The 41,196-nt window shown below is 72.7% G+C and carries 45 protein-coding genes and 1 pseudogene; 24 read left to right on the top strand and 22 right to left on the bottom strand.

Annotation, left to right across the window (positions count from 1 at the left end; genetic code table 11):
- Positions 1 to 279: 279 nt before the first annotated feature.
- The gene (gene wrbA, locus AC069T_RS03085; RefSeq protein ID WP_478781040.1) at positions 280 to 888 is read right to left on the bottom strand and encodes an NAD(P)H:quinone oxidoreductase; all 609 of its coding nucleotides are present in this window, start codon (positions 886 to 888) and stop codon (positions 280 to 282) included.
- Between the two features lie 279 nt (positions 889 to 1,167).
- Between wrbA and AC069T_RS03080 the strand changes: the two genes are divergently transcribed.
- Positions 1,168 to 2,193 carry an alcohol dehydrogenase gene (locus AC069T_RS03080; RefSeq protein WP_478781039.1) on the top strand — a complete coding sequence of 342 codons (1,026 nt, stop codon included), beginning with the start codon at positions 1,168 to 1,170 and terminating at the stop codon, positions 2,191 to 2,193.
- Positions 2,194 to 2,335: 142 nt separating this feature from the next.
- On the opposite strand, the gene AC069T_RS03075 is transcribed toward AC069T_RS03080, so the two are convergent.
- On the bottom strand, positions 2,336 to 2,797 hold the full coding sequence (locus tag AC069T_RS03075) for a hypothetical protein (protein ID WP_478781038.1): 462 nt from the start codon (positions 2,795 to 2,797) through the stop codon (positions 2,336 to 2,338).
- A gap of 144 nt (positions 2,798 to 2,941) precedes the next feature.
- On the opposite strand from AC069T_RS03075, the gene AC069T_RS03070 reads away from it, so the two are divergent.
- Positions 2,942 to 3,094 carry a hypothetical protein gene (locus AC069T_RS03070; protein ID WP_478781037.1) on the top strand — a complete coding sequence of 51 codons (153 nt, stop codon included), beginning with the start codon at positions 2,942 to 2,944 and terminating at the stop codon, positions 3,092 to 3,094.
- A gap of 163 nt (positions 3,095 to 3,257) precedes the next feature.
- Here the strand turns inward: AC069T_RS03070 and AC069T_RS03065 are convergent, their stop codons facing one another.
- Complete coding sequence (locus tag AC069T_RS03065) at positions 3,258 to 3,662, bottom strand: DUF5997 family protein (RefSeq protein ID WP_478781036.1); 405 nt, start codon at positions 3,660 to 3,662, stop codon at positions 3,258 to 3,260.
- Between the two features lie 58 nt (positions 3,663 to 3,720).
- Here AC069T_RS03065 and AC069T_RS03060 point away from each other — a divergent pair, with 58 nt between their 5' ends.
- Positions 3,721 to 4,500 carry a LysR substrate-binding domain-containing protein gene (locus AC069T_RS03060; protein WP_478781035.1) on the top strand — a complete coding sequence of 260 codons (780 nt, stop codon included), beginning with the start codon at positions 3,721 to 3,723 and terminating at the stop codon, positions 4,498 to 4,500.
- 405 nt (positions 4,501 to 4,905) lie between these two features.
- Here the strand turns inward: AC069T_RS03060 and AC069T_RS03055 are convergent, their stop codons facing one another.
- Positions 4,906 to 5,622 (bottom strand): biotin carboxylase N-terminal domain-containing protein, encoded by a 717-nt coding sequence (locus AC069T_RS03055; protein WP_478781034.1) that lies wholly within the window; start codon positions 5,620 to 5,622, stop codon positions 4,906 to 4,908.
- Between the two features lie 32 nt (positions 5,623 to 5,654).
- Here AC069T_RS03055 and AC069T_RS03050 point away from each other — a divergent pair, with 32 nt between their 5' ends.
- Together AC069T_RS03050 and AC069T_RS03045 are read left to right on the top strand one after the other, a co-directional pair.
- Entirely contained in the window at positions 5,655 to 6,245 is a 591-nt protein-coding gene (locus AC069T_RS03050) for a TetR/AcrR family transcriptional regulator (RefSeq protein ID WP_478781033.1), read from the top strand.
- Between the two features lie 56 nt (positions 6,246 to 6,301).
- Positions 6,302 to 6,934, top strand: a complete 633-nt coding sequence (locus AC069T_RS03045; RefSeq protein WP_478781032.1) for a GNAT family N-acetyltransferase — start codon at positions 6,302 to 6,304, stop codon at positions 6,932 to 6,934.
- 32 nt (positions 6,935 to 6,966) lie between these two features.
- Here AC069T_RS03045 and AC069T_RS03040 read toward each other — a convergent pair whose 3' ends face one another.
- Together AC069T_RS03040 and AC069T_RS03035 are read right to left on the bottom strand one after the other, a co-directional pair.
- Positions 6,967 to 7,449, bottom strand: coding sequence for an STAS domain-containing protein (locus AC069T_RS03040; protein WP_478781031.1), 483 nt, complete (start codon positions 7,447 to 7,449; stop codon positions 6,967 to 6,969).
- Positions 7,450 to 7,719: 270 nt separating this feature from the next.
- Entirely contained in the window at positions 7,720 to 8,196 is a 477-nt protein-coding gene (locus AC069T_RS03035; protein WP_478781030.1) for an Lrp/AsnC family transcriptional regulator, read from the bottom strand.
- Positions 8,197 to 8,439: 243 nt separating this feature from the next.
- Between AC069T_RS03035 and AC069T_RS03030 the strand changes: the two genes are divergently transcribed.
- Positions 8,440 to 9,927 carry an FUSC family protein gene (locus tag AC069T_RS03030; RefSeq protein WP_478781029.1) on the top strand — a complete coding sequence of 496 codons (1,488 nt, stop codon included), beginning with the start codon at positions 8,440 to 8,442 and terminating at the stop codon, positions 9,925 to 9,927.
- A gap of 130 nt (positions 9,928 to 10,057) precedes the next feature.
- Complete coding sequence (locus AC069T_RS03025; RefSeq protein ID WP_478781028.1) at positions 10,058 to 11,098, top strand: lactonase family protein; 1,041 nt, start codon at positions 10,058 to 10,060, stop codon at positions 11,096 to 11,098.
- Between the two features lie 319 nt (positions 11,099 to 11,417).
- On the opposite strand, the gene AC069T_RS03020 is transcribed toward AC069T_RS03025, so the two are convergent.
- The 4 genes from AC069T_RS03020 to AC069T_RS03005 form a co-directional block, all read right to left on the bottom strand.
- A complete protein-coding gene (locus AC069T_RS03020) occupies positions 11,418 to 12,341 on the bottom strand; it encodes a sirohydrochlorin chelatase (protein WP_358851238.1) in 924 nt (307 codons plus the stop codon).
- Between the two features lie 188 nt (positions 12,342 to 12,529).
- A complete protein-coding gene (locus AC069T_RS03015; RefSeq protein WP_478781027.1) occupies positions 12,530 to 13,525 on the bottom strand; it encodes an N-acetylglucosamine kinase in 996 nt (331 codons plus the stop codon).
- Positions 13,522 to 14,199: a uracil-DNA glycosylase gene (locus tag AC069T_RS03010; protein WP_478781026.1), complete on the bottom strand. Its 678-nt coding sequence runs from the start codon at positions 14,197 to 14,199 to the stop codon at positions 13,522 to 13,524. Before AC069T_RS03010 ends, AC069T_RS03015 begins: the two co-directional genes overlap by 4 nt.
- Before the next feature lie 276 nt (positions 14,200 to 14,475).
- Entirely contained in the window at positions 14,476 to 15,561 is a 1,086-nt protein-coding gene (locus AC069T_RS03005; RefSeq protein ID WP_478781126.1) for a WD40/YVTN/BNR-like repeat-containing protein, read from the bottom strand.
- A 285-nt stretch (positions 15,562 to 15,846) separates the two neighbouring features.
- Between AC069T_RS03005 and AC069T_RS03000 the strand changes: the two genes are divergently transcribed.
- Positions 15,847 to 16,431, top strand: coding sequence for an Rv1733c family protein (locus AC069T_RS03000; RefSeq protein WP_478781025.1), 585 nt, complete (start codon positions 15,847 to 15,849; stop codon positions 16,429 to 16,431).
- A 208-nt stretch (positions 16,432 to 16,639) separates the two neighbouring features.
- On the opposite strand, the gene AC069T_RS02995 is transcribed toward AC069T_RS03000, so the two are convergent.
- Complete coding sequence (locus tag AC069T_RS02995; protein WP_478781024.1) at positions 16,640 to 17,719, bottom strand: NADH:flavin oxidoreductase/NADH oxidase; 1,080 nt, start codon at positions 17,717 to 17,719, stop codon at positions 16,640 to 16,642.
- 159 nt (positions 17,720 to 17,878) lie between these two features.
- On the opposite strand from AC069T_RS02995, the gene AC069T_RS02990 reads away from it, so the two are divergent.
- Entirely contained in the window at positions 17,879 to 18,238 is a 360-nt protein-coding gene (locus AC069T_RS02990; protein WP_478781023.1) for an ArsR/SmtB family transcription factor, read from the top strand.
- Between the two features lie 58 nt (positions 18,239 to 18,296).
- On the opposite strand, the gene AC069T_RS02985 is transcribed toward AC069T_RS02990, so the two are convergent.
- Positions 18,297 to 19,646 carry an FAD-dependent oxidoreductase gene (locus AC069T_RS02985; protein ID WP_478781022.1) on the bottom strand — a complete coding sequence of 450 codons (1,350 nt, stop codon included), beginning with the start codon at positions 19,644 to 19,646 and terminating at the stop codon, positions 18,297 to 18,299.
- Between the two features lie 239 nt (positions 19,647 to 19,885).
- Between AC069T_RS02985 and AC069T_RS02980 the strand changes: the two genes are divergently transcribed.
- Positions 19,886 to 20,341, top strand: coding sequence for a DUF6214 family protein (locus AC069T_RS02980; RefSeq protein WP_478781021.1), 456 nt, complete (start codon positions 19,886 to 19,888; stop codon positions 20,339 to 20,341).
- A gap of 56 nt (positions 20,342 to 20,397) precedes the next feature.
- Here AC069T_RS02980 and AC069T_RS02975 read toward each other — a convergent pair whose 3' ends face one another.
- Positions 20,398 to 21,054: a DUF305 domain-containing protein gene (locus AC069T_RS02975; protein WP_478781020.1), complete on the bottom strand. Its 657-nt coding sequence runs from the start codon at positions 21,052 to 21,054 to the stop codon at positions 20,398 to 20,400.
- Between the two features lie 191 nt (positions 21,055 to 21,245).
- Here AC069T_RS02975 and AC069T_RS02970 point away from each other — a divergent pair, with 191 nt between their 5' ends.
- A complete protein-coding gene (locus tag AC069T_RS02970) occupies positions 21,246 to 22,748 on the top strand; it encodes an LVIVD repeat-containing protein (protein ID WP_388785984.1) in 1,503 nt (500 codons plus the stop codon).
- On the opposite strand, the gene AC069T_RS02965 is transcribed toward AC069T_RS02970, so the two are convergent.
- Entirely contained in the window at positions 22,736 to 23,422 is a 687-nt protein-coding gene (locus tag AC069T_RS02965; RefSeq protein WP_478781019.1) for a TetR/AcrR family transcriptional regulator, read from the bottom strand. The genes AC069T_RS02970 and AC069T_RS02965 overlap by 13 nt on opposite strands.
- Positions 23,423 to 23,622: 200 nt before the next feature.
- On the opposite strand from AC069T_RS02965, the gene AC069T_RS02960 reads away from it, so the two are divergent.
- Positions 23,623 to 23,868: a DUF2630 family protein gene (locus AC069T_RS02960; protein ID WP_478781018.1), complete on the top strand. Its 246-nt coding sequence runs from the start codon at positions 23,623 to 23,625 to the stop codon at positions 23,866 to 23,868.
- A 213-nt stretch (positions 23,869 to 24,081) separates the two neighbouring features.
- Here the strand turns inward: AC069T_RS02960 and AC069T_RS02955 are convergent.
- The 4 genes and pseudogenes from AC069T_RS02955 to AC069T_RS02940 all read right to left on the bottom strand — a co-directional run.
- Positions 24,082 to 24,344: pseudogene (locus AC069T_RS02955) on the bottom strand (hydrolase); the annotation flags it as partial.
- Positions 24,331 to 25,056, bottom strand: coding sequence for a phosphatase PAP2 family protein (locus tag AC069T_RS02950; RefSeq protein WP_478781017.1), 726 nt, complete (start codon positions 25,054 to 25,056; stop codon positions 24,331 to 24,333). The gene AC069T_RS02950 and the pseudogene AC069T_RS02955, both read right to left, overlap by 14 nt.
- A gap of 213 nt (positions 25,057 to 25,269) precedes the next feature.
- Positions 25,270 to 26,205, bottom strand: coding sequence for a M56 family metallopeptidase (locus tag AC069T_RS02945; protein WP_478781016.1), 936 nt, complete (start codon positions 26,203 to 26,205; stop codon positions 25,270 to 25,272).
- Positions 26,206 to 26,367: 162 nt separating this feature from the next.
- Complete coding sequence (locus AC069T_RS02940) at positions 26,368 to 26,955, bottom strand: DUF5134 domain-containing protein (RefSeq protein ID WP_478781015.1); 588 nt, start codon at positions 26,953 to 26,955, stop codon at positions 26,368 to 26,370.
- Between the two features lie 245 nt (positions 26,956 to 27,200).
- Here AC069T_RS02940 and AC069T_RS02935 point away from each other — a divergent pair, with 245 nt between their 5' ends.
- Entirely contained in the window at positions 27,201 to 28,853 is a 1,653-nt protein-coding gene (locus tag AC069T_RS02935) for an FUSC family protein (RefSeq protein ID WP_478781014.1), read from the top strand.
- Complete coding sequence (locus tag AC069T_RS02930; protein ID WP_478781013.1) at positions 28,850 to 29,497, top strand: MarR family winged helix-turn-helix transcriptional regulator; 648 nt, start codon at positions 28,850 to 28,852, stop codon at positions 29,495 to 29,497. The genes AC069T_RS02935 and AC069T_RS02930 overlap by 4 nt, the downstream gene beginning before the upstream one ends.
- Before the next feature lie 8 nt (positions 29,498 to 29,505).
- Here the strand turns inward: AC069T_RS02930 and AC069T_RS02925 are convergent, their stop codons facing one another.
- Positions 29,506 to 29,898, bottom strand: coding sequence for a VOC family protein (locus AC069T_RS02925; protein ID WP_478781012.1), 393 nt, complete (start codon positions 29,896 to 29,898; stop codon positions 29,506 to 29,508).
- A gap of 70 nt (positions 29,899 to 29,968) precedes the next feature.
- Between AC069T_RS02925 and AC069T_RS02920 the strand changes: the two genes are divergently transcribed.
- Positions 29,969 to 30,508 carry a GNAT family N-acetyltransferase gene (locus AC069T_RS02920; protein ID WP_478781011.1) on the top strand — a complete coding sequence of 180 codons (540 nt, stop codon included), beginning with the start codon at positions 29,969 to 29,971 and terminating at the stop codon, positions 30,506 to 30,508.
- Between the two features lie 3 nt (positions 30,509 to 30,511).
- Here the strand turns inward: AC069T_RS02920 and AC069T_RS02915 are convergent, their stop codons facing one another.
- Positions 30,512 to 31,195 (bottom strand): glycerophosphodiester phosphodiesterase, encoded by a 684-nt coding sequence (locus tag AC069T_RS02915; RefSeq protein ID WP_478781010.1) that lies wholly within the window; start codon positions 31,193 to 31,195, stop codon positions 30,512 to 30,514.
- 393 nt (positions 31,196 to 31,588) lie between these two features.
- On the opposite strand from AC069T_RS02915, the gene AC069T_RS02910 reads away from it, so the two are divergent.
- From AC069T_RS02910 to AC069T_RS02890, 5 genes are all read left to right on the top strand, one after another.
- The gene (locus AC069T_RS02910) at positions 31,589 to 32,986 is read left to right on the top strand and encodes a DUF6421 family protein (RefSeq protein ID WP_478781009.1); all 1,398 of its coding nucleotides are present in this window, start codon (positions 31,589 to 31,591) and stop codon (positions 32,984 to 32,986) included.
- 35 nt (positions 32,987 to 33,021) lie between these two features.
- Entirely contained in the window at positions 33,022 to 33,780 is a 759-nt protein-coding gene (locus AC069T_RS02905; RefSeq protein WP_478781125.1) for an SDR family NAD(P)-dependent oxidoreductase, read from the top strand.
- Positions 33,777 to 34,847, top strand: coding sequence for a threonine aldolase family protein (locus AC069T_RS02900; protein WP_478781008.1), 1,071 nt, complete (start codon positions 33,777 to 33,779; stop codon positions 34,845 to 34,847). Before AC069T_RS02905 ends, AC069T_RS02900 begins: the two co-directional genes overlap by 4 nt.
- A gap of 287 nt (positions 34,848 to 35,134) precedes the next feature.
- Positions 35,135 to 35,728, top strand: a complete 594-nt coding sequence (locus tag AC069T_RS02895; protein ID WP_478781007.1) for a transglutaminase domain-containing protein — start codon at positions 35,135 to 35,137, stop codon at positions 35,726 to 35,728.
- 13 nt (positions 35,729 to 35,741) lie between these two features.
- Positions 35,742 to 36,434 carry a B3/B4 domain-containing protein gene (locus AC069T_RS02890; RefSeq protein WP_478781006.1) on the top strand — a complete coding sequence of 231 codons (693 nt, stop codon included), beginning with the start codon at positions 35,742 to 35,744 and terminating at the stop codon, positions 36,432 to 36,434.
- Positions 36,435 to 36,441: 7 nt separating this feature from the next.
- Here AC069T_RS02890 and AC069T_RS02885 read toward each other — a convergent pair whose 3' ends face one another.
- Both AC069T_RS02885 and AC069T_RS02880 read right to left on the bottom strand, forming a co-directional pair.
- Positions 36,442 to 37,170, bottom strand: a complete 729-nt coding sequence (locus AC069T_RS02885; RefSeq protein WP_478781005.1) for a lysophospholipid acyltransferase family protein — start codon at positions 37,168 to 37,170, stop codon at positions 36,442 to 36,444.
- 184 nt (positions 37,171 to 37,354) lie between these two features.
- Positions 37,355 to 37,771, bottom strand: coding sequence for a DUF4395 domain-containing protein (locus AC069T_RS02880; RefSeq protein WP_478781004.1), 417 nt, complete (start codon positions 37,769 to 37,771; stop codon positions 37,355 to 37,357).
- Positions 37,772 to 37,845: 74 nt separating this feature from the next.
- Here AC069T_RS02880 and AC069T_RS02875 point away from each other — a divergent pair, with 74 nt between their 5' ends.
- The 4 genes from AC069T_RS02875 to AC069T_RS02860 all read left to right on the top strand — a co-directional run bounded on the left by AC069T_RS02875 (position 37,846) and on the right by AC069T_RS02860 (position 41,072).
- Complete coding sequence (locus AC069T_RS02875; RefSeq protein ID WP_478781003.1) at positions 37,846 to 38,259, top strand: TlpA family protein disulfide reductase; 414 nt, start codon at positions 37,846 to 37,848, stop codon at positions 38,257 to 38,259.
- Positions 38,260 to 38,501: 242 nt separating this feature from the next.
- Positions 38,502 to 39,020, top strand: a complete 519-nt coding sequence (locus tag AC069T_RS02870) for a flavin reductase family protein (RefSeq protein ID WP_478781002.1) — start codon at positions 38,502 to 38,504, stop codon at positions 39,018 to 39,020.
- 223 nt (positions 39,021 to 39,243) lie between these two features.
- Positions 39,244 to 40,029 (top strand): electron transfer flavoprotein subunit beta/FixA family protein, encoded by a 786-nt coding sequence (locus AC069T_RS02865; protein ID WP_358851269.1) that lies wholly within the window; start codon positions 39,244 to 39,246, stop codon positions 40,027 to 40,029.
- An 80-nt stretch (positions 40,030 to 40,109) separates the two neighbouring features.
- The gene (locus tag AC069T_RS02860) at positions 40,110 to 41,072 is read left to right on the top strand and encodes an electron transfer flavoprotein subunit alpha/FixB family protein (RefSeq protein ID WP_478781001.1); all 963 of its coding nucleotides are present in this window, start codon (positions 40,110 to 40,112) and stop codon (positions 41,070 to 41,072) included.
- The last annotated feature ends 124 nt before the right edge of the window (positions 41,073 to 41,196 follow it).

Below are 41,196 nucleotides of genomic sequence, written 5' to 3'. Positions count from 1 at the left end.
CGGCCGTCACCGAACAGGTGACGGCCGCTTCCGTAGGGAAGGGAAGGGAAGGGAGGTACGGGGCGGAGTCCCGCCGTACCGACGCCGCCCCGTACCGACGCCGCCCCGTACCGACGCCGCCCCGTACCGACGCCGCCCCGTACCGACGCCGCCCCGTGCCGGCTGCCGGCCCGGCAGCCGCGTCGTGACCTCCCGGAGGATCCGGCCGTTGCCGTCCGGGTCGCTGGGCCGGGCTTTGCAGCGGGCCCGTGCCCGGTGGCGCCGCTGTGTGCGGGAGGGTCAGGCCGCCTTGAGCCGCGAGGCGATCTTCACCACGCGCTCGGCCTGGTGCCGGGCCGCGGCACGCGTGGTGTCGTCCACCGGGTTGCTGCCCTGGCCGTCGACGTGCGAGGTGCCGTAGGGGTTGCCGTCCGCGAACTTGACCGGGTCGGTGAAGCCGGGGGCGACCACGATGCCGCCGAAGTGGTGGACGGAGGTGTAGAGCGCCTGCAGCGTGGTCTCCTGACCGGCGTGCGCGGTGGCCGACGACGTGAAACCGCTGTAGACCTTGTCGGCCAGCTTGCCCTGCGCCCAGAGGCCGCCGAGCGTGTCGATGAACTGCTTGAGCTGGGCCGAGAGGTTGCCGAAGCGGGTCGCGGAGCCGAACAGCACCGCGTCGGCCCACTCGATGTCCTCGGGGGTCGCCTCGGGGATGTCGGCGGTGGCGGCGTGGTTGGCGGCCCACGCGGGGTTGGATTCGATCGCCTCCGCCGGGGCCAGCTCGGCGGCCTTCACCAGGCGGACCTCGGCGCCGGCCTTGACGCCGGCGTCGCGCAGTTCCCTGGCGATCTCGGTGATGGTGCCGGTGGAGGAGTAGTAGACGATGGCGAGATTGACGGGAGCGGCCATGGCGGCGGTCTCCAATTCCGTGTCGGGGTGCGGTGAGTGCGGGACCGGAGTAACTAGGTGACCGGTCGACTATTGGAAGGTAGGTAACCGGTCGCCTCAAGTCAAAGGAGTCCGGTGTGACGTCCGGAACAGCGGTCGACGGCCTCGGGCGCGAAAGGGTCTGCCTCGGGTCGCGAAGGGGTCTGCTTCGGGAGCCCGGCTCCGCGTCGGCGCGCGCGGCGGGCGGGGAGCTGGTCTGCTGGGTGGTGGGGGTCGTCGTACCTGTTCCGGAGAGACACCATGAGCACCTACCGAGTAGCGCAAGTGGCTGCCGCAAACGGCCCGTTCGAGATCGTCGAGCGCGATCTTCCGCGACCGGGCCCCGGCCATGTGCGGGTCGCCGTGGAGGCCTGCGGGATCTGCCACAGTGACGCCTTCTTCGTGTCGGCCGGTATGCCCGGCGTCCGCTTTCCGCTGGTTCCCGGGCACGAGATCGCCGGGCGCGTCGACGAGTTAGGCGAGGGCGCGGGGGACAGCGGCTGGCAGGTCGGCGACCGGGTCACCGTCGGCTGGTTCGGCGGCAGTTGCGGCCACTGCGAGCCCTGCCGGCAGGGCGACTTCGTCGTGTGCGAGAACCTCAAGGTCCCCGGGTGGGCGTACGACGGCGGCTTCGCGGAGGCGATGGTCGCGCCGGTCGACGCCCTGGCCCGTATCCCCGACGCGCTGACGGCGAGCGACGCGGGACCCATGGCCTGCGCCGGTGTCACCACGTACAACGGGCTGCGGCGCAGCCCGGCGCGGCCGGGTGACCTGGTCGCCGTGCTCGGCATCGGGGGTCTTGGGCACCTCGGGGTGCAGTACGCGGTCGCCATGGGCTTCGAGACCGTGGCCATCGCCAGGGGGCCCGACAAGGCGGACTTCGCCCTGCGGCTCGGCGCCCACCACTACATCGACAGCACGGGCGGGACCCCCGTCGCGGACGCCCTGCGGTCACTCGGCGGCGCCAAGGTCGTCCTCGCCACCGCCGGCAGTTCCGACGCCATCACGGCGACCGTGGACGGGCTGTCGCACCGCGGCGAGCTGGTGGCCATCGGGGCCAGCCCCGAGCCGCTGGGGATCAGCCCGATGCAGCTGCTCATGAGCGGCCGTGTCGTCCGCGGCCACCCGTCCGGCACCGCGCAGGACGTGCAGGACACCATGGAGTTCAGCGCGCTGCACGGAATCCGCCCGACCATCGAGTCCGTGCCCCTGGACCGCGCCGACGAGGCGTATCGCAAGATGCTGGCGGGCGCGGCCCGCTACCGGATGGTGCTCACGCCCGGCTGACGGACGGGCAGGCAGACGCCCGGCTGACGGACGCGGAGGCAGACAGGGCCCGGGCCCACGTCACCGTTCGGAGAGGTGGCGTGGGCTCCCTGCGTGGGCTCCCCTTCGGATGATTCGGATGATTCGGATGACGGGACAGCGCTCAGTTCCACAAGGGCTGGATCACCGTTCGCCCGAAGCCGTCCGGCCTGCTGCCGGTGTAGACCAGGCTCATCCGCGTGTAGTGGGACAGCTGGGGTTGCTTCTTCCACGTCTGGGCGCGGTCCAGGCGCACGGTGACGGGGTACGCGTGGAACTTCCCCGCGGCGCAGTACGGCTTGCAGTCGTTCACCACGTTGAAGCCCGTGGCCACCGCGCGGTTGCCGTCCCACCGCGACCAGTGCAGCGAGGAGAGGCGGCTGTTGCCGTCCCCGCAGGCCAGGATGAAGCGGGCGGGACGCACCTGTGCGTGCGAGAAGCAGTCGACGATCACCGGCGTGCGCACCTGCCGGTCGACGGTTTGCGTGGACGTGGGCGACGCCGCGGGGGAGGCGGCGGCCGTGGCGGTCGCCAGCGACGCGGCGGCGCAGAACACGATGGCCGCCCTGACTGTTCCTGTGGGCATGTCCGCTCCCGGCCTGCTCTGCGGGACCTCCGGCCCCGCGCCTGTCCACCCGGCCGGGCAGGCCGGGAGTGACGGGCGGCCGTCGACCGCGTGACTCGTCGCCGGCCGTCGTCCTTGGTCCCGACGCTACGGCTCCGCCGGGGGATGCACCACTCGCACGGAGCAACCCGTTCCGCCGCCCGGCGGCGGCCCCGCCACCCGGGACTGGCCGACGAACTGCGCCTGGCCGTAGTCCCGCTCCTCGTCGGCCGGGGCGAGCGCCTGCTCGACAGCCTGGGGGACGGGATCGACGGCTAGGGACGGGAATCGACGGCTAGGGACGGGATCGACGGCTAGGGACGGGATCTACGGCTACCAGGTGGCCCAGATGGCCGGGTCACCGGCCGTCACGCACGCCCTCCCGGTCAGGCGCCGACCGACCGGGGCGACGAGGGCCGCCCCGCCGGCCGGGGGAGAGGGATCAGGAGCGGGAGTCGCCGGACTCGTCCGCACGCTCCGCCTTCTTCTCCTTCAGGCGCACGGACTCCTTGCGGACCTCGGCCTGGGTGGCGCGCTCCCGCCGCAGCCAGGCGGGGCTCTCCTTCTTCAGCGTCTCGATCTGCTCCGTGGTGAGCGCCTCGGTGACTCCGCCGCGGGCGAGTCCCGCGATCGAGACGCCGAGCTTCGCCGCGACCACCGGCCGGGGATGCGGGCCGTTGCGCCGCAGCTCCACCAGCCACTCCGGCGGATCGGTCTGCAGCGCGCTCAGCTCGGTGCGTGAGACGACACCCTCCTGGAACTCGGCGGGCGTGGCCTGGAGGTACACACCCAGCTTCTTCGCCGCGGTGGCGGGCTTCATGGTCTGGGTGGTCTGCTGCGACGTCATGGTGTCAAGGGTATCGAGCATGTGCGCCCCCTCTGACCACGCCCGGTAGCCTGGCCAGGTGACAGGCTCGGAAGCATCCCCCTCGTTCCGGCTCGCGTATGTCCCGGGAGTGACACCCACCAAGTGGGTGCGGATCTGGAACGAGCGCCTGCCCGACGTCCCGCTCACCCTCGTCGCCGTGCCCGCCGCCGAGGCGAGTGCCCTGTTGCGCGGAGGCGGCGCGGACGCCGGTTTCGTCCGGCTCCCGGTCGGCGGCACGGACCTCAGCGCGATCCCCCTCTACGCGGAGACGCCGGTCGTCGTGGTCCCCAAGGACCACATCGTGGCGGCGGTCGACGAGGTGTCCGCCGAGGATCTGGCCGACGAGATCGTGCTGCATCCCCTCGACGACGTCCTCGACTGGGAGCGTCTGCCCGGGCGGCCCGCGATCGAGCGGCCCGCCACGACCGAGGACGCCGTGGAGCTGGTGGCGGCGGGCGTGGGAGTCCTCGTCGTCCCGCAGTCGCTCGCCCGGCTTCACCACCGCAAGGACCTCACGTACCGCCCGGTCTCGGACGCCCCCGAGTCGCGGGTCGCGCTGTCGTGGCCGGAGGAGAAGACCACCGACCTGGTCGAGGACTTCATCGGGATCGTCCGCGGGCGCACCGTCAACAGCTCACGCGGCCGGACCGCGTCGGCCCCGGCGGCCACGCCGGCACAGCCGAAGCGGAAGCAGCCGCAGAAGGGCGACGCCCGGCAGAAGCCCGCGGGCGGCAAGCAGCCCGGCAAGGGTCCGCGGGGCGGTGCCGGCGGCGCGTCCAAGGGCGCCAAGCGCGGCAAGCCACGCCGCGGCTCGTAACCCCGGCGGGTCCTCGCCGGCCACACCGGACGCCGACCGCGTCCGGCCGCTCCCCGCGTGGACCCGCGGGCCGCACGCGGCGCGCCTCGGCGCAGTCGATGGACCGCCCGTGGTCCCCGGGCGGTGTCCGTCTGCGGTTGGTCCGGCGCCCCGTGCATGCGGTCGGCAGCCAGGCACCTCGACGACCGGTGACGGGGCACCGGCACGCTCGATGCCACCAGCCCACCAGCCCACCAGCCCACCAGCCCACCAGCCCACCGGCGTTCCGGGCGACCGCCCGGGGCGAGCCTCGCCCGCCGCCCCGGACTCGCCGCCGCACCCCGACGGTCCGGCCCCCGCATCCCCGCACCCGCCCCCAGCGCTGACCCGGCGTCGGCCCGCCCCCGCCGCCCCCGCCCGCCCCGCTCACCACGTGTCGACGAACCCCCGGCCCTCCCGTGGGCCGGTGTCCTCGTGGGCGTCGAGTGCCGCCAGGATCCACTCCCGCGACTCGGCGGGGTCGAACACCGCGTCGATCTCCAGCGCGGCGGCCGCGTTGACCGCCTTGCCCCGTTCGTAGAGTTCGGCGACGCGGGCCTCGAAGGCACGGGTGCGTTCCCCGGGGTCCGGGATCGCCTCCAGTTCCCTACGGAAGCCGAGGCGGACCGCGCCCTCCAGTCCCATGCCGCCGAACTCCCCGCTCGGCCAGGCGGCGGTGGCCAGCGGAGCGCGCGTGGAGCCGCCCATCATGGCCATCGCCCCGAGCCCGTACGCCTTCCGGAGGACGAGGCAGACGAGAGGCACCCGCAGGTTGGCGCCCGTTACGAAGAGGCGGGCGAAGTGCCGTACCGTCGCGGTCCGTTCGGATCCCTGATCCAGGCAACGCCCGGCGAACCGCGCGTCCTCACTGAGGAATCCGTATCCGGGGTGCAGGAAGTCGCAGCCCCGCGCCGCCGCCAGCACGGCGTCCGCGTCGAGATAGCCGTCCCCGCCCAGCGGCACCGCCTCGTCGGCGTACCGGACGTGCAGGTCGTCGTCCGGCGCGTACACCGCGACGGTGCGCAGCCCGGCCTCGGCGGCGGCGCGCAGGACACGTACGGCGACCTCCCCGCGATTGGCGACGAGTACGGCGGCAGAACCCATGAGCCCCTCCGGAAACCGTGGTCGGCGCCGCCATGCTCATTGACATCGACATCGACATCGACGTCAACGTCAGCCGGCCGCCCGGCGGCACCGCCGACATCGCCGCCGAGGCCGAGCTCTCGCGGGCCGGCTTCCATGTGTACTTCGCGTCCAGGGAGGAGATCTTGCGGGTCCTCGCCGCGAGGGTCCGGGACGCGTTGCTCGCCGCGGAGGACGTGCCCGGCGTCGACACCGACGACGTGCAGGCCGTCGCCGAGGTCTCCGTCGGCGCCTTCATCGCCGCCTACGCCCGGCACCTGCCGCTGCTTGGTCTGCTGGAGCAGCAGGGGCGCAGCGCGCACGTGCGTGAGCTGTGGAAGGAGACCCGGGAGCGGCCCGTGCACCGCCGAGCGCGCTACATCCGCCGGCTGGCCGCCGAGGCCGGGCGGCACCGGTCGCGGAGCCGCCCGCCGTCGCCCGCGCGGTGGGCGGCGTGTGCGTCGAGTTCGCCCGGACCGCCGTGGCCCCCCGGACGTCCGAGGGCGCCGTGCGCGACGTCACAGCGATGTACCTGCACCTGCTCAGGGCCGGCTCCCGGCCTCCGCGGGAGCCCCGCTCCTGACGCTTGGAGGACGGGAGATTGATTTCCCGCTCGGAAAGGGGAGTTGTGGGAGCGCTCCCCGTTGTGCAGGATGCTGCGGTGACTTCGTCTCCCGCCGTACGCCCGTACCGCAGCGAGGACCGAGCGGCCCTCGAGGACATCTGCGTCCGCACCGCCCACAACGGCGGTGACAGCAGGCCTCATTACGAGGATCCCGGGATCTTTCCCACGACCTTCGCCGCACCGTACGTGGAGCTGGAACCGGAGCTGGCTTTCGTGCTGGACGACGGGCGGGGCGAGGCGGTCGGCTACATCCTCGGCACCGCGGACACCGTCCGCTTCGCCGGGGCCTTCCGCGACCGGTGGCTGCCCCTGGTCGCGGAACGCTATCCGCAGCCGCCCGAACCGGCGGCCACGCCCGACGAGGAGATGATCCTGCTGCTGCACCGTCCCGAGCGCATGGTCGTCCCGGAAGTCGCCGCGTATCCGGCCCACCTGCACATCGACCTGCTCCCCGAGTGGCAGGGGCGCGGCCACGGCCGTGCGCTGATGGGGACCCTGCTGCTCGCCCTGCGGGACAAGGGCGTGCCGGCCGTCCACCTGGCGATGGTGACGTCCAACCGCCCGGCCAGGGCGTTCTACGACCGTCTGGGCTTCCACGAGATCGACGTGCCCGACCCCGGCCCGGTCACCTACCTCGGGCGCGCGACAGGCCGGCTCGACGGGCTGTGAGCCCCGCCCGGGGCGGGCGTGACGTCCGCCGGTCACTCGCCCCCGCCGCCCCGCGGGTGCTGTTGCGGTGACGGACGGTGCGGCGGCTGCGGGGACCCGCGGCCCGCGCGGTCCTCCGGGCGGGACGCCACCGGGGGCCACACCGGACGGTGCTCCGCGGGCAGGTCCAGCAGGGCCTGTCCGACCGTGAGCCGGGTGGGCAGCAGCTCCGAACTCCCCGTCTGCGCCAGCAGTTCCGTGAGGCGGCGGCCCGCTCCGGCCAGCATGAGCTTTCCCTGGCGGCGTTGCAGCAGCCACCGGACGGCCAGCAGGCTGTTCAGTCCCCGTGAGTCGCAGAAGACGAGAGCCGTGACATCCAGCACCAGGTGCCGGTGACCGGCGTCCACGCTGGCGCCGAGCGTGCCGAGGAAGAGCCCCTCGCAGCTGTGGTCGAGTTCGCCGCTGACCCGCAGGACCGCGCACTCGTCGCAACTGGTGATCTCGGTGATGGTCAGACGGTGGGTCTGTGTGGACATCGCACCTCCATCCGGCCTGGTGCGGCGAGCCACGACTACCGGCGCTCTCCTGCACGTCCGTGCTCGTCCGGGCCGGGCGAACCGCCCGGACGATTCCCCTCAGGCCTCCCGTACCGGGCTGCCGTGCGGTCCAGGTGCCCTTCGATCGCCACCCGTACGGGTGCGTGTGCCCCGCATTCCCGGCGGTAGCACACGGGCGGGGCGGTGAAGGGGTCCGGTCCGGGATCGCCGGCGCCGGTACCGGCGCAAGGGCTCCGGAAGGCCGCCCGGTCAGCTTTCGGCCGCTCGGCCCATCGACTCGACCAGCGGCAGCAGCCGGTACGGAACGCGCTCGCGCAGCACCACCTCGGTGCGGGTCCTGACGACGCCCGGCAGGCTGATCAGGGACTGGATGACGTCCTCCAGATGCGCGTTGTCGCGCGCCACCACCCGGGTCAGCAGATCGCCGCCGCCCGTGATCGAGAAGGCCTCGACGATCTCCGGCACGGCGGCGAGCGCGTCCCCCACGTCGTCGAGATTGCCCTGGGTGACCTCGACGTGCACGAAGGCGAGGACGGGGTGGCCGAGTGCGGCGGGGGACAGGGCGGGCGCCGTGCCGGTGATCACGCCGTCGCGCTCCAGCCGGTCCAGGCGGGCCTGCAGCGTGCCGCGGGCGACGCCGAGGATCCGCGCGTACTCCCGCACGCTGGTGCGCGGCTGCTCCAGGAGGAGCCGCAGGATGCGGGTGTCGAGTTCGTCCACGGCCATGGTCCGTTGGCCTCCCTGCCGTCATGAGCGATCAGACGTGACTGTACCAATGGCCCAGTGAAATGTGAGCCGGTTGAGCCATCGCCGAGCTGATGCTTACCTTGTGCCCATTGATGGCGCCGCGCAGCGCAGGACAGGCAACGAAGCCGGATCCGTGCCCGCGGCGCCATTCCCATGTCCTGAGGGTGTCCTCGAAAGGCTGTGTCGACGCGAGATGGGGGCGGGCTGCCGGCGGTGAAGAAGATGTTCAAGGCTCCGGATCCGGGACTGTTCCGGCTGCGGGTCTCGGCGCGGGCGGTGCTCGGCATCGGCCTCGCCGTGACCCTGTCGGAACTGGCCGGACTGTCGTTGCCCGCCTCGATCACGGGCGGGCTCGCGGCGCTCCTCGCGCTGTTCACCGTGGGCGACCCGACGGTGCGCGGCCAGGCGGTCACCACCGCGCTGCTGCCCGTCGTCGGTTTCCCCGTCCTCGCGGTCGCCACCGCGCTGCACGGGGTGCCGGCCCTGCGGGACGCGACCTGGCTCGCGGTGATCTTCTGCGGGGTGTACGCCCGCCGCTGGGGACCGCGCGGCCACGCCCTCGGGATCTTCGCGTTCATGATGTTCTTCACCACCCAGTTCCTGCACGCCGAGACCGGTCAGCTGCCGGAGCTGTACACGGCCGTCGCGCTGTCCCTGGCCGCCACCTCCGCGGTCCGCTTCGGCGCGTGGTGCATCGAGCGGCGCACTCCGCTGCCCGCCGCGCCCGCCCCGCTGGACGGACGCGGGCTCGACCGCCCGGCCACCCGCCAGGCGTTCCAGGCGACCGCCGCCTGCGCCTTCGCCGTCGCGGCGGGCCCCGTTCTCTCGCACGAGCGCTGGTACTGGGCCGTCGGCACCGCGTGGTGGATCTTCGTGAACACCGCGTCGCGCGGCGAGACCCTGGTCCGCGGCTTCCGGCGCGTCGTCGGTACGGTCACCGGCATCGGTGCCGGGCTGCTCGTCGCCGTCCCCCTGCACGGTGCCCCGGCGCCCACCGCCGCGCTCGTCGCCGTGTGCGTCTTCGGCATCTTCTACACGGCGGCGCCCTCGTACAGCTGGATGATGTTCTTCGTCACCGTCATGGCGGGTCTGCTGTACGGGCTCCTCGGCGTGCTGCATCCGGGGCTGCTGGCGCTGCGGTTCGCCGAGACCGGGGTCGGCGCCCTCGGTGCCGCGCTCGCCGTCACGCTGATCCTGCCGATCACCACGCACGCGGTGACCGACCGCTGGGTCGAGCGGGCGCTGCACGCGGTCCACGGCTGCACCGCCGCCGCGGCCCGACGGCTGGCCGGTGACGCCTTCGCGGATCCCGCGCCCCGCGTGGCGGAACTCGAAGCACTCCTCGGGCGGGTCCGCCTGGCCCTCGCGCCCCTGGTCCATCCGCTCAACCCGCTGCGGACCCGCAAGGCACGGGCCCGTCAGGTCCTCGCGCTGCTCGACGAGTGCGCCCGCGAGGCCCGTGGACTCGCCGCCGTGGCCGCCGACCCGGACGCCTCGCACGACGCGCGTCTGACCGCCGCCTGCGGACGCGTCGAGGCGGCGATGGAGACGCTCGTCGGCGCCGTACCGGAACGTGCCCTGCCGGCGCACGCGGCCGAGCCCGGCCACCACCCCGGCGCCGAGCAGGCCCTCGCCCACCTCCACGGCCTGGAGCGGGCGCTCGCCGCCCTCGCCGCACCACTGGGAGGCTCGCGGCTGCTGGGGGCGTGAGGCCGCGGGGTTCGGCGGTGCGGCTCCGCGCAGGCCCGAACGTGCCGTGCGTCGCGGCGACTTGGTCCAGACCGATGAACCCCGGCTGCTACCGTCGCCCCGGACAGCGCAGGAGCGAGAGGGGACGGCAGTGACAGACGGCGTCATGCGGCAACCACGGGCGTTCATCGGCTCGTTCACGGCGGCGGGAGGCCTCGGCGTCCTCACCGCGGACGTGGACGCGGAGAGCGGCACCCTGACGGTGCTGAGCGCCGCGGACGGCGTACCCGACCCTTCGTACCTCGCGCTGTCGCCCGACGGCGGCACCCTCTACACGGTCAGCGAGACGGCCGAGGGGGCGGTGGCCGCCTACCGCGTGTCCGGCGACAAGCTGGTCGAGGCCGGGCCGCCCGTGCCGGTCGGCGGCAGCGGACCCACCCACCTCAGCCTCTTCGCCGGCCACGTCCTGACCGCCAACTACGGCTCCGGCAGTGTCACCGCCGTGCCCGTCCGCGCCGACGGGAGGCTCGCCGACGCGCCCTCCCACGTGTTCACGCACACCGGCTCGGGCCCGCACGCCCCCCGCCAGCAGGGCCCGCACGCCCACCAGGTCCAGCCCGACCCGAGCGGCCGCTGGGCCGTGAGCGTGGACCTCGGCACGGACTCGGTGCGGGTGTGCGCGCTGGACGGCGGAACGCTCGCGCTGCACCGCGAGACGGCGCTGCGGCCCGGCTGCGGCCCCCGCCACCTGGCGTTCCATCCGCGCGGCGAGCACGCGTACCTCGCGAACGAACTCGCGCCCACCGTGACCGTCTGCCGCTGGGACGCCGCCGAGGGGGCGCTGCGGCCCCTCGGCGAGACCTCCGTGCTGCCGGGTTCCCCGGACGGCGACGCCTTCCCGTCGGGCATCGTCGTCTCGCCCGACGGCCGGTTCGTGTGGACCGCCGTCCGCGGCGAGGACGTGATCTCGGTGCTCGCGCTCGACGGAGAGGAGCTGCGACTCGTCGCGACGGTCCCGTGCGGCGGCACCTGGCCGCGCGCCCTCGCCCTCCACCCCTCGGGGCGCTTCCTCCACGTCGCCAACGAACGCTCCGGGGACGTGACCTGGTTCGCTGTGGACCCCGTCACGGGGATGCTGCGCAAGGGCGGCTCGATCCAGGCGCCCGCGGCGTCCTGCGTGGTGTTCGGCTGAACCGCGGAACCGCTCTCCGGCGTCACCTCCCGCACGGCGAAGGGCCCGTTTCCGTGGAAACGGGCCCTTTCGGCGTCCGAAGTGCGGTGTGCGCCCTGCCAACGGCTTCCGCGAGCGCGCCGGCCGGACAGGTCTAGGGCCTGTCGTTTGGATCAGGCTGGCTGTGACCGACGGTTCGTCCTGACCGGCCCGAGCGGGGTCTGGCGCGTGCAGCTGCAAGGCGGAGGAGGGAGTCGACGCGGAGCGTCGGCGACCGACGACAACGCCGCAGATGTGCGTGCCAGACCCCGCGACGCCGGCATGATCCAAACGACAGGCCCTAGCGGACCGGCGCGCCCTGCGGCTGCTGCGGGGCGATGCCCAGCGCCGTCGTGTACTTGGCGAGCGCGAGCTTGCCGATCGCCGGGTACGGGCCGAGCGCCTCGGCGGCGGAGCAGCCCGCCTCCTTGGCGGCCTCCTCGAGCAGCCCCGGGTCCAGCTCGGGACCGATCAGGTACGGGGCGAGCGCCAGCTGCTGGGAACCGGAGGAACGCAGCTGCTCGGCGATGGCCGCGATCGAGCCCTCCTCGTCGAGCGCGGCGGCCATCACCGGCACCGCGAGCCGCGCGGCCAGCAGCATGCCGGTGATCCCGGCCGCCTGCACGGCCTCCTCGCCGCCCACCGACGCGAGGATGATGCCGTCCGCGGCGGTCGCCACCGTGAACAGCCGGGCCCGGTCGGCGCGCGCCAGACCCGCCTCGGACAGCCGCACGTGCAGCGCCTCGGCGAGCAGCGGGTGCGGCCCGAGCACGTCCGTCAGATCGGCCGCGACCCGGCTCTCCATGACGGCCTGGCGGATCCGGCGCAGCAGGGCGTTGTCCGGACCGGCGAGCAGCGGCACCACGACGGCCACGGGGCCGTCGGGCTCGGCCACGTCCGCCCCGGCGGCGCGCGCCTGCTCGAAGCGGGCGGTGCGCTCACCGGCGGCACGGCCGAGCACGGACTGCAGGGTGGGGAACTCGGCGTCGTCGCCGTCCAGGTACCCGATGCGGGCGTCGAGGCCGGGGAGCTCGGAGCGGGCGATGCTCACGACCTCCTCGGCAAGGCTGCGCGTGGCGGCACTGGGAGTGCCCGGCAGCGCGAGGACGAGCGCGGGCGCGCCCTCGGGAGCCGCCAGGGGTTCCGGGCGGCGGTGCCGCCCTGGCTGGCGGGGTCGCGGCATTCGTACGGGCAGGCCGGACGCGGGCCCAGTGGGGGAGCTCATGGCGCCGCATGTTACTGGTTTCCTGGGCTCCCCTGTTCGGGGAGGGTGCAGGTGAGCGGTATCCGTCCGCTTTTGTCGCATGAGTTGCGTACGGATGAGAAATGATCACCGGTGTGCGACTTGACGCGCCTGCCGCGACTGTCCGGTTTCGTCCGGCGGATTGTCCTCGCACACCCGGGTGAAGCCGGTCAACCGGTCTTCTCGGTCACGACGTGCAGCATGCGTTCGTCGCGCGCGAGCGCGAGTTCGCCGTGGGCCAGGTCGACGGCGATGAGCATGGCGCCGTGCAGGGGGTCGCCGGCGGCCGGCACCGCGCGGGCGTGCGGCAGTTGCTCCGCCAACTCCGCGCGCAGCGGTACGAGGAGCGGTTCGCCCATCTTGAACAGGCCTCCGGTGAGGGCGACCGGCGCCTCGCGGCCGTCCGGACAGACGGCGGCAGCGGACTCCGCCATGTACCGGGCCGCCGCCCGCAGGATCCCCGCCGCCACCGGGTCGGCGCCCGCGCAGGCGGCGACCTCGGGAGCGAACGAGGCCAGCACCGCGGCCCGGTCGGCCCGCGCGTACAGCCGGCCCGGCAGCTCCGGCACCGGCCCGAGCATCTCCTCCGCGCGGGCCAGCAGGGGCGCCGAACCCCCGCGCCGCCCGTCGAAGGCCCGGACGGCCGCCTCCAGGCCGGCGCGCCCGATCCAGGCCCCGCCGCCGCAGTCGCCGAGCAGATGACCCCAGCCGTCGGCCCTGCGCCAGCTCGTCAGGTCCGTACCGATGGCGATCATGCCCGTGCCCGCGGCGATCACCGCGCCCGGCTGCCGGCCGAGAGCGCCCGTGTACGCGGTGACGGCGTCGGCGGCCAACACCACGCGTCGTACGCCCAGTTCACGGTGCAGGGCGGACGGCAGCACGGCGCGCAGATCGGCACCGAGGGTGGCGAAACCGGCGGCGCCGAGAGCGACGGCCCCGAGTTCACCGACACCGGCGTCGGCCATCAGCCGCCGTGCCATCGGCAGCAGTTGCTCCAGCAGATGTCCCGCGTCGATGCCACGGGGACCCGTGCGTACCGGCTCCTCGGACGTCAGCGGCGCGGGGCGGGCGGTGCCGCGGCCGGCGGGGACACCGAGCGCGGCCCGCACCCCGGAGCCCCCCGAGTCCACGGCGAGGACGCCGGACAGCGGGCCGGGCGGTGTCACGGCAGTCGCCAGTCCACCGGCTGGGCGCCCTGCTTGGTCAACAGGTCGTTCGCGCGGCTGAAGGGGCGGGAGCCGAAGAAACCCCGGTCGGCCGACATCGGGGAGGGGTGCGCGGACTCGATCGACGGGAGGTCCCCGAGGAGCGGACGCAGATTGCGGGCGTCGCGGCCCCAGAGGATCGACACCAGCGGCCGTCCGCGGGCCGCCAGCGCCCGTATCGCCTGTTCGGTGACCTCTTCCCAGCCCTTGCCGCGGTGGGCCGCGGGGCTGCGCGGAGCCGTGGTGAGCGCCCTGTTGAGCAGCAGGACCCCCTGCTGTGTCCAGGGCGTGAGGTCACCGTTGGAAGGCTGCGGAAGCCCCAGGTCGGTGGTGAGTTCGCGGAAGATGTTGATCAGGCTGCCGGGCAGCGGCCGCACCTCGGGCGCGACCGAGAACGACAGCCCCACCGCGTGCCCCGGGGTGGGATAGGGATCCTGCCCGACGATGAGGACGCGGACCTCGTCGAAGGGCTGCTGGAAGGCGCGCAGGACGTTCGGTCCGGCCGGGAGGTAGGTGCGTCCCGAGGCGATCTCCGCGCGCAGGAAGTCACCCATCTCGGCGATCCGCCCGGCGACGGGTTCCAGGGCTTTCGCCCAGCCCGCTTCGACAATTTCGTGCAACGGTCGTGGTGCCACGGGCGTCACCCTACTGCCGTACGGGCAGCGGCGATCAACCGGTGGCCGAAGGGTGACCGGAGACGACCGGCGAGGGCTCCGGGGGCGACGAGACCGGCGGGGACGGGCCGCGGCGGCCGGCATGCGGCACGGGACCGCCTGCTCGGCCCGCCCCGCCTCCGCGTGCCGGCCCCACACCCCGCTGACATGACGGCCCCTCACTTGGGTGCGGTGGCCGCCCCTGCCACGTCGCCGCCCCTGCCACGTCGCCGCCCGTGACTCGCGGACCGCGGCCGGTCAGTCCACCACCGCCGCCCGTACGCACAGCACGTCCGGCAGATGCGAGGCCAACTGCCGCCAGCTGTCGCCGTCGTCGGAGGAGGCGAACACTTCGCCGTTGCGATTGCCGAAGTACACTCCGGCCGGGTCCGCGTCGTCGGTGCACAGGGCGTCGCGCAGCACAGTGCCGTAGTGGTCGCCGTCCGGGAGGCCGGCCGTGAGGGGCTCCCAGTTCGTGCCCGCGTCCGCGGTCCGGAAGACCCGGCACCGCCGGTCGGCCGGGACCCGGTCCGCGTCGGCGTTGATCGGGAAGACGTACGCCGTGTCCCCGCGATGCGGATGAGCGGCCACCGCGAACCCGAACGTGGACGGCAGCCCCGCGCCGATATCCGTCCAGTGCGCCCCCGAGTCGTCGCTTCTGTAAACACCCCAGTGGTTCTGCAGGTACAGCCGGTCCGGGTCCACCGCGTCCCGCGCGACCTTGTGCACGCACTGGCCGAACTCCGGGTCGGGATCCGGCAGGAACACCGCGGAGACCCCGGAGTTGGACGGCGTCCAGCTCGCGCCGCCGTCGGCGGTGCGGAACACACCGGCGGTGGACACGGCCACCGTCACGGCCTGCGGGTCGCGCCCGTCGGTGAGGATGGTGTGCAGTCCTTCGCCGCCGCCGCCCGGCACCCACTTCGAGCGGGTGGGGTGCTCCCACAACGGACGTACGAGCTCGAAGGTCTCGCCCCGGTCCTCGGAGCGGTACAGCGCGGCCGGTTCCGTGCCCGCGTACACCACGTCCGGCTCGGCGGCCGCCGGGTGCAGCTGCCAGACCCGCTCCAGCGAAGCCCCGGTGTCCTTGGGGAACTTGACGGCCGGCTGGGTTGGTTCGGTCCAGGTGCGGCCGAGGTCGTCCGAGTGGAACACGGACGGGCCCCAGTGCGCGCTGTCCCCTCCGGCGAGCAGCCTGGGTGTCTCGCCGCGGGTGTCGATGGCGACCGAGTAGACGGCCTGCGCGTTGAAGTACGGACTCTCGTCGAACTCCCAGGTGCCGCCCCGGCGGCGGCCTACGAAGAGTCCCTTGCGTGTACCTACGGTGAGCAGTACGTCGGCCATGCCGACCACCTCCGCGACGTCGTTGTCCCAGCACCGGTCAGTCTGCACCCCGGCACTGACAGTCACCCCCGGACCAGTGTTCCCGCAGGTCAGAGCGTGGTGTCGGGGTCCTCGCCGGCTGCCCGGGCGCACAGCGGCCCCTTCCGGGCCTCCGCCGTCCCGAGGAGGGGGGCGCGGACAGGCATGAGGGGGCCGACTCGGAGCATCCGTATGAGCATCGACGAGTCGGCTCCCGTACGGGTGGGCGGTCCGGCATGTCCCGAAGCCCATGAGGAGGATGCCCCGGTGACGGCATTCCGTGGTTCGAAGGTGTGGTTGTGGCGCTGGCGACGCAACTCGTTGCGACGTCCCGGCGACGTCCTGGAGGCATGGCTTCTGCTCGTCGCCTGGACCCTCACCGTGCTGTGCGGGGTGTTCACGGGTCTGGCGATGGCGCGGTCCGTCGAGAGCGGTCTGGCCCGGGAACGCGTCGAGTGGCGTCCGGTCACGGCGACGGTCACGGAGGACGCGCCACGTCTGAGGTCCGCCGCCACCTCCTACGGTGCCGACCGGGTGTGGGGGAAGGTGCGCTGGACGGCGCCCGACGGCGCCGCGCACACCGGACAGGCGCGGGTCGAGTCCGGCAGCGCGGCCGGCACCGCGGTCACCGTGTGGACGGACCGCGCCGGCCGGCTGGTCGCCCAGCCCGTCTCCGCGTCCCAGGCACGGCTGCGGGCCTCGCTGGTCGGCTTCCTCGTCGGGGCGGGGGCGGCGAGCGTGCCCTTCGCGGCCGGCCGCCTGGTCCGCGGGCGGCTGGAGCGGCGGCGCATGGAGCAGTGGGACGTGGAGTGGCAGCGGTTCGGCCCCCTGTGGGGCCGCAAGACGAGCTGAGCCCGCGCCCCCGCCCGCAGCCCCCTCACCCCCGGGCCCGCACCCCGCAACGCCCGCCACCGCCTCGCCGCAAACCCGCCCCCCAACCGCCCGCCACCGCCTCGCCGCAAACCCGCCCCCGCAGAGACCGCACGTCCGCGAGGACGTCGTGGCAACCGAGGCAACCGAGGCCACCGGTGCGTGCCGTGGCCGCCCGCCGGGGCGGTGTCTAGACGGAACGGTGGTACTGGTCGGGTACGTGCACCTCGGCGCCGAGTTCGCGGGCCGCGAGGCGGGCGAAGGACGGATTGCGCAGCAGCTCACGGCCCAGCAGCACCGCGTCGGCCTCGCCGTTGGCGACGATCTTCTCGGCCTGCTCGGTGCCGGTGATGAGACCGACGGCGGCGACCGGCATCGGCGTCTCCGCCCTCACCCGCGCGGCGAAGGGCACCTGGTAGCCCGGGCCGACCGGAATACGCACGCCGGAGGCGTTGCCGCCGGTCGACACGTCGAGGAGGTCCACGCCGTGCTCGTGCAACTGCGTGGCGAAGCGCACGGTGTCGTCCGCGGTCCAGCCGCCGTCCTCGAGCCAGTCCGTCGCGGAGACGCGGAAGAACAGCGGCTTGTCGTCCGGCCACACCTCGCGCACGGCGTCCACGACCTCCAGCGCGAACCGTGTGCGGTTCTCGTACGAGCCGCCGTAGGCGTCGGTGCGGTGGTTGGAGTGCGGGGAGAGGAACTCGTTGATCAGATAGCCGTGGGCGCCGTGGATCTCGGCGATCTCGAAGCCCGCGGCGAGGGCGCGCCGGGCCGCGTCGGCGAACTGCCCGGTGATCTCGTGGATCCGGGGGACGGTCAGCTCGGTGGGAACGGGGTGCTTCTCGTCGAAGGCGAGCGCGCTCGGCGCGAGAGGCTGCCAGCCGTGGGCGTCGGCGCCGACCGGCGCGCCGCCCTTCCAGGGGCGGTCGGTGGACGCCTTGCGGCCGCTGTGCGCGAGCTGGATCCCGGGTACGGTGCCCTGCGCGGTGAGGAACCGCGTGATCCGGCGGAAGGCCTCGGCCTGCGTGTCGTTCCAGATGCCGAGGTCGTACGGGCTGATCCGGCCCTCGGGGGAGACGGCCGTCGCCTCGACGACGATCAGGCCCGTGCCGCCGGCCGCGCGAGCGGCGTAGTGGGAGAAGTGCCAGTCGTTCGGGGCGCCCGCGTCGGGACCGTCTGGCGCGGCCGAGTACTGGCACATCGGGGGCATCCACACCCGGTTCGGGATGGTCAGATCGCGCAGGGTGAAGGGCTCGAAGAGCGCGCTCACGGCGGACTCCATTCGTCGCGGAGGCAGATACAGCTCGTACGATAAGCATCGTAGTACGGGAGATGTCAAACTACGAGAGTCCTCGTACTATGGGGCCGGTGGGTCCCACTCCGCGGACGTCGCCGGACGTGCGTCCCGCCCCGACGAACTGGAGCAGCCGTGACCACCGCCGCCCCCGCAGGCAGCAGCCGCGATCTCCCGCACCCCGCGAACGAGGGGATCCGGCTGGAGAGCGTGCTGCACGCGCTGTCCGACCCGATGCGGCTCCGGGTCGTGCGCGAGCTCGCCGCCGACGGCGGTGAGCTCTCCTGTTCGCGCTTCGACCTGCCGGTCACCAAGTCCACGACCACCCACCACTTCCGGGTGCTGCGTGAGAGCGGAGTGATCCGCCAGGTCTACCGGGGCACGGCCAAGATGAACGAGCTGCGCCAGGACGATCTGGACGCGCTGTTCCCCGGCCTCCTGGACAGCGTCCTCGCCGCGGCCGCCCGACAGGCGGCCCGGCTGGGCGGCGGCTGAGTACTGCGCCCCGGCGCACCGGGCCCTCCGGGCGACGGCGGGAATGGTCGGACAGGCCCTAGGAACCCGCCGCCCGGGCGGCCGCCAGCAGCGCCGCCCAGTCGGGGAGCTTGACGACGCCCCGCCCGAGGGACGCACCGAGCTCCGCCTCGGCGCGCTCGATCGCCTGCCACCCGGTCCACTCCACCGGGGCCACCCCGGCCGCCCGCAGCGCCGCGAGCGGATCCCCGGGCACGTTCCGCCGTACGAGCAGCGGCGCGTCCTCCAGCAGCGAGGCCACCGTCTCCTTGGCGCAGGGGCGGTTGGTGCCGATGACACCGGTCGGCCCCCGCTTGATCCAGCCCGCCACGTACTCGCCGGGAGCGACGGCGCCGTCCCGCAGGACCCGGCCCGCGAGGTGCGGCACCGTGCCGCGCGCTGCGTCGAACGGCAGCCCCTCCAGCGGTACTCCGCGATAGCCCACCGAGCGCAGCACCAACTGCGCCTCGATGTCCTCGTACCGGCCCGTGCCCGTCACCCCGCCCTGCCCGTCCGGCACCGTCCGCTCGAACCGCACGGCGCCCACCCGCCCGCCGACGGCGAGGAGTTCCACCGGGCGCAGGAAGAAGCGCAGCCGGATCCTCCGCGATCGGGTCGCGGGCGGCGCGGCGGCCCAGCCCCGCATCACCTCGACGTTGCGGCGGTTCGCGGCAGGCAGCCCCGCAGGGTCGGCGTACCCGGGGTCCAGGGCCAGCTCCCGCGGATCGACGAGCACATCGACGTCGGGCAGCGCACCCAGCTCGCGAAGCTCCTTGGTGGTGAAACGGGCCTGGGAGGGGCCGCGCCGGCCCACCATGTCGATCTCCGCGATCTCGCTGGCGGCCAGGGCGCTGAGCGCCGCGTGGGGTATGTCCGTGGTGCTCAGCTCGGCGGTGCCGCGGGCCAGTATCCGCGTCACGTCGACGGCGACGTTCCCGACGCCGATGACGACGGCCCGGCGCGCGCCGGCCACGAAGTCGCCGGCTGCGGCGTCGGGATGGGCGCTGTACCAGGACACGAACTCGGTGGCCGACCAGCTGCCGGGCAGGTCCTCGCCCGGGATGCCGAGGTGGCGGTCGGTGGCGGCGCCGACGCAGTAGACGACCGCGTGGTAGAGCTCGCGCAACCGGTCGGCGGGCAGTCCGCCCGGTCCGACCTGGACCCCGCCGAGGAACCGGACGCGCTCGTCCTCCAGGACCGTGCGCAGATTGTTCTGCAGGGACTTGATCTTCTCGTGGTCGGGTGCCACCCCGTAGCGCACCAGGCCGTAGGGGCAGGGCAGCCGGTCGAGGACGTCCACGCGGACGGCCGGCAGCACGCTCTGCTGGACGAGACTCTGGGCGGTGTAGACCCCGCTGGGCCCCGAGCCGACGACGGCGACATTCAGCACGGCGGAACTCCCTTGCGACGTCGAACGGTCCGAGGAGATCGCTGGTGGTTCCAGCATGGCACCGGGCGGCGTCCGGCGGGAGGGGGCGCGCCCCGGGGGCCGGGCTGCGCCGTCGGGGTACGGAGCCCCCTGTCCGCACGCGTGCCTATTCGCATTGAATGTGATCATGCGGTTACGTTGCGTATGTGCTGGAAGCATCCTTTCTTAATCTTTCTGATCGTGATCGACCGGATGGTGCGGTGTCCGTGCGGCCCGCGTGGGAAGTGCGGGAAAACGAGAGCCGGACGTCGTGGTTCGACGTGCGCCTCGGCTTCGGCGACGGCGCCCGGATCGACGTCCTCGCGGTGGTGTCCGAGGAGGGCGTCTTTGTCGAGGACGTGCGGGCCTGCCCGCCGCTGTCCCTCGACGATCTGGCGGTGCTCGCCGAGTGGATCGAGGGTCCGCTCTACGAGGCGTGCGGTGCCGGGGCGTCCGACGGCTGCCCGCGGTCCCCGCGTCGCGCCCGGCCCCTCTGGCCGCGGGGGACGGAGGGTCGGCGTCTGATCGCGGAGGAGTACCGCGCGGCCCAGAAGGCCGGCACGGACCCGGTTCTCGCGGTCATGTGCGCGACCGGGCACAGCCGCCGACACGCACTCCGGCTGATCGCCGGCGCCCGTGACGCGGGATTCCTGACGCCACGTCACGCGCGCCGCTGAGCCGACCCTCGGCGCCGCCCGGGTGACCGACGCCGCCCGGCGCGGCCGGTGCCGACTCACATGTCGCGCATCCGGCTGATCTCGCTCGTCTGCTGCGCGATCACGTCGTCCGCCATCTCCTCGATCTGGCCGTTGTTGCCCTGCGCCTTCACGTCGGTGGCCATCGTGATCGCCCCGTCGTGATGGGTGATCATCAGCTTGAGGAAGAGTTCGTCGAACATCTTCCCGTGGGCCGCCCGCAACTTCTTCAGCTGCGCCTCGGTCGCCATGCCCGGCATGGCCCCGTGCTGGTGCTCCGGACTCTTCGGCGCCCCGCCGTGTTTCTTCAACCAGCTCTTCATGACCGCGATCTCCGGCTGCTGCGCCGCCGTGATCCGCTCGGCGAGCCGCCGCACCTTGCCCGACGCCGCCCGCTGGGGCGCGAGTTCCGTCATCTCCAGGGCCTGGGTGTGGTGCTCGATCATCATGCGCGCGTAGGAGATGTCCGCCGAGTTGGGGGCGCCGTCGCCGGAGTTCTGCTTGCGCGCGTCCTCGGCGGAGAGGGTTTCGGCGGCCTCCCCGGGCTTTCCGGGGGCGATCACCGAAGGGCCGGTCCCCGCAGGGGACTTGGCGGCGGAATCCGGTGAGTCCGCGTCGCAGCCCGCGAGTACGAGTACGGCAGCCGCCAGCGACGCCCTGACCAGGTATGTGCGGGACCTACGGCGAACGAGCACAACGACCTCCTGTGGCCCGGGCATTGACGGACACCCCTCGGGTGCCGAGGTCCGTCCTAGCACGCTTCGGCATCCGGGTGATCAGGAACTTTTGTTAAGGGTCCGTTGCCATCTGTTGATCTGTGCATGATGAAGACGATACTGCGGGGGTCCGTGCCGTTCGAATCCGAACGGCGACTAGGGAGGGCACAGTGACCCTGTTGAACAATCCCCGAACGCGGCGCAGACGCCTCGGAGTTGCGGCGTCCGCGGCCGGACTCCTGGCCGCGCTGCTCACGGCCGGCCCGGCGGCCGCGACCCCCGACCCCGGGGACGGCCCCGCCGCACAGAAGAAGGTCTCCAGCAGCGAGGCCGCCGAGGTCAAGGCGGACATCGCAGCCGGTGAGATACCCGGACAGGACGAGATCGTCCACTCCGACAACATCGAGCACCTCGTCAACATCCCCAAGGAAACCCTCGCCGGAACCAATTCGGACCTGGCGTTCCAGGGCCACTACGCGTTCGCCGGCAACTACGACGGCTTCCGCATCTTCGACATCCGGAACCCGAGGGCGCCCAGGACGGTCGCGCAGGTGCTCTGCCCCGGCTCGCAGAACGACATCACCGTCTCCGGGGACCTGCTGTTCCTGTCGACGGACTCCTCGCGCAGCGACAACTCCTGCAACAGCACCACGCAGCCGGCGACCGAGAAGTCCTCGTGGGAGGGCATGAAGGTCTTCGACATCAGCGACAAGGCCAACCCGAAGTACGTCGCCGCCGTCGAGACCGCCTGCGGCTCGCACACCCACACGCTGGTGCCCGAGCGCAGGAACGTCTACATCTACGTCTCCTCGTACTCGCCGAACGCGGCCTTCCCCGACTGCCAGCCCCCGCACGACGGCATCACGGTGATCAAGGTGCCGCGCAAGGCCCCCGAGAAGGCCGCCGTGGTCAACTTCCCCGTCCTTTTCCCCGGTGAGGGACCCGACGGCGGCGGCAACCCGGGCGCGCCCACCAACCCGGGGGTCTCGAAGACCACCGGCTGCCACGACATCACCGTGCTGCCCTCCAAGGACCTCGCGGCCGGCGCCTGCATGGGCGACGGGATCCTGTTCTCCATCGAGGACCCGGAGAACCCGAAGGTCATCGACCAGGTCCAGGACAACGTGAACTTCGCGTTCTGGCACTCGGCGACCTTCAACCAGAAGGCCGACAAGGTCGTCTTCACCGACGAGCTGGGCGGCGGCGGCGCGGCCACCTGCAACGCGGCCATCGGTCCGAACCGGGGTGCCGACGGCATCTACGACATCGTCGGCCGGGGCGACCACCGCAAGCTCGTCTTCAAGGGCTACTACAAGATCCCGCGCCACCAGGCCGACACCGAGAACTGCGTGGCCCACAACGGCTCGCTCATCCCGGTCAAGGGCAAGGACCTCATGGTCCAGGCCTGGTACCAGGGCGGCGTCTCCGTCTGGGACTTCACGGACTCCGCGAACCCGAAGGAGATCGCCTACTTCGAGCGCGGCCCGCTGTCCACCACCACCCTGGCGACCGGCGGTTCCTGGTCCGCGTACTACTACAACGGCTACATCTACTCGAACGACATCGCCAAGGGCTTCGACGTGCTGAAGCTCAGCGACCGGCGCACGGACCCGGCGAAGCGGATCCGGCTCGACGAGCTCAACGTCCAGACCCAGCCGGACTACTTCGACTGACCTGCCGGCCCGGACGAGTCGCGGCTCTCCGTCGCGAAGAACCGTGACAGGTCCTCGTCGCCGATCCCGCCGGATGCCTCGGCTTCCGGCGGGATGCCCATCGTCCGGTCCAGGCCGTAGCGCTTGAACAGCTCGGCCCGCAGGACCGGTACCGGCATCGGGACACCCGGCACCAGAGCCGCGAACACCGCGCCCATCAGCAGCGCCCGCAGCATCGGATAGTCGGAGGCGGCGTCCGGCGAGCCGTGACGGGCGACCGTCTCCCGCAGCAGCTCGGCGAGACGCTGCTGCTCCGGGCACTGCACGAAGCCCTCGGCCTGCAGGATCCCCGCCATGTGCTGCCGCATGAGGACGGGATGGTCCCGGGTGAGGCCCAGGACGGCGTCGATCGCCCGGGCCATCCGCTCCCGCCCGTCCTCGGTGCGCGGTTCCCGCTCCAGCGCCTCCTCCAGCGTCCGGTGCATCAGCCGGTGGACCGCCGACTGCAGGAGCTGTCTCTTGCCCGGGAAGTAGTACGACACCAGGCCCCGCGCCGAACCCGCGCGATCCGCGATGTCGCCGAGCGTCGTCGCGTCGTAGCCACGCTCGCGGACCAGTTCCACGGCCGCCTGCAGAAGCCGCTCCCGGGAACGCCGCCGCAACTCTTCATTGACCGAGGCGCTGCGCGGGGACATGCTGTAACTCCTGCGTTGACTGGCTGCCAGCCAACTATACTCAACGCGTCCGGCCAAGACCCCTCGCGGGTCCCGTCCGGGCTGCCGTCCGCCCTGGGCGACGCGGGGGATCGTCCAGGGCGGACGCGCGCGGCCATCTGTCGCAGCGCCGGTGAACCGTCCCTACAGTGGGCACGGGGGGCCGAGGAGGCGATACGGACATGGATCAGGAAGAGATCCTGGCCAGGATCACGACGATGGTGGACGACGAACGGCGCCTGCGTGACGCCCTCGCCTCCGGACAGATCGACAGCGCCACGGAGAACCAGCGGCTGGAACAGCTGGAGCGCGAACTCGACCGCTGCTGGGACCTGCTGCGCCAGCGTCGCGCGAAGACCGAGTTCGGAGAGAACCCGGACGACGCGCAGGTGCGTCCTTCCTCGCAGGTCGAGGGCTATCAGAACTGAGCCGTCCGAACTGAGCCGTCCGCACTGAGCCGTCCGCACTGAGCTGTCCGCGCGCCGGTCAGCCGGCCGGTTCGCCCGCGCCGCCGGTCAGTCGAGCAGGTCGAGTACCGGACGCAGTCCCGCCGGGCGGTGAGCCACCGGGACGACCGACGGGCCGACGGCGGCGCCGCGGTGCCCGGCTGCCGGGCGCACTTCGTGGACCACCTGCCGCTCGCGGAAGACCGGCCGCAGGTCCAGCCGATGTTGCTGACCACGCCCACGGCGACGCCCCGCTCACGCAGCCTCGCCGGCACGTCACGGTCGTCGGGGCAGGCGGTCCAGGCCGCCGGCGTGCGGTGCCGGTCGTGCAGGGCGTCGTACAACCGGGGATCGGGCAGCGGAACCTGATGGCAGACGCCGGTGTACGCGGCCCGGTGCAGTTCGGCGCTGCGGTCGCGGTCCGCCCACACCTCGGCGAGGTCGTCAGGACCGCCCGGCCGTCGGACCCGGGGGCGGGCCGAGGGGTTCGGGCCCGGACGGCTCGACCCAGCGGTGGTGCGCCAGCACCCCGAGCGCGACCAGGAGCCCTCCGAAGAGCCAGCCGCCCAGGACGTCCGAGGGCCAGTGGACGCCCAGCCAGACGCGCGTGAGCCCGGCGCCCGCGACGGAGATCAGCGCGAGGACGAACCCGGCCCACCACAGGGCGCGCCCGGCACCGTACCGGTGCAGCAGCCACAGCAGCAGCCCGCACACCAAGGTGGCCGTGAGGGCGTGACCGGAAGGGAAGGCGGAGTAGTGGGCGGAGTCCACGGGGTCGGGCCACACCGGCCGAGGGCGGTCCACGGCCGCCTTGACGCTCTGTTGCAGCAGGGTGCCCGCCGCGCAGGTGGCCGCCAGCCACAGGGCCGTCCGCCAGGCGGAGTGCCTCAGCACCGGCCAGAGGATCACGGCCACGCACAGGATGCGCATCGTCGTCGGATCCCACACCCAGTCGGTCAGCACGCGGAAGGCCCGAGTGGTGCCCGCGTCCTCGACCGCCCGGCGATGTGTGGTGCGTGAGATGTCGCCGTCGAGGTCGAGCAGCGGCTGCCAGGAGGACGCGACCAGCAGCAGGAGCACCAGGGAGGCGACGGCGAGCGGGACCGCGGCCATGACCGCGGCCCGCGGGGCCGGCGTACGGGCGGGGGAGCCGGCGGACGGGTTGTGCATACACCGATCCTCGCCGATGTCCGGCATGTGATCCCGTACCCACCCGCCGCGATGCGATCGAGGGGGCGACGCACGCGGACGCATGCCGGCGGAGGGCGGTGCGACCTGGTGCGACCCGGCGGGGCGGCGAGGGGCCGGCGGACCGGCAGGCGCGCGGCACCCGCGGGCGTCAGGCAGATCCACGGATCGGCGGTACCCGAGGCCCCGGTCTCGCTATCCGAGCGCCCGCAGGCCCGGTACGAACGCGATCAGTACGGGAATCACCGGCACCAGTGCTCCGGCCGCCGTCAGCCGCAGCCGGCGCGCCGCCGTGAGCCGGGCCGCAGGGGTGAGGAGGCGGTGCACGCGCTGCGGGACCTGGGCGTGCGGAGCGGGACCGGGACCGAACACGCCGCGGTCCTCGTTGAGTTCGACCAGCGCGAGCGCGATGCTGAGGCGGCCGAAGCGGCGGGACGCCATGTCGTCGGCGGCGAGTTCGACCAGACGGTGCATCTCGTCGCGGAACGCGGCGAAGACCGGTACCTGCGGGAACCCGTTGGCCAGCGCGGCCGAACAGTGCAGCAGCCAGTCGTGGCGTGCCCGCGCGTGTCCCTGCTCGTGGGCGAGTACGGCGTCCAGCCGGCGTCCCTGGAGGCGCTGCAACGCGGCCGTCGTGATGACGAGTCGGGGCGCCGCGCCGGGCAGCCACCAGGCGTCCGGGCGCTCGCCCTCCAGGACCACCAAGCGCTCACTGCCGGTCGTCTCGCCGGGCAACAGCGGCGCGCGGTCGAGGAGTTCGGCGCGGCTGCGCCGACGGTGCGCGGCGGCCCGAGCGATCTCGCGGGTCAGCATCGCCGCGGTCCACACACCTCCGCCCGCGAGCACCAGCGCGGTCGTCGCGGCCCAGGGACCGCCCGTGCCCAGGGCGTAGGCGTCCACGACGGAATGCGGCGCGGGGGCGAACACATGGCCCCGCACGGCCGCCCATGCGGCGGCGGCGCTCAGGGTCATCGACAGCACGCAGCACAGCAGGACGGCGGCCACCACGCACTGCCACATCCACAGGGCGACCACCGGTTCCCGGTCGGTCCAGTCGGCCCGGGCGAGCAGCCGTGGAGCGGCGACGGCGGCCAGGGCGCCGAGCAGCAGCAGAGCCACGGGGACCATCATGGGGCGAAGCCTATGAGCGGGAACCGCCGGAGGATACGGGCTGCCGCGCCAAGTGACGCACACCACGGGGGAGTACGGCCCACCGGACGGGTCCGCCCGGATGCCGCGGGGCCCGCACATGTCCGTCGGTCCGGCGGCGCCGACGGGCGGGCGGCGTGGGGTTCAGAGCGTCAGCAGCATGGCCACCATGGCGATCCCCATCGACAGCCGGCACGCCCGCGCCAGTTCGGGCCGGTCGCCCCAGCCGGCGGTGCCGCGCCGGGCCGGGGACGCGGCGCTCGTCCCGGGCGGCGCCCCGGCCGTGCCGGTGACCGGCAGCAGTCCGGTGCCGGACCACAGCACGTATCCGGCGAAGTACAGCAGGAGCATCCCCGTCACCAGGGGGGCTCCGGACCCGCCGTGTCCGCCGTGCTCCTGTACCGAGGGGGACGCGGCCATCACCCCGCCCATGTAGGCCATCGCGAGGGCTCCCACCAGGTGGTGCAGATGACGGGCGCTTTCCCGGGCGGCCCACAGCGCGTGGACCGCGGCCGTGCCGAAGACGGCCGCGTACACCAGCCAGGTCCAGCGCGGCCAAGAGGCCACGGCCGCCGGGACGGCCATCGCGGCCATGCCGAAACCCATGAGGGCCTCGCCGCCCGCCGCTCGGCGCTGCTCGTCGACCGGGCTGCGCATCCGCAGCAGGCAGTACGCGCCGGTCGCCGTGCACAGCGCGACGAGCGGCCAGCCGGACGAAACCGGTCCGTGCACCGCGCACCTCCCCCTTCGACGGTGTCGGACAGTCGGTCAGGGCATGCCCGTGCCGCCCGGTGCGCAAGCGAGCGCAAGGGTGTACGCGGGGGAGCGTGCGGGGTGCACCGCAGGCCCTCGCCTCGACGGCGGACAGCGCGTCCTCCACGGTGCACGGCGCGCGGCGGCCTGCCGGGAGCCAGCCCGAGGGGGATGATCTCCACGGTCGACACTTTACGAGTAAAACACCTGTTAAAGTTCTCCCCATGAGCAGTGCGTCCCCCCTGTCACCCCTCGTACGCGTACGCCGCCTCCCGCTCGCCGGGGTGCTGCGGCTGGGCAGACCCTCCGACATCTGGTTCAAGCCCGCCCTGAGCGTCGTCGCCGCGGTCGCCCCGCCCAACCTCACGCTGCTCGCGTTCGACCGCCTCGACCTGGCGATGTACACGATGGCCGGTTCCCTGTGCGCGCTGTACGCCCACAACCGCCCGTACGCCGCCCGGGCGCGAGTCCTGGCCGGGGTGGTCCTCGGCATGCTCGGCGGTCTCGCCGTCGCCCTGGTCACGGCGTCGCTCACCACGGACGCCGTCGTCCTCGTCACCGTCGGCGCGCTGCTGGCCGCCGTGCAGAAGGTGCTGTGCGACGCCACCCGCCTCGGCCCGCCCGGCCACGTCGTCCTCACCTTCATCAGCTCCGCCTCCCTGTTCGCGCCGCAGACCCCCGGCCAGGTCCCCGGACACCTGGCGCTCGCCGTCTGCGCGGGAGCCTGGGCCTGGCTGGTCGGCATGGCGCCCGCTCTCGTACGGCCGCACGGGCCCGAGCGTCGGGCCACCGCTCACGCGCTCCATGCCGCCGCCGCGTACGCCGGGACGCGCGGCACCGACGACGACCGCGCCGGGAGCCGCGCCGCCGCGGCCGCCGCCGTGCACGCCGCCTGGCAGTGCCTGCTCTCCACCGGAGCCCGCTCCGCGTCCCGGCGCGCCCTGGAACGGCTCGTGGTCCGAGCGGAGGCCGCCCTCGCCGCTCCCGACGACACCGAGGCCGAGCGGCTGCGCGCGTGGGCCCGCCGACTGCGCGGCACCGCGCCCGTCCCGCACCTGGACGACCCGGAGACCGGCGAGCTGCTCGGTGTCGAGGCCGAACTCGACGCTCCCGCACGCCCGTTGCGTGCCAGGCTCGCTCCACTGGCCCCCATCGCCCTGCGCACGGCACTCGGCTGCGCCCTGGCCGGATACGTCTCGCTCGCCCTCGGGATCGGCCGCCCCTACTGGGCCCTGGTCACCGCGGCCTCCCTCTACCAGGCCAACGTCACCCTGACCTGGAGCCGGGGCGTCCAGCGCGTCGTCGGCAACGTGGCCGGCGTGCTCGTCTTCGCGGCGATCGTCCCCCTCGCGCACCTCGGACAGCCGGCACTCGTGCTGAGCTGCCTCCTGCTCAACTTCGGAGCCGAGGCACTGATCGGCCGCAACTACTGGCTCGGCAGCGTCTGCGTCACCCCCATGGCGCTGCTCATCACCGAGTTCGCCCGCCGTCAGGAGCCCGGCGAGCTGATGGCCGACCGGGTCGTGGACACCCTCGTCGGCGCGCTGGTCGGGTTCGTCGCGGCGGTCGTGGTCACCAACCGGCGGGCCGGCGACCGCATCGAGGAGGCACTCGGCGCCGTCGAGCGCGCCCGCGGGCACGCGGCACGCGTCCTGGCCGGCCCGCACCCCGCGCCCGCGGCCCTCGGATCCGCTCGCCGCCACCTCGCCGCGGCCGTCGTCGAACTGCGCGCCGCATCCGACGCCGCGGCCGGGGAGTGGTGGCAGCGCGCCCTGCCGGAGGAGCGGGTGATGCGGGCCGAGCAGGCCGCACACCGTACGCTCGCGGCGACGGTCCGAGGTCACGGACCCCACTCCTTGGAGGACGCGCAGGCATGACGGCAGCACACGGGCGGGCGGCGAAGGCGGCGGCCGGGCGGGACACGGCCCGGCGGGCGCCCGCGGGGGAGACCCCGGGCGAGGCGCCCCGGAGCGGTCCGGGAGCCGGGGAGCCCGTGACCGGGGCGGGAGCGGCGGCGCCCGCGGACACCATGGGTGTCGTCGTGCGGCAGTGGCAGTCCGTGCACCCCGGTATCGACACCGGTCCCATGGAGATCATCGGCCGGATCAACCGCAGCGCGGCGCTCCTTCAGCAGGCGGAGGACGCCCCGCTGCGCCGGGCCGGACTGACCCGCCCCGAATTCGACGTCCTCGGCACGCTGCGGCGCACCGGCCACGAGCTGACCCCGAGCGAGATCGCCCGCGAGACCTTCTCCTCCGGTGCGGCCGTCACCAAGCGGCTCAAGCAGCTCACCGGGCGCGGCCTCGTCGAGCGGCGCGGCGACACCCGCGACCGCAGGGTCGCGCACGTCCGGCTGACCGACGAGGGCCGCGACCTCGTCGACGGCATCCTGCCCGACCAGCTCGCCTACGAGGCGGCCGTCCTGTCCGGCATCGACCCCGGCCGGCAGCGCGAACTCGCCGTACTGCTCGCCGAGTTGCTGGGCCGGCTGGAAGGAAGCCTCGGCAGGCCGCGCGTCTGACGGCGAGGTCAGACGCCCGGGCGGTACCGCAGGGGATGGTCCGCCGGGATCTCGACGAGCACGATCTCCGTCCCGTCGGGGTCGGCGATCCACATCTCGATCAGTCCCCAGGGTTCCTTGACCGGCGGACGCACGATGCCGACGCCCGCGGCCGTCAGCTCCTCGTGCGCCGCCGCCGCGTCGGCGACCTGGAGCCACAGCTTGAGCGCGGGGGAGGCCGGGGTGTCGGAGCGGCCCGCGACCTCCAGGAAGCCGCCGCCGAGGAAGTAGACCGTGCCGCGCTCGGGGCCCGTGCCGAACTCGCGGTGGACGGCGAGGCCCAGCTGCTCGCCGTAGAAGCGGCGGGAGCGCTCGGGATCGGTCGGACGCAACAGGGTCCGGCTGCTCAGTACATGCACCATGCATCGGGAGCCTAGGGGAGGGTTAGGCTCGGCGGTGCCCGAGCCGCGCCACACATCGGAGAGCCGCCCCATGGACACCCCTGCCGCCGGACTGACCTTTCGCGATGCCGCCGACGCCGACGTCGACGCCCTGGTCGGGCTGATCGAGTCCGCCTACCGCGGGGAGAGCAGCAGGACCGGGTGGACCACCGAGGCGGACATCCTGGACGGGCAGCGGACCGACCCGGAGGGCGTGCTCGCGGTGATCAAGTCGCCCGACAGCCGCCTGCTGACGGTCGAGCGGGACGGCGCGGTCGTCGCCTGCTGCCAGCTCGAACACCGCGGCGACCACGCCTACTTCGGAATGTTCGCGGTGAGCCCGGCACTTCAGGGCGCCGGCCTCGGCAAGGTGATCATGACGGAGGCGGAGCGGTACGCGCGTGACGTCTGGGGCGCCGGCGAGATGCACATGACCGTGATCTCGGTACGCGACGACCTGATCGCCTGGTACGAGCGGCGCGGCTACCGCCGTACGGGGAGGATGACGCCCTTCCCGTACGGCGACGAGCGCTTCGGCGTCCCGCGCCGGGCCGACCTGCAGTTCGAGCTGCTGGTCAAGCCGCTGGTGTGAGGCTCACGCGGTGAAGCGGCCGGTGCGTTTGATCTCCGGGTAGTCGGTCGTCGCGCCGTCCAGTCCGAGGGCCCGCACCAGCCGCAGCTGGTCCTGGGTGTTCACGACCCAGCCGATGATCCGCAGGTCCGCCTTGCGCGCGTGCTCGACGATCTCCAGGGTCAGCCGCCGGATGTTCAGGACCAGACAGGCGGCGCCGACGGCGGTGGCGCGGTCGACGACGTCGACGCCGTAGCGGCTGGCGACCAGGGCGGTGCGCACGCCCGGCACGAGACGGGCGATCTCGGCGATCGCCTCGTCGTGGAAGGAGAGGACCTCGACGCGTGCGACGAGGTCCCGCCGGTGCATGACCTCCGCCAGTGCCCGCGCCGCCGCCACGTCCTTGATCTCCGCCTGGAGCGGCGCGCTGACGGCGTCGAGGACCTCCTCGAAGACGGGGACGCGTTCGCCCCGCCCCGCGTCCAGTACGCGCAGCTCGGCGAGCGTCTTCTCGGCGATCGGGCCCGTGCCGTCGGTCGTGCGGTCCACGTCGGGGTCGTGCATGACGACCAGGGCGCCGTCCTTGCTCAGGTGCAGGTCGAGTTCGATCAGGTCGAGGCCCGCGTGCTGGGCGGCGACGAAGGAGCGCAGGGTGTTCTCGGGTTCGACACCCATGACCCCGCGATGACCGATGGTGAGGAAGTTCAAGGTTCGTCTCGCTTCCGTCGACGGCGGCTCGGCTCCGGCGTGGGGTCCGACGGGGCGTCCACGCGGCAAGGCCGCAGCCTAACGGCCCCTACCGTGCGGTGTACCCGCTCCTGCGCCGGGCAATGGGGGCGCTCCGCAGGGCGTACCCGTGCCGCGGCACGGCGTGCGCGTCACCCCGGGGTGGGCGAGTCCCCCGTCGGTTGACCGCCGCCGCAACCCTCGCCCCGATCCCGGCGACGGATGGTGGAAGTCGTCGCATCGACGGTGTCTGACAGGAAAAAGCGCGGCGACGACGGGGGTCGCGCAGGATAATTTGCCGAGTCTCCACTTGTGGGAAGGAACCTCGAATGCATACGGTGTCGATACGCGAGGTTCTCTGGTGGAGGATGGGTCATGACGGAAATTCTTGTGCAGGCGGCTACGGAGGAACGGATTCGTCCCTCGGTCAGGGTGGTGGAGCACCCGGCTTGGCCCGTGCTCAAGGATGCCGTGGAGGAGATACGGCCGTGGCAGGCCAAGGACGGCTCGATCGACTTCGAGGCCGAGGGTGCCCCGGGCGCCTCCGACGTCGAGCTGGCCGTACGCCGTGTCATAGACGCCGTGGAGCAGCTCGCCCCGCTGGTGCCGCACGACGCGGCCTACCACGAGGCGCTCGTCAAGGATCTGCGACGCTGGGCCGACGGCGGCTTCCAGGTGCCCGACTTCCTCGACTCGCTGCTGGCCTTCCAGCCCGCCGCGCGCCGCGAGGACGGCCTCCAGCACCTCGTCCTGTTCCCCATGTACACGCAGAACGGCAACCCGGACCGCAACTTCGAAGCGGTCGTCCTGCGCATGGTCTGGCCGGACTGGCTGGCCGAGCTGGAGCGCACCCGCTACGACAACCCGTTGTTCTGCGGCATCACCTTCGAGGACTTCACCGCGGGCTACGACACGAACTCCGCGGTCCTCTTCCCGGAGACCATCGCCGTGCGCGAGGCCCCCGAGCGCTTCACCTGGGGCGGCATCTTCTGCGACCGCGAGGCGGCCCGCTTCCGCGCCGTCACCGACGCCGCCGTCGACATCCTGGGCCTCGACCTGCCCGAGGACATCGCCGCCATGGTGCACGACCAGAAGCGCTGTGAGGAGGCCTTCGTCCTGTGGGACATGGTCCACGACCGCACCCACAGCCACGGCGACCTGCCCTTCGACCCCTTCATGATCAAGCAGCGGCAGCCGTTCTGGATGTACGGCCTGGAGGAGCTGCGCTGCGACCTCACCGCCTTCAAGGAGGCCGTGAAGCTGGAGGCCGACGGCGTCCCGCAGGCCCGTGACGTGCAGTACGCGGTCCTCTTCGACCGCATGTTCCGCTTCCCGGTGACCGGTGAGCGCGTGCGCAACTACGACGGCCTCGGCGGCCAGCTGCTCTTCGCCTACCTGCACAAGCACGACGTCGTCCGCTGGACCGACAACAAGCTGCACATCGACTGGCAGCGCGCCCCGCAGGTCACCAACCAGCTCTGCGCCGAGATCGAGGACCTCTACCGGGCGGGCATCGACCGCCCCAAGCTGGTGCACTGGTTCGCCGCGTACGACATGGTCTCCCAGTACCTCGCCCCGCACCCCGGCTCGCGCTGGGCCAAGGGCCCCGACGCCCTCGACCTGAGCCTGCCCCCGCGCAAGCTCGTCGATGACGTGCTTCCCGACGAGTTTCCGCTGAGCATGTTCTACGAGGCGCTCGCGAAGAAGCTGAAGAACGTGATCGCCGCGACCAGGGGCATCACCGCGGAGAACGCCGAGCGGATCGCCGCGTGAGCGCCCGCGCCGAGGACGCCCAGGAGGCGAAGACGATGGCCCAGGGGAACGGCAACGGAGCACTCGGCGGCGCGGTGATCGCGGTGGCGGGCGCCGGAGGACCGGCCGGACGTGCCGCGCTGATGCGGCTCGCCGAGGCGGGCGCGGTCGTCGTCGGCTCGGACGCCGACCCCCAGCGGCTCGCCGAGGCCGTGGACGCGGCACGCTACGCGCACGGCGGTGCCACCGTCGTGGGCGACACGGTCGACCTGCTCGACCCGCAGGCGGCCCGTGACTGGGCCGGCCGTATCGAGAAGGACTTCGGCCGCGTGGACGGTCTGGTCCACCTGGTCGGCGGCTGGCGCGGCAGCGCCTCCTTCGCGCAGACCGACCTCGCGGACTGGGAGCTGCTGGAGAAGCTGCTCATCCGCACGGTCCAGCACACCTCGCTCGCCTTCTTCGACGGGCTCCAGCGCAGCGACCGCGGGCGGTACCTGCTGATCAGTGCCGCCGGTGCCTCCCAGCCCACCGCGGGCAACGCGGCGTACTCCGCGTCCAAGGCCGCCGCCGAGGCGTGGACGCTGGCCATGGCCGACGCCTTCCGCAAGGCGGGGGGCGAGGACGGACCGCGTTCCGCGGCTGCGATCCTGGTCGTGAAGGCACTGGTGCACGACGCGATGCGCGCCGAGCGCCCGAACGCGAAGTTCGCGGGCTTCACGGACGTCACGGAACTGGCCGAGGCCATCGCCGGCGTCTGGGACAAGCCCGCCCGTGAAGTGAACGGAAACCGTCTGTGGCTGACCGAGAAGCCGTGAACCCTCCGAAGACCGATGCCCGGCGTCACCACGACCCGGACGTCCGCGGCTTCGCCAGCGACAACTACGCGGGGGCCCACCCCGAGGTGCTCGCCGCCCTGGCCCTGGCCAACGGCGGGCACCAGGTCGCGTACGGCGAGGACGACTACACGGCCAATCTCCAGCGGATCATCCGCAGCCACTTCGGGGCCGGCGCCGAGGCCTTCCCGGTCTTCAACGGCACGGGCGCCAACGTGGTGGCGCTCCAGGCGGTCACCGACCGCTGGGGTGCGGTGATCTGTGCGGAGAGCGCGCACATCAACGTGGACGAGGGCGGCGCCCCCGAGCGCGTGGGCGGCCTCAAGCTGCTCACGGTGCCCACGCCCGACGGCAAGCTCACCCCCGAGCTGATCGACCGGCAGGCGTACGGCTGGGACGACGAGCACCGCGCGATGCCGCAGGTCGTCTCCATCACCCAGAACACCGAACTCGGCACCCTCTACACGCCCGATGAGATCCGCGCGATCTGCGAGCACGCCCACGCCCACGGCATGCGGGTCCATCTCGACGGTGCCCGGATAGCCAACGCGGCCGCCGCCCTGGACGTCCCGATGCGGGCGTTCACCAACGCGGTCGGCGTGGACATCCTCTCGCTGGGCGGGACGAAGAACGGCGCGCTGTTCGGCGAGGCGGTCGTCGTCCTCAACCACGACGCCGTCCGCCGCATGAAGCACCTGCGCAAGCTGTCCATGCAGCTGGCCTCCAAGATGCGCTTCGTCTCGGTGCAGTTGGAGGCCCTGCTCACCAAGGACCTGTGGCTGCGCAACGCCCGGCACGCCAACGAGATGGCGCAGCGGCTCGCCGAGGGTGTGCGCGCCGTCCACGGAGTGGAGATCCTCCACCCGGTGCAGGCGAACGCGGTCTTCGCGCGGCTGCCGCATGACGTCAGCGAGCGGCTCCAGAAGCGCTACCGCTTCTACTTCTGGGACGAGGCCGCGGGCGACGTCCGCTGGATGTGCGCCTTCGACACGACGGAAGAGGACGTGGACGGGTTCGTGGCGGCGCTCAAGGAGGAGATGGCCCGCTAGGGCCTGTCGTTTGGATCATGCCGGCCCGAGCGGGGTCTGGCACGCACATCTGCGGCGTTGTCGTCGGTCGCCGACGCTCCGCGTCGACTCCCTCCTCCGCCTTGCAGCTGCACGCGCCAGACCCCGCTCGGGCCGGTCAGGACGAACCGTCGGTCACAGCCAGCCTGATCCAAACGACAGGCCCTAGGCCTGCCCTGACCCCGAAGACCAACCCACATCTGTATAGATATACGGTCGATCGAAAAGTCATTGACTTCCGGTCGGCCGTGTTTCTATGCTCCGCGGTCATGGAGCTGATCCAGGAAACCCCTGACCTGTCGGCGTACTTGGCCGCCGACGACGCCATCGACCACCAGCATCCCGCGGTGCGAAAGGCGGCCGCCGCGCTTGCCCGGGACGCGACGGACTCGTATGCCTATGCGCGAGCCGCCTACGAATTCGTCCGTGACACCATCCCGCACTCACAGGACGCGGAGGATTCCCGCGTCACCTGGCGCGCGTCCGACGTGCTGGAGCAGCGCACCGGCATCTGTCACGCCAAGGCGCACGCGCTGGCCGCGCTCCTGCGGGCGGAGGGCATCCCCACGGCGCTGTGCTATCAGAGACTGCGGCACGACGACGGTGACGGATACGCCGTGCACGGCCTGGTAGCCGTGCGCTTCGACGGGGCCTGGCACCGCCAGGACTGCCGGGGCAACAAGCAGGGAGTCGACGCACAGTTCTCGCTCGACGGCGAGCGGCTGGCCTGGGTACCCGACCCGAAGTCCAATGAGGTGGACTATCCGGTGCTGTACGCTGAACCTCAGTCGACGGTACTGGCGGCACTCAAGGCCGCTCAGGACCGCCCGCAGCTGTGGAAGACGCTTCCCACCGCACTCTGAGGCAAGGCAGACGATGACTCTCACGCTCACCGTGTCCGACGAGGTCCGCGCGCTCGCGCCCGGTTTCACGCACGTGGCGATCGAGGCGGACGGCCTCGTCAACGGGCCCAGCACGGAGGGGACTTCCGCGCTGCTCGACGACACGGCCCGCCGTCTCGCCGTACGGCTCGACGGCCGCGCCCCGCACGAGGACCCGCACATGGCGGCCTGGCGCGAGACCTACACGGCGTTCGGCTCCAAGCCGTCCCGCACCCGCAACTCGGCCGAGGCGCTGGCGAAGAGGGCGCTGTCGGACGCCGGGCTGCCCCGGATCAACCTGCTCGTCGACGTCTACAACGCCATCAGCGTCGCCCACCTGATCCCGGTCGGCGGCGAGGACGCCGCTCTCGTCGAGGGCGGGATGCGGCTCGTGCGCGCGACGGGCGACGAGGACTTCGTGACCGTCGCGGGCGGCGAAGAGGTGGTCGAGCACCCGGACGCGGGCGAGGTGGTGTGGCGCGACGACGCGGGCGTGACCTGCCGGCGGTGGAACTGGCGCCAGGGGCCGCGGACGCGGCTCACGGAGAAGTCGACCTCCGCCATCTTCCTGCTGGAGAGCCTCGCCCCGATGCCGGTCGCCGACGTGGAACGTGCCGGAGCCGAACTCGCCGAGCTGCTCGAGAAGTTCAGCCCCGGGGCGCGGATCACCGTCCACGCCCCGGCCTGACGGCTGGTCAGCGCGCCTCGGCGGCACGCACCTCTTCGGGGGTCGGCGCCGTGCCGCCCAGGTGCGCGGGCATCCACCAGGCGTCTTCCGGGCCGTGCGGGCGTCCGGGATAGGCCTGCTGCGCGGCTTCGAGGAGTTCCTGGACCCGGTCGCGCAGCCGGCGCGTGATCGCACCCGCGTACTGGTCGCGGGGAGCCTCGACCGGCTCACCGACGCGGATCGTGACCGGGATGTGGCTCCGCTTGAAGTTGCGGGGGTGCCCCTTGGTCCACAGGCGCTGGGTGCCCCACAGAGCCATCGGGATCAGGGGGACGCCGGCCTCCTGGGCCATGCGCGCGGCACCCGACTTGAAGCTCTTCAGCGTGAACGACGGGGAGATGGTGGCCTCGGGGAAGACGCCCACGATCTCACCGGAACGCAGCGAGTCCAGCGCGTGCGCGTAGGCCTGCTCGCCCTGCTTGCGGTCGACCGGGATGTGCTTCATGCCGCGCATGAGGGGGCCGGAGACCTTGTGGCGGAACACCGACTCCTTCGCCATGAAGCGGACCAGACGTTTCTGGGGAAGTGCGGCCATGCCGTCGAAGATGAAGTCGAGATAGCTGATGTGATTGCTCACCAGCACGGCGCCGCCCGAGCGCGGAATGTTCTCCGATCCCTTGCAGTCGATTTTGAGGTCCCAGGCCTTGAACAGCGTGAGGGCGAGACCGACGACGGGACGGTAGACAAGCTCTGCCATGGACGGGGTGGACCCTTCTCTCTGCCTGGGAAAGGGGCTCCCGGCGGTAAGTTACGCAGCCGTAGGTTTACGGCATTGCGCAGATCGTGCCCCAAGAACGGACCGGGGGCCAGTCCTGGTGCCGGAGTGTGGCGAGATCCTCGTCACGTCGCCCCTTGAGCGACCTCGGCGTTTTCCCCCGGCTTTACTCCGCGCGCACCGACAGGCGGCGCACGACCAGATACATCTCACACCCCAGGCAATACCCGAAAACGGCGTTGAGGAACGCCGCGGCGAGCGCCGCCGCGGTCGCCGCCATCCCCAGCCACTGCGGGCCCACCGCGTAACCCGCCAGGCCCACGACGGCGAAGGCGAGTCCGACCGTCTGCGCGAACCGCGGGGGCTCGGGCGGCTCGAACTCCGTCGGCGGCCCGATCCGCGGCCGTACGAGCGTGCGGAACAGCCACCCGTACGGCGAGCGCCCCACGCCGCCCGCCGCACCCAGGGCGAAGGCCAGGGTCTGCCAGGCCAGCAGCCAGGCGCTGCCGGTGATCAGCACGGTCGCGAGCACCACGGCCGTCACGGCCGCACCGAACCGCGGCCCCCTCACGTCGATGTCCATGAATCAAGCATTCCGTACGGGGCGGGATCCGTGGGCCGGGAATCTTTGCGGTCTCGTGAACGCTGCTCCGGGGGATGACCGGACTTGTGGTGTGCGTGGCGGTGCTCGTGGTCGCGAGCGCCTACGGAGTGCTGCATCGGCGGCGGAGCGGGAGAGTCGCAGTGCGCGGGCGTGACGGTGGTAAGCGAATCGGCGCGGCCGAACTGGGGGCCCGGCTCGGCGAACGGGCCACGCTCGTCCAGTTCTCCAGCGCCTTCTGCGCCCCCTGCCGGGCCACTCGCCGCGTGCTCGCCGAGGTGGCCGGCCTGGTCCCCGGCGTGTCCCACGTCGAGATCGACGCCGAGGACCACCTGGACCTCGTGCGGGAGCTCGGCGTCCTCAAGACGCCCACCGTGTTCGTCCTCGACGCGGACGGCCGGATCGTGCGCCGGGCGACCGGTCAGCCGCGCAAGGCGGACGTGATCGCCGCGCTCGGCGAGGCCGTCTGACCCGTGGTGATCTTCGTGAGGCATCTCGCAGAACACGGGACGCCCTTGACTGTGCCCGCCACCTATCGTCAGCCTGACCGTATGCCCCGGGAACTCCTTCTCTTCGAGCGTGTCCATGTGGACCTGGCCCGCACCGCGAGTGCGCGCTGTCCGGGCCGTTGAGCACCCACGGACCCGCCCCCGACCGCGGCTTCGGCCGAGCGGGGGGACCACCATGCCGCCTCGCGAAGAAGGACCACCAGATGACGGCCACGCCCGGCCTCGGCACCGCGCAGCTCGCCTCTCCCGACCTCCTGCGTGCCGTCTTCCGGCAGCACGCGGCAGGAGTCGCCGTGATCACCGCCCAGGGGGCCGAGGGCCCGGCCGGCTTCACCGCCACCTCGCTCACCTCGGTCTCCGCCGACCCCCCGCTCGTCTCCTTCGGCATCGGCACCGGCGCGTCCAGCTGGCCCGCGGTGGACGGGGCGGACCATGTCGGCGTGCACATCCTCGGCGAGCACCAGCAGGATCTTGCCGCCACCTTCGCGCGCAGCGGCGCCGACCGCTTCGGGGCGCCCACCCGCTGGCGAGAGGGCCCCGAGGGCGTCCCCCTGCTGGACGACGTCCTCGCCTGGCTGGTGTGCCGGGTCGTCGCGCGCGTGCCGGCCGGGGATCACCGCATCGTCCTGGCCGAGGTCTGCCAGGGCGACCCCTCCGGCGCGGGCCGCCCGCTGCTCTACCACCAGGGGCGATTCAACGGACTGCGCGACTGGCGGACGTGATCCCGGACCAGGTGTGGCCGATGCCACAGGCGCCCGCGGTTGATTACACAGCGTTGTCAAGGTCACAGTTCAAAGCGCTTGCTTAGTGGGCATCCGGTAGGTGTACTGACGAGTAATATTTCGTTCGGAGCGCGGGTCGCCCCGACCGGGACCGGCCGCTTCAGGCGCCTATGCTGCCTGCAAGAAGGCAGCCCAGAAATGACGATGCAGTAGGAGAGCCGGCGTGAGCTTGAGGATCGTTGTCACTGTGAAGTACGTGCCCGACGCCACCGGCGACCGGCACTTCGCCGATGACCTGACGGTGGACCGCGACGACGTGGACGGTCTGCTCTCGGAGCTCGACGAGTACGCGGTGGAGCAGGCGCTGCAGATCGCCGAGAACGCCGACGACGCCGAGATCACCGTGCTGACCATCGGCCCCGAGGACGCCAAGGACGCGCTGCGCAAGGCGCTGTCGATGGGCGCCGACAAGGCCATCCACGTCGAGGACGACGACCTGCACGGCACCGACGCCATCGGCACCTCGCTGGTGCTGGCGAAGGCGATCGAGAAGGCCGGCTTCGACCTCGTCGTCTCCGGCATGGCCTCCACCGACGGCACCATGGGTGTGGTTCCCGCCCTGCTGGCCGAGCGTCTGGGCGTGCCGCAGGTGACCCTGCTCTCCGAGGTCTCCGTCGAGGACGGCGTCGTCAAGGGCCGCCGTGACGGCGATGCCGCCTCCGAGCAGCTGGAGGCCTCGCTTCCCGCGGTCGTCTCGGTCACCGACCAGTCGGGCGAGGCGCGTTACCCGTCCTTCAAGGGCATCATGGCCGCCAAGAAGAAGCCGGTGGAGTCCTGGGACCTGTCGGACCTGGAGATCGAGGCGGACGAGGTCGGCCTCGGGGGTTCCTGGACCAAGGTCGACTCCGCTGCCGAGCGTCCGGCGCGCACCGCCGGCACGATCGTCAAGGACGAGGGCGAGGGCGGCAAGCAGCTGGCCGAGTTCCTCGCGGGCCAGAAGTTCATCTAGGCCCGCCAGATTCGCCCGGGGTCCGGACCGTCGGATCCCACTGCCCCCTCATACTTCGTAAGCAGGAGAGAAGAAGTCCCATGGCTGAAGTTCTCGTCTACGTCGACCACGCGGACGGCGCCGTCCGCAAGCCCACGCTGGAGCTGCTGACGCTGGCCCGGCGTATCGGCGAGCCCGTCGCCCTCGCCCTCGGCGCCGGTGCCGGCGACACCGCGGCCGTGCTCGCCGAGCACGGCGCGGTCAAGGTCCTCACCGCCGACGCCTCCGAGTTCGCCGACTACCTGGTCGTACCGAAGGTGGACGCGCTCCAGGCCGCGTACGAGGCCGTCTCCCCGGCCGCCGTGCTGCTGCCGTCCTCCGCCGAGGCCAAGGAGATCGCGGCCCGTCTCGCCGTCCGCATCGGCTCCGGCATCATCACCGACGCCGTCGACATCGAGGCCGGCGACGAGGGTCCGGTGGCCACGCAGTCCGCGTTCGCCGCCTCCTTCACCACCAAGTCCCGTGTCTCCAAGGGCACTCCGGTCATCACGGTCAAGCCGAACTCGGCTCCCGTGGAGGCCGCGCCGGCCGCGGGCACCGTCGAGGCCCTGACGGTCTCCTTCTCCGAGAAGGCCACCGGCACCAAGGTCACCTCGCGCACCCAGCGCGCGTCGACCGGCCGCCCCGAGCTGACCGAGGCCGCGATCGTGGTCTCCGGCGGCCGTGGCGTCAACGGCGCCGAGAACTTCTCGATCATCGAGACCCTCGCCGACTCCCTCGGTGCGGCCGTCGGTGCCTCGCGTGCCGCGGTCGACGCCGGCTGGTACCCGCACTCCAACCAGGTCGGCCAGACCGGCAAGTCCGTCTCGCCGCAGCTGTACATCGCCTCCGGCATCTCCGGCGCCATCCAGCACCGCGCCGGTATGCAGACCTCGAAGACCATCGTGGCCATCAACAAGGACGCCGAGGCCCCGATCTTCGACCTGGTCGACTACGGCGTGGTCGGCGACCTCTTCGAGGTCGTCCCGCAGCTCACCGAGGAGATCAACACCCGCAAGGGCTGATCCCTCTCCCGGGAGGCCGGTCCGCAAGGGCCGCGTCTCCCGCTCCTGCCGGGGGGGGGGGGGGGGGGGGGGGGGGGGGGGAGGGGGGGGGTGGGGGGGGGGGGGGGGGGGGGGGGGGAGATAG

The sequence above is a fragment of the Streptomyces sp. NPDC043867 genome (genome assembly GCF_056435845.1).
This window is presented reverse-complemented; position numbering and strand designations above follow the sequence as displayed.

Bases quoted from the DNA above. Each gene is read 5' to 3' on its own strand.
- wrbA (WP_478781040.1), bottom strand. From the start codon at position 888: ATGGCCGCTCCCGTCAATCTCGCCATCGTCTACTACTCCTCCACCGGC.
- AC069T_RS03080 (WP_478781039.1), top strand. From the start codon at position 1,168: ATGAGCACCTACCGAGTAGCGCAAGTGGCTGCCGCAAACGGCCCGTTC.
- AC069T_RS03075 (WP_478781038.1), bottom strand. From the start codon at position 2,797: ATGCCCACAGGAACAGTCAGGGCGGCCATCGTGTTCTGCGCCGCCGCG.
- AC069T_RS03070 (WP_478781037.1), top strand. From the start codon at position 2,942: ATGCACCACTCGCACGGAGCAACCCGTTCCGCCGCCCGGCGGCGGCCC.
- AC069T_RS03065 (WP_478781036.1), bottom strand. From the start codon at position 3,662: ATGACGTCGCAGCAGACCACCCAGACCATGAAGCCCGCCACCGCGGCG.
- AC069T_RS03055 (WP_478781034.1), bottom strand. From the start codon at position 5,622: ATGGGTTCTGCCGCCGTACTCGTCGCCAATCGCGGGGAGGTCGCCGTA.
- AC069T_RS03050 (WP_478781033.1), top strand. From the start codon at position 5,655: ATGCTCATTGACATCGACATCGACATCGACGTCAACGTCAGCCGGCCG.
- AC069T_RS03040 (WP_478781031.1), bottom strand. From the start codon at position 7,449: ATGTCCACACAGACCCACCGTCTGACCATCACCGAGATCACCAGTTGC.
- AC069T_RS03035 (WP_478781030.1), bottom strand. From the start codon at position 8,196: ATGGCCGTGGACGAACTCGACACCCGCATCCTGCGGCTCCTCCTGGAG.
- AC069T_RS03030 (WP_478781029.1), top strand. From the start codon at position 8,440: ATGTTCAAGGCTCCGGATCCGGGACTGTTCCGGCTGCGGGTCTCGGCG.
- AC069T_RS03020 (WP_358851238.1), bottom strand. From the start codon at position 12,341: ATGAGCTCCCCCACTGGGCCCGCGTCCGGCCTGCCCGTACGAATGCCG.
- AC069T_RS03005 (WP_478781126.1), bottom strand. From the start codon at position 15,561: ATGGCCGACGTACTGCTCACCGTAGGTACACGCAAGGGACTCTTCGTA.
- AC069T_RS02965 (WP_478781019.1), bottom strand. From the start codon at position 23,422: ATGTCCCCGCGCAGCGCCTCGGTCAATGAAGAGTTGCGGCGGCGTTCC.
- AC069T_RS02960 (WP_478781018.1), top strand. From the start codon at position 23,623: ATGGATCAGGAAGAGATCCTGGCCAGGATCACGACGATGGTGGACGAC.
- AC069T_RS02950 (WP_478781017.1), bottom strand. From the start codon at position 25,056: ATGCACAACCCGTCCGCCGGCTCCCCCGCCCGTACGCCGGCCCCGCGG.
- AC069T_RS02945 (WP_478781016.1), bottom strand. From the start codon at position 26,205: ATGATGGTCCCCGTGGCTCTGCTGCTGCTCGGCGCCCTGGCCGCCGTC.
- AC069T_RS02935 (WP_478781014.1), top strand. From the start codon at position 27,201: ATGAGCAGTGCGTCCCCCCTGTCACCCCTCGTACGCGTACGCCGCCTC.
- AC069T_RS02930 (WP_478781013.1), top strand. From the start codon at position 28,850: ATGACGGCAGCACACGGGCGGGCGGCGAAGGCGGCGGCCGGGCGGGAC.
- AC069T_RS02925 (WP_478781012.1), bottom strand. From the start codon at position 29,898: ATGGTGCATGTACTGAGCAGCCGGACCCTGTTGCGTCCGACCGATCCC.
- AC069T_RS02920 (WP_478781011.1), top strand. From the start codon at position 29,969: ATGGACACCCCTGCCGCCGGACTGACCTTTCGCGATGCCGCCGACGCC.
- AC069T_RS02910 (WP_478781009.1), top strand. From the start codon at position 31,589: ATGACGGAAATTCTTGTGCAGGCGGCTACGGAGGAACGGATTCGTCCC.
- AC069T_RS02905 (WP_478781125.1), top strand. From the start codon at position 33,022: ATGGCCCAGGGGAACGGCAACGGAGCACTCGGCGGCGCGGTGATCGCG.
- AC069T_RS02895 (WP_478781007.1), top strand. From the start codon at position 35,135: ATGGAGCTGATCCAGGAAACCCCTGACCTGTCGGCGTACTTGGCCGCC.
- AC069T_RS02890 (WP_478781006.1), top strand. From the start codon at position 35,742: ATGACTCTCACGCTCACCGTGTCCGACGAGGTCCGCGCGCTCGCGCCC.
- AC069T_RS02885 (WP_478781005.1), bottom strand. From the start codon at position 37,170: ATGGCAGAGCTTGTCTACCGTCCCGTCGTCGGTCTCGCCCTCACGCTG.
- AC069T_RS02880 (WP_478781004.1), bottom strand. From the start codon at position 37,771: ATGGACATCGACGTGAGGGGGCCGCGGTTCGGTGCGGCCGTGACGGCC.
- AC069T_RS02875 (WP_478781003.1), top strand. From the start codon at position 37,846: ATGACCGGACTTGTGGTGTGCGTGGCGGTGCTCGTGGTCGCGAGCGCC.
- AC069T_RS02870 (WP_478781002.1), top strand. From the start codon at position 38,502: ATGACGGCCACGCCCGGCCTCGGCACCGCGCAGCTCGCCTCTCCCGAC.
- AC069T_RS02860 (WP_478781001.1), top strand. From the start codon at position 40,110: ATGGCTGAAGTTCTCGTCTACGTCGACCACGCGGACGGCGCCGTCCGC.